This window comes from Aeromonas sp. DNP9, assembly GCF_001728955.1.
GTDB lineage: Bacteria > Pseudomonadota > Gammaproteobacteria > Enterobacterales > Aeromonadaceae > Aeromonas > Aeromonas veronii.
The window spans coordinates 54,914-112,041 of record NZ_LYSQ01000018.1 but is presented as its reverse complement, the minus strand read 5'-3'; the positions used below and the strand labels follow the sequence as shown (position 1 = coordinate 112,041).

55 protein-coding genes (2 of these 55 running past the window's edge) are annotated in these 57,128 nt (G+C 59.0%); 30 read left to right on the top strand and 25 right to left on the bottom strand.

What is annotated here, in order from left to right; all coding sequences use genetic code 11:
* From A9G06_RS13830 to ompA, 4 genes are all read left to right on the top strand, one after another.
* Positions 1-176: the 3' portion of a branched-chain amino acid transaminase gene (locus A9G06_RS13830; protein ID WP_069555600.1), read on the top strand. The gene continues 769 nt to the left of window position 1, outside the view; the window shows 176 of its 945 coding nt (coding positions 770-945); the start codon falls outside the window, past its left edge; it ends in the stop codon at positions 174-176.
* Positions 177-319: 143 nt separating this feature from the next.
* Entirely contained in the window at positions 320-2,161 is a 1,842-nt protein-coding gene (gene ilvD / locus A9G06_RS13825) for a dihydroxy-acid dehydratase (RefSeq protein WP_069555599.1), read from the top strand.
* 3 nt (positions 2,162-2,164) lie between these two features.
* Positions 2,165-3,685, top strand: coding sequence for a threonine ammonia-lyase, biosynthetic (gene ilvA / locus A9G06_RS13820; RefSeq protein WP_069555598.1), 1,521 nt, complete (start codon positions 2,165-2,167; stop codon positions 3,683-3,685).
* A gap of 303 nt (positions 3,686-3,988) precedes the next feature.
* On the top strand, positions 3,989-5,083 hold the full coding sequence (ompA, locus tag A9G06_RS13815; protein ID WP_064341311.1) for a porin OmpA: 1,095 nt from the start codon (positions 3,989-3,991) through the stop codon (positions 5,081-5,083).
* Between the two features lie 79 nt (positions 5,084-5,162).
* Here the strand turns inward: ompA and A9G06_RS13810 are convergent, their stop codons facing one another.
* The 6 genes from A9G06_RS13810 to A9G06_RS13790 all read right to left on the bottom strand — a co-directional run bounded on the left by A9G06_RS13810 (position 5,163) and on the right by A9G06_RS13790 (position 11,666).
* Entirely contained in the window at positions 5,163-6,272 is a 1,110-nt protein-coding gene (locus A9G06_RS13810) for a YeeE/YedE thiosulfate transporter family protein (protein WP_171903397.1), read from the bottom strand.
* A 122-nt stretch (positions 6,273-6,394) separates the two neighbouring features.
* A complete protein-coding gene (locus A9G06_RS13805; protein WP_253182332.1) occupies positions 6,395-7,891 on the bottom strand; it encodes a methyl-accepting chemotaxis protein in 1,497 nt (498 codons plus the stop codon).
* Between the two features lie 292 nt (positions 7,892-8,183).
* Positions 8,184-9,080, bottom strand: coding sequence for an EamA family transporter RarD (rarD, locus tag A9G06_RS13800; protein ID WP_069555596.1), 897 nt, complete (start codon positions 9,078-9,080; stop codon positions 8,184-8,186).
* A gap of 125 nt (positions 9,081-9,205) precedes the next feature.
* Positions 9,206-9,376: a hypothetical protein gene (locus A9G06_RS21995; RefSeq protein ID WP_005341999.1), complete on the bottom strand. Its 171-nt coding sequence runs from the start codon at positions 9,374-9,376 to the stop codon at positions 9,206-9,208.
* Between the two features lie 126 nt (positions 9,377-9,502).
* Positions 9,503-10,999, bottom strand: coding sequence for an aldehyde dehydrogenase (locus A9G06_RS13795; protein ID WP_069555595.1), 1,497 nt, complete (start codon positions 10,997-10,999; stop codon positions 9,503-9,505).
* A gap of 124 nt (positions 11,000-11,123) precedes the next feature.
* Positions 11,124-11,666, bottom strand: a complete 543-nt coding sequence (locus A9G06_RS13790) for a cupin domain-containing protein (protein WP_005339643.1) — start codon at positions 11,664-11,666, stop codon at positions 11,124-11,126.
* A 186-nt stretch (positions 11,667-11,852) separates the two neighbouring features.
* On the opposite strand from A9G06_RS13790, the gene A9G06_RS13785 reads away from it, so the two are divergent.
* From A9G06_RS13785 to A9G06_RS13760, 6 genes are all read left to right on the top strand, one after another.
* A complete protein-coding gene (locus A9G06_RS13785; protein ID WP_021231496.1) occupies positions 11,853-13,184 on the top strand; it encodes an aspartate aminotransferase family protein in 1,332 nt (443 codons plus the stop codon).
* A gap of 81 nt (positions 13,185-13,265) precedes the next feature.
* On the top strand, positions 13,266-14,762 hold the full coding sequence (locus tag A9G06_RS13780; RefSeq protein ID WP_069555594.1) for a CoA-acylating methylmalonate-semialdehyde dehydrogenase: 1,497 nt from the start codon (positions 13,266-13,268) through the stop codon (positions 14,760-14,762).
* An 83-nt stretch (positions 14,763-14,845) separates the two neighbouring features.
* Positions 14,846-15,574 (top strand): glutamine amidotransferase, encoded by a 729-nt coding sequence (locus A9G06_RS13775; RefSeq protein WP_005357481.1) that lies wholly within the window; start codon positions 14,846-14,848, stop codon positions 15,572-15,574.
* 183 nt (positions 15,575-15,757) lie between these two features.
* Positions 15,758-16,729 carry a LysR substrate-binding domain-containing protein gene (locus A9G06_RS13770; RefSeq protein WP_005339651.1) on the top strand — a complete coding sequence of 324 codons (972 nt, stop codon included), beginning with the start codon at positions 15,758-15,760 and terminating at the stop codon, positions 16,727-16,729.
* Between the two features lie 106 nt (positions 16,730-16,835).
* Complete coding sequence (locus A9G06_RS13765) at positions 16,836-17,675, top strand: PfkB family carbohydrate kinase (RefSeq protein WP_069555593.1); 840 nt, start codon at positions 16,836-16,838, stop codon at positions 17,673-17,675.
* 344 nt (positions 17,676-18,019) lie between these two features.
* On the top strand, positions 18,020-18,472 hold the full coding sequence (locus A9G06_RS13760) for an Rrf2 family transcriptional regulator (protein WP_069555592.1): 453 nt from the start codon (positions 18,020-18,022) through the stop codon (positions 18,470-18,472).
* 71 nt (positions 18,473-18,543) lie between these two features.
* Here the strand turns inward: A9G06_RS13760 and A9G06_RS13755 are convergent, their stop codons facing one another.
* Entirely contained in the window at positions 18,544-19,065 is a 522-nt protein-coding gene (locus A9G06_RS13755) for a ferredoxin-type protein NapF (protein ID WP_005339657.1), read from the bottom strand.
* 140 nt (positions 19,066-19,205) lie between these two features.
* Between A9G06_RS13755 and A9G06_RS13750 the strand changes: the two genes are divergently transcribed.
* Both A9G06_RS13750 and rmuC read left to right on the top strand, forming a co-directional pair.
* On the top strand, positions 19,206-19,421 hold the full coding sequence (locus tag A9G06_RS13750) for a hypothetical protein (protein ID WP_005339659.1): 216 nt from the start codon (positions 19,206-19,208) through the stop codon (positions 19,419-19,421).
* Positions 19,418-20,758, top strand: a complete 1,341-nt coding sequence (rmuC, locus tag A9G06_RS13745) for a DNA recombination protein RmuC (RefSeq protein WP_069555591.1) — start codon at positions 19,418-19,420, stop codon at positions 20,756-20,758. The genes A9G06_RS13750 and rmuC overlap by 4 nt, the downstream gene beginning before the upstream one ends.
* Before the next feature lie 151 nt (positions 20,759-20,909).
* Here rmuC and add read toward each other — a convergent pair whose 3' ends face one another.
* From add to glnA, 5 genes are all read right to left on the bottom strand, one after another.
* Complete coding sequence (gene add, locus A9G06_RS13740) at positions 20,910-21,911, bottom strand: adenosine deaminase (RefSeq protein WP_069555590.1); 1,002 nt, start codon at positions 21,909-21,911, stop codon at positions 20,910-20,912.
* A gap of 141 nt (positions 21,912-22,052) precedes the next feature.
* Complete coding sequence (gene glnG, locus A9G06_RS13735; RefSeq protein ID WP_069555589.1) at positions 22,053-23,471, bottom strand: nitrogen regulation protein NR(I); 1,419 nt, start codon at positions 23,469-23,471, stop codon at positions 22,053-22,055.
* 9 nt (positions 23,472-23,480) lie between these two features.
* Positions 23,481-24,536 carry a nitrogen regulation protein NR(II) gene (glnL, locus tag A9G06_RS13730; RefSeq protein ID WP_040070099.1) on the bottom strand — a complete coding sequence of 352 codons (1,056 nt, stop codon included), beginning with the start codon at positions 24,534-24,536 and terminating at the stop codon, positions 23,481-23,483.
* Between the two features lie 86 nt (positions 24,537-24,622).
* The gene (locus A9G06_RS13725) at positions 24,623-25,201 is read right to left on the bottom strand and encodes a DUF4124 domain-containing protein (protein WP_069555588.1); all 579 of its coding nucleotides are present in this window, start codon (positions 25,199-25,201) and stop codon (positions 24,623-24,625) included.
* 115 nt (positions 25,202-25,316) lie between these two features.
* Positions 25,317-26,726, bottom strand: coding sequence for a glutamate--ammonia ligase (glnA, locus tag A9G06_RS13720; RefSeq protein ID WP_005339672.1), 1,410 nt, complete (start codon positions 26,724-26,726; stop codon positions 25,317-25,319).
* Between the two features lie 351 nt (positions 26,727-27,077).
* On the opposite strand from glnA, the gene typA reads away from it, so the two are divergent.
* A complete protein-coding gene (gene typA, locus A9G06_RS13715) occupies positions 27,078-28,889 on the top strand; it encodes a translational GTPase TypA (RefSeq protein ID WP_005339679.1) in 1,812 nt (603 codons plus the stop codon).
* 250 nt (positions 28,890-29,139) lie between these two features.
* On the opposite strand, the gene A9G06_RS13710 is transcribed toward typA, so the two are convergent.
* The 5 genes from A9G06_RS13710 to def form a co-directional block, all read right to left on the bottom strand.
* Entirely contained in the window at positions 29,140-30,582 is a 1,443-nt protein-coding gene (locus A9G06_RS13710; RefSeq protein WP_005341967.1) for a TrkH family potassium uptake protein, read from the bottom strand.
* Between the two features lie 96 nt (positions 30,583-30,678).
* Positions 30,679-32,055, bottom strand: coding sequence for a Trk system potassium transporter TrkA (gene trkA / locus A9G06_RS13705; protein ID WP_005339689.1), 1,377 nt, complete (start codon positions 32,053-32,055; stop codon positions 30,679-30,681).
* An 87-nt stretch (positions 32,056-32,142) separates the two neighbouring features.
* On the bottom strand, positions 32,143-33,435 hold the full coding sequence (rsmB, locus tag A9G06_RS13700; protein WP_069555587.1) for a 16S rRNA (cytosine(967)-C(5))-methyltransferase RsmB: 1,293 nt from the start codon (positions 33,433-33,435) through the stop codon (positions 32,143-32,145).
* A 60-nt stretch (positions 33,436-33,495) separates the two neighbouring features.
* A complete protein-coding gene (gene fmt, locus A9G06_RS13695; protein ID WP_069555586.1) occupies positions 33,496-34,440 on the bottom strand; it encodes a methionyl-tRNA formyltransferase in 945 nt (314 codons plus the stop codon).
* 11 nt (positions 34,441-34,451) lie between these two features.
* Positions 34,452-34,964, bottom strand: coding sequence for a peptide deformylase (def, locus tag A9G06_RS13690; RefSeq protein ID WP_069555585.1), 513 nt, complete (start codon positions 34,962-34,964; stop codon positions 34,452-34,454).
* Positions 34,965-35,072: 108 nt separating this feature from the next.
* Between def and A9G06_RS13685 the strand changes: the two genes are divergently transcribed.
* From A9G06_RS13685 to A9G06_RS13645, 9 genes are all read left to right on the top strand, one after another.
* Positions 35,073-36,164 carry a LysM peptidoglycan-binding domain-containing protein gene (locus A9G06_RS13685; protein ID WP_069555584.1) on the top strand — a complete coding sequence of 364 codons (1,092 nt, stop codon included), beginning with the start codon at positions 35,073-35,075 and terminating at the stop codon, positions 36,162-36,164.
* A gap of 1 nt (position 36,165) precedes the next feature.
* Positions 36,166-37,281 carry a DNA-processing protein DprA gene (gene dprA, locus A9G06_RS13680; RefSeq protein WP_069555583.1) on the top strand — a complete coding sequence of 372 codons (1,116 nt, stop codon included), beginning with the start codon at positions 36,166-36,168 and terminating at the stop codon, positions 37,279-37,281.
* A complete protein-coding gene (locus A9G06_RS13675; RefSeq protein ID WP_005339699.1) occupies positions 37,274-37,747 on the top strand; it encodes a DUF494 family protein in 474 nt (157 codons plus the stop codon). The genes dprA and A9G06_RS13675 overlap by 8 nt, the downstream gene beginning before the upstream one ends.
* A 55-nt stretch (positions 37,748-37,802) precedes the next feature.
* A complete protein-coding gene (locus A9G06_RS13670; protein ID WP_005339702.1) occupies positions 37,803-38,360 on the top strand; it encodes a topoisomerase DNA-binding C4 zinc finger domain-containing protein in 558 nt (185 codons plus the stop codon).
* A gap of 74 nt (positions 38,361-38,434) precedes the next feature.
* Complete coding sequence (purE, locus tag A9G06_RS13665) at positions 38,435-38,938, top strand: 5-(carboxyamino)imidazole ribonucleotide mutase (RefSeq protein ID WP_069555582.1); 504 nt, start codon at positions 38,435-38,437, stop codon at positions 38,936-38,938.
* Positions 38,939-39,073: 135 nt separating this feature from the next.
* Positions 39,074-39,634, top strand: a complete 561-nt coding sequence (locus tag A9G06_RS13660; protein WP_069555581.1) for a Sua5/YciO/YrdC/YwlC family protein — start codon at positions 39,074-39,076, stop codon at positions 39,632-39,634.
* 112 nt (positions 39,635-39,746) lie between these two features.
* Positions 39,747-40,655: an oxygen-dependent coproporphyrinogen oxidase gene (gene hemF / locus A9G06_RS13655; RefSeq protein ID WP_069555580.1), complete on the top strand. Its 909-nt coding sequence runs from the start codon at positions 39,747-39,749 to the stop codon at positions 40,653-40,655.
* A 103-nt stretch (positions 40,656-40,758) separates the two neighbouring features.
* Positions 40,759-41,580: a shikimate dehydrogenase gene (aroE, locus tag A9G06_RS13650; RefSeq protein WP_069555579.1), complete on the top strand. Its 822-nt coding sequence runs from the start codon at positions 40,759-40,761 to the stop codon at positions 41,578-41,580.
* Positions 41,577-41,837 carry a DUF1488 domain-containing protein gene (locus A9G06_RS13645; RefSeq protein WP_069555578.1) on the top strand — a complete coding sequence of 87 codons (261 nt, stop codon included), beginning with the start codon at positions 41,577-41,579 and terminating at the stop codon, positions 41,835-41,837. The genes aroE and A9G06_RS13645 overlap by 4 nt, the downstream gene beginning before the upstream one ends.
* 776 nt (positions 41,838-42,613) lie before the next feature.
* Here the strand turns inward: A9G06_RS13645 and yihA are convergent.
* The gene (yihA, locus tag A9G06_RS13640; RefSeq protein WP_005339709.1) at positions 42,614-43,270 is read right to left on the bottom strand and encodes a ribosome biogenesis GTP-binding protein YihA/YsxC; all 657 of its coding nucleotides are present in this window, start codon (positions 43,268-43,270) and stop codon (positions 42,614-42,616) included.
* A 142-nt stretch (positions 43,271-43,412) separates the two neighbouring features.
* Here yihA and A9G06_RS13635 point away from each other — a divergent pair, with 142 nt between their 5' ends.
* From A9G06_RS13635 to hemN, 4 genes are all read left to right on the top strand, one after another.
* Complete coding sequence (locus tag A9G06_RS13635) at positions 43,413-44,030, top strand: c-type cytochrome (RefSeq protein WP_005339710.1); 618 nt, start codon at positions 43,413-43,415, stop codon at positions 44,028-44,030.
* Positions 44,031-44,866: 836 nt separating this feature from the next.
* Positions 44,867-45,445 carry a Der GTPase-activating protein YihI gene (yihI, locus tag A9G06_RS13625; protein WP_069555577.1) on the top strand — a complete coding sequence of 193 codons (579 nt, stop codon included), beginning with the start codon at positions 44,867-44,869 and terminating at the stop codon, positions 45,443-45,445.
* Between the two features lie 11 nt (positions 45,446-45,456).
* Complete coding sequence (locus A9G06_RS13620) at positions 45,457-45,897, top strand: DUF2489 domain-containing protein (protein WP_069555576.1); 441 nt, start codon at positions 45,457-45,459, stop codon at positions 45,895-45,897.
* Positions 45,898-45,928: 31 nt separating this feature from the next.
* The gene (hemN, locus tag A9G06_RS13615; RefSeq protein WP_069555575.1) at positions 45,929-47,302 is read left to right on the top strand and encodes an oxygen-independent coproporphyrinogen III oxidase; all 1,374 of its coding nucleotides are present in this window, start codon (positions 45,929-45,931) and stop codon (positions 47,300-47,302) included.
* Between the two features lie 738 nt (positions 47,303-48,040).
* On the opposite strand, the gene A9G06_RS13610 is transcribed toward hemN, so the two are convergent.
* From A9G06_RS13610 to A9G06_RS22285, 3 genes are all read right to left on the bottom strand, one after another.
* Positions 48,041-48,409: a hypothetical protein gene (locus A9G06_RS13610; protein ID WP_005339715.1), complete on the bottom strand. Its 369-nt coding sequence runs from the start codon at positions 48,407-48,409 to the stop codon at positions 48,041-48,043.
* 1 nt (position 48,410) lies between these two features.
* Positions 48,411-49,058, bottom strand: coding sequence for an AAA family ATPase (locus tag A9G06_RS13605; protein WP_005339716.1), 648 nt, complete (start codon positions 49,056-49,058; stop codon positions 48,411-48,413).
* Between the two features lie 97 nt (positions 49,059-49,155).
* Positions 49,156-49,332, bottom strand: a complete 177-nt coding sequence (locus A9G06_RS22285; protein ID WP_005339717.1) for a hypothetical protein — start codon at positions 49,330-49,332, stop codon at positions 49,156-49,158.
* A 747-nt stretch (positions 49,333-50,079) separates the two neighbouring features.
* Between A9G06_RS22285 and arcA the strand changes: the two genes are divergently transcribed.
* From arcA to A9G06_RS13585, 4 genes are all read left to right on the top strand, one after another.
* The gene (gene arcA / locus A9G06_RS13600) at positions 50,080-51,300 is read left to right on the top strand and encodes an arginine deiminase (protein ID WP_005339718.1); all 1,221 of its coding nucleotides are present in this window, start codon (positions 50,080-50,082) and stop codon (positions 51,298-51,300) included.
* A 62-nt stretch (positions 51,301-51,362) separates the two neighbouring features.
* Positions 51,363-52,289, top strand: coding sequence for a carbamate kinase (arcC, locus tag A9G06_RS13595; protein ID WP_005339719.1), 927 nt, complete (start codon positions 51,363-51,365; stop codon positions 52,287-52,289).
* Between the two features lie 79 nt (positions 52,290-52,368).
* Entirely contained in the window at positions 52,369-53,373 is a 1,005-nt protein-coding gene (gene argF, locus A9G06_RS13590; protein WP_017409770.1) for an ornithine carbamoyltransferase, read from the top strand.
* Between the two features lie 124 nt (positions 53,374-53,497).
* Complete coding sequence (locus A9G06_RS13585) at positions 53,498-54,904, top strand: YfcC family protein (protein WP_005339725.1); 1,407 nt, start codon at positions 53,498-53,500, stop codon at positions 54,902-54,904.
* Positions 54,905-55,035: 131 nt separating this feature from the next.
* Here the strand turns inward: A9G06_RS13585 and A9G06_RS13580 are convergent, their stop codons facing one another.
* Positions 55,036-55,527 (bottom strand): arginine repressor, encoded by a 492-nt coding sequence (locus tag A9G06_RS13580; protein WP_005339728.1) that lies wholly within the window; start codon positions 55,525-55,527, stop codon positions 55,036-55,038.
* A gap of 200 nt (positions 55,528-55,727) precedes the next feature.
* Positions 55,728-56,192: an aspartate carbamoyltransferase regulatory subunit gene (pyrI, locus tag A9G06_RS13575; protein WP_005339730.1), complete on the bottom strand. Its 465-nt coding sequence runs from the start codon at positions 56,190-56,192 to the stop codon at positions 55,728-55,730.
* A gap of 15 nt (positions 56,193-56,207) precedes the next feature.
* Positions 56,208-57,128, bottom strand: a complete 921-nt coding sequence (gene pyrB / locus A9G06_RS13570; RefSeq protein ID WP_005339735.1) for an aspartate carbamoyltransferase — start codon at positions 57,126-57,128, stop codon at positions 56,208-56,210.
* Positions 57,109-57,128, bottom strand: the final stretch of a protein-coding gene (locus tag A9G06_RS21990; RefSeq protein ID WP_013724188.1) for a hypothetical protein. Its footprint extends 175 nt past the window's final position; 20 of the gene's 195 nt are visible here — the last part of the coding sequence; the start codon falls outside the window, past its right edge; its stop codon occupies positions 57,109-57,111. The genes pyrB and A9G06_RS21990 overlap by 20 nt, the downstream gene beginning before the upstream one ends.

Sequence of the window (57,128 nt, the reverse complement as noted above, 5' to 3'; positions counted from 1 at the left end):
AGATCTTTATGACCGGCACCGCCGCCGAAGTGACCCCGGTGCGCTCCGTCGATCGGATGAAGGTAGGGGCTGGCAGCCGTGGCCCGGTGACCGAGCGGCTGCAGAACGCCTTCTTCGGCCTTTTCAATGGCAAGACCGAGGACAAGTGGGGCTGGCTGACGCCAGTCAACGACTGATAAGAGAGGGGAGGCTCCATGCCTCCCCGAGTCGCTTCCGGTGAGTGCTTCCCATAGGAGTCTTCACCAGGATCGATTCCGATCCACTCGTATCATCACCGCATAACGCATCGAGCCCATATGGGCATTCAGGGAGTAGAGACATGCCGAAGTTGAGATCCGCCACCACCACCCACGGACGTAACATGGCCGGGGCCCGCGCCCTGTGGCGTGCCACCGGAATGACCGATCAGGATTTCGGCAAGCCCATCATCGCCGTGGTCAACTCCTTCACCCAGTTCGTGCCGGGCCACGTCCACCTCAAGGATTTGGGTCAGCTGGTGGCGCGCGAGATCGAAGCTGCGGGCGGCGTCGCCAAAGAGTTCAACACCATCGCCGTGGATGACGGCATCGCTATGGGCCACGGCGGCATGCTCTACTCCCTGCCGTCGCGCGAGCTGATCGCCGACTCGGTGGAGTACATGGTCAATGCCCACTGCGCCGATGCCATGGTCTGCATCTCCAACTGCGACAAGATCACCCCGGGGATGCTGATGGCCGCCCTGCGCATCAATATCCCGGTTATCTTCGTCTCCGGCGGCCCGATGGAAGCGGGCAAGACCAAGCTCTCCGACCAGATCATCAAGCTGGATCTGGTAGACGCCATGATCCAGGGCGCCGACCCCAAGGTCTCCGATGCCCAGAGCGAACAGGTGGAACGCAGTGCTTGCCCCACCTGCGGCTCCTGCTCCGGCATGTTTACCGCCAACTCCATGAACTGCCTGACAGAGGCGCTTGGCCTCTCCCAGCCGGGCAACGGCTCAATGCTGGCAACCCACAGCGACCGCGAGCAACTGTTCAAGCTGGCGGGTCAGCGCATCGTGACTCTGGCCAAGCGCTGGTATGAGCAGGACGATGCCTCGGCACTGCCGCGCAATATTGCCACCAAGGCGGCGTTCGAGAACGCCATGGCGCTGGATATCGCCATGGGCGGTTCCACCAATACCGTGCTGCACCTGTTGGCGGCGGCGCAGGAGGCCGGTGTCGACTTCACCATGGCCGATATCGACCGCATGTCGCGCAAGGTGCCGCAGCTCTGCAAGGTGGCGCCCTCCACCCAGAAATACCATATGGAAGATGTGCACCGCGCCGGTGGGGTGGTCGCCATTCTGGGCCAGCTGGAGAAAGCGGGTCTGGTGCATGGCGATACCCGTACCGTGCTGGGTTGCACCCTCGTCGAACAGCTCAATGAATATGACGTCAGCCGCCAGCCAAGTCAGGAGGTGGTGGACTTCTACCGCGCTGGCCCTGCCGGCATCCGCACCACCAAGGCGTTCAGTCAGGATTGCCGCTGGCCGGAGCTGGATCTGGACCGCGCCGAAGGGTGCATCCGCTCGCTGGACAACGCCTACAGCCAGGAGGGTGGTCTGGCGGTGCTCTCTGGCAACCTCGCTGTCAATGGCGCCATCGTCAAGACTGCCGGGGTGGATGAGGAGAACCTCACCTTCCGTGGCCCGGCCCGGGTGTTCGAGAGTCAGGAGAGCGCGGTGAACGGCATCCTCGACGGCACAGTGAAAGCGGGCGAGGTGGTGGTGATCCGCTACGAAGGGCCGAAAGGGGGCCCGGGCATGCAGGAGATGCTCTACCCCACTACCTATTTGAAATCCATGGGACTCGGCAAGGCGTGTGCCCTGATCACCGACGGCCGCTTCTCCGGCGGCACCTCGGGCCTCTCCATCGGCCACGTATCGCCGGAGGCCGCTTCCGGCGGCACCATAGGTCTGGTGGAGGATGGTGACATCATCAGCATCAACATCCCGGCCCGCAGCATGGTGCTGGAGGTGGCCGACAGCGTGCTGGCTGCCCGCCGCGTCGCTGTAGAGGCTCGGGGCTGGAAGCCGCTCGATCGTCAGCGTCAGGTCTCCTTTGCCCTGCGCGCCTATGCCATGTTCGCCACCAGCGCCGACAAGGGCGCGGTGCGCGATCGCTCGATGCTGGGGGAATAAACCATGGTCTCTGCGGCGGATTATCTACGCAAGGTGTTGCTCTCCCCCGTCTATGAGGCGGCGCGGGTCACCCCCTTGCAAACCCTGAAGAAACTCTCCGAGCGACTCGGCAACCATGTCAGCCTGAAGCGGGAGGATCTGCAACCGGTCCACTCCTTCAAGCTGCGCGGCGCCTACCACAAGATCGCCACCCTCACCGAGGAGCAGAAGGCGCGTGGCGTCATCGCCGCCTCCGCCGGCAACCACGCGCAGGGGGTCGCCCTGTCGGCCGCCAAGCTCGGCATCAAGGCGATCATCGTGATGCCCAAGACCACGCCGGATATCAAGATCGACGCGGTGCGCCGGCAGGGCGGCAACGTCATGCTGTTTGGCAACAGTTTCGACGAGGCTTACGGCGAGAGTCGCCGCCTCGCCACGCTTGAGGGCTACACTCTGATCCCGCCGTTTGACGACGTCGAGGTGATCGCCGGGCAGGGCACCATCGGCAAGGAGCTGTTGGAGCAGGATACCCACCTCACCCACGTTTTCGTGCCGGTGGGCGGCGGCGGCTTGGCCGCCGGGGTGGCGGTCTATATCAAGCAACTGCTGCCGGATGTGAAGGTGATCGGGGTGGAGGCGGAGGGCTCCGCCTGCCTCAAGGCCGCGCTGGCGGCCGGCGAGCCGGTCAATCTGGATCGGGTCTCGCTGTTTGCGGACGGGGTGGCGGTCAAGCGCATCGGCGAGGAGACCTTCCGCCTCTGCAACCAGTATCTGGACGAGGTGGTGACCGTCTCCAACGACCAGATCTGCGCCGCGCTCAAAGACATCTTCGACGACTGCCGCGCCATTGCCGAGCCGTCGGGGGCCCTGTCGTTGGCGGGCCTCAAGGCCTACAGCGAGCGCGAGCAGGTCAAGGGGGGCCGGATGGCGGCCATTTTGTCCGGTGCCAACGTCAACTTCCACAGCCTGCGTTACGTGTCGGAGCGCTGCGAGATTGGCGAGAAGCGCGAGGGTATGCTGGCGGTGACCATCCCCGAGCGCAAAGGGGCCTTCCTCGACTTCTGCCGTCAGCTGGGGCCGCGCATGGTGACCGAGTTTAACTACCGTTACGCCGATGCCGAGCAGGCTTCGCTGTTCGTCTCGGTGCGCCTCACCGGCGGTGACGAGGAGCTAGGCCAGATCATCGATCAGCTCGGCGGCAACGGCTACCCGGTGGTCAACATGACCGAGAGCGAGCTGGCCAAAAACCACGTGCGTTACATGATTGGCGGCCGCCCGGCCCGGCCCCTCGGTGAACGTCTCTACAGCTTCAAGTTTCCGGAGCAGCCGGGCGCGTTGATGCGCTTTCTCGAGACCCTCGGCTGTCGCTGGAACATCAGCCTGTTCCACTACCGCAACCACGGTGCTGACTACGGCCGGGTGCTCTGCGCCTTCGAGCTGCCGGACGAGGACGTGGCTGCCTTCCACGACTACCTGCGCGAGATTGGCTACGGCTGGAAAGAGGTGAGCGACGACCCCGCCTACCGGTTGTTTCTGGCCAGTTGAGCAAGGGGGACTTCAACAACTCATCGGGAGGGAGGCGTTATGCCTCCCTTTTCTATTGCTGCGTGTGGATAGGTCCACTCCGTACGACGCAAGGTCATGGTTTAACTGGTAAAACCATGTGAACCAGTATGCTGGTGATTTTTACGCCGGATATTGCTGGCAAGCTCACACTCCTGATGGCTTGGTCATTTGAGGCTGCGTTCGGATGGGATACCCTGAATAGCGGAGAGGCCGCCTGACGGCTTCACACAGGGAAGAGTGCGCACTCAGGCGCCCATAACGACTTATTGCAGAGGCGAAAATATGAATAAATCCATGCTTGCCGTATTGGTCAGTGGTTTGCTGGCGGCCGGAGCCGTGCAGGCCGCCGCTCAGGACAATACCTGGTATGTCGGTGGCAAGGCCGGTTGGTCCAATTACTATGGCGTTGACCACAACCAGTATGCCGAGTCGATTGCCCAGACGTTGGGTAATACCAGCGAGAACACGGATGATCTGGGTCTGGGCCTGTTCGCCGGTTACCAGCTCAACCCCAACCTGGGTTTCGAGCTGGGTTATGACTGGCTTGGCAAATACGACACCACTTCGGGCACTGGCGCCAATACCCTCAATACCGAAGCCAAGAGCCAGATGATTCAGGCCACCATGAAGATCAGCTTCCCGGCCACCAACGTGCTCGATCTTTATGGCCGACTGGGCGGCGCTTATGCCTGGACGGATAGCGAGATCAGCTTCGCCAATACCAGCGAGACCGGCAAGAAGCATGGCGCCGCATTTGTTGGTGCGCTGGGTGCCGAATATGCCATCGATCGTGACTGGGCCGCCCGTCTGGAGTACCAGTACACCACGCCGCTGGGAGATGCCTCTCTCGATCGCTCCGGTATCGAGATGGATAACGGCTTGATTTCGTTCGGGATGCTCTATCGCTTCGGTCAGCAAGGTGGCGAAGTCGTAGCACCGGCGCCCGCTCCGGCCGCCGAACCGGCACCTGTAGCCGTGGTTGAGCCCAAGACCTTCAGTCTGAGTTCCGATGTGCTGTTCGAGTTCAACAAGGCGACCCTGAAACCGGCTGCCAATCAGGCGCTCGATGCCCTGTTCAGCCAGATTGTGGCGGCCAATCCGAAAGATGGTGTCGCAACTGTCATCGGTTATACCGACCGCATCGGTTCCGACAACTACAACCTGGCCCTCTCCGAGAAGCGGGCCCAGAGCGTGGCCAGCTATCTGGTATCCAAAGGCTTGTATGCCGACAAGGTACGGGTCGAGGGGCGTGGCAAGTCCAATCCGGTCACTGGCAACAGCTGTGCCAGCCGCTCCAAGCAAGAGCTGATCGCCTGTCTGGCACCAGACCGCCGGGTCGAAATCCATCTGGAAGGGGTTTCCCAGCCTGTCCAATAAGCAGAGCGACGGGAGCAATAAATGTAAAAACGGGAGGCTTGGCCTCCCGTTTCTTATGGGGTGCTTACGATATCAAGCCTCAGAGCCCGAACAGCGGGCGCAGGCGAATGCCGATCAGGCTGCCAGCCAGGGCCATCAGCATCCAGACCCAGCCGTGCAGGCTGCCAGAAGCAGTGCCATCGAAGAAGCCGCCGAGGTTGCAGGCGGCGTACATGGCGCCCATTCCCATCAGCAGGCCGCCAATAATGGATGCCAGACTGTTGCCGATCCGCATCGGGGCGAAGGTGCCGCCACCGCTGATGCAGCGTGCCAGCATGGCCCCCAGAATGCCGAGCCAGAACATGCCGACCATGGGATTGATGAAGAGTGGCTGGGCCAGCTTGGGGTTGCCCTCGAACAGGCCGAACAGGGAGGCGCCGCGCAGCGCCATGTCATAGACGGCGCCGGTGATGGTCCAGGCCGAGCCGTGCAGAGCGACCACGGACGAGTTGAGCAGGGCGATGATGATGCCGCCGGTCAGCACGGTGAAGCGGCCATCGCGCCAGAACAGATTGCCGCCGCTGAAGAGGGGCTTGAGTTCGCCGGTACGCTTGAGTTCGCTGTTGCGAAACAGCAGGAACAGCGCGGCGACCAGCGCCAGGTTGAGCAGCATGCCGCTCCAGATATTGCCGGTCAGATCCCGGGCCAATACCACATGGCTGGAGAAGGTGGCCTCCAGTTCGGGGCGGAACTGGTTGCTGATAAGGGTGCCGATGCCGTAGCAGATCAGCACCAGCCAGAAGCGGGGTTGCCCCTCGCCGCAGCAATAAAGAGTGCCGGTGGCACAGACGCCTGCCAGCTGCATGCCGATGCCGAACAGGAAGGCACCGACGATGAAAGGAATGCCGATAGCCATCACGTTACCCACCATGGCATCGCCAAACAGGGCGTGACTAAAGGAGAGGAAGGTGGTGAACAGCAGAATTTCGATGGCGATGGTGAGCAGGTGAACCCGCACATAGTAGCTGTTGCGCTTGGTCAGCATTTCGCGCCAACCGAATACGATGCCGAAGCGACTGAAGGAGAGGGTGAAGCCGAAGCCGAATCCGATCAGGGCCATCAGAGCCCATTTCATACCAAAGGTGTTGCCGAGCCAGAGTAACGCTCCCCCCGCGAGTGCCACGATGGGGAGCGACCATTTTCGATTCATGCCAGTTGATCCTTGCAGTTGGTTTTTAGAGGGGCGGATCCTATTCCCTCGTGGAGTCTAATGCTACCCATTTAACCAATGCAGATAAAAAGGGGGCGCTGACTCCCGTCAGCGCTGAGGGATCAATGGTGAGTGGTGTCGAGATGGAAGTGGTGAGTCTGCCTGGTCAGGATGCGGGCGTGCTGGGCGACCATGGTCGCCTCTTCGGCGGCCTGACTGGCGCTCCGGTTGACCTCGGCCGCCAACCGCGACATTTCGCCGACCTGATGGTGGATCCCCTGCACCAGCCGGGTCTCATCGCCCATCAACTGATCGACCTGAGCGATGCGCTGGTTGATCTCCTCGCAGCTCTGTGCGATCCGGGCGACGCTCTGACGTGCCGTCATCGCGTGGGCGACAGCCTGTTCAACTCGGGTCAGCTCGGTATCCATCTCGCTGGCTGCGCGCTGGCTGACATCCTGGATCTTGCCGATGATGGTGTTGATCTCGGTGGTGGCGCTACCGGTGCGGGTCGCCAGCGAGCGCACTTCATCGGCTACCACAGCAAAACCGCGTCCCTGTTCACCTGCCCGCGCAGCTTCAATGGCAGCGTTCAGCGCCAGCAGATTGGTCTGCTCCGCAATACCGTGAATGGCACCCGCCAGCCCGGCAATCTGCTGCGAGAGGCCGGCCAGATCCGAAATGGTGTGGGAGACCCGCTTCACCCCCGTTGCTTGTTCCTCGATCACTTGTTCTACGGTGTGAATCGCGTGCGTCGCCTCTTGTGCCCGGTTGGCTGATTGGAGGGTTTGCTCCCCCACTTGATGCAGCTGGCTACCCGCCTGCTCAATGGAGTGGGTGAGCTGCTCGATGGCTTGTTCGATATGGTGGGCCGCCCCGACCTGTGCCTGACTGTCATCGGTGTGCCGTTGAGCCATGGCGGTCAGGCTGGTGGCGCGATCATCCAGCGTACTGGCGCTGCGCTGCAGGGACTCCACCAGGGTAGCCAGCTGGTCACGCATAGCCCCGATCTGACGGATCAGCTCGCCGATGGCGTCTAGCCCCGGCTCCGGCATGGGGCGATTCAATTCTCCTTGGGCGATGGCTGCGGTGGCCTTGCCGGCGGCCAGCAGTCGCTGCTGGGTGGGGCGTCCCAGCCAGAAGATGAGCCCGGCCCCCAGCAGTGCGGCACACAACAGCAGGGCGTAACAGAGTCGGGTGGTGTTGGCGAGATGGGCCATCTGTTCGGCGGCATACTGGTTGCCGCTGATGACGGTGGCGTCTACTCCGAGCCGGTGGGCGCTATAGATCGCATGAAGTTTCGTGGCTATATGGGTGGCCGTTGCAATATCACTCGCCTTGATGGCGGGGACAAACTGGGCGTTGAGCAGTTGCCAGAACTGCTCCCCCTGCACTTTTTGCTCCCCCAGCAGCAACTCTCTGAGGGAATTGTTCAGATTGCTCTCTTGCCAGAAGCGGTTGCGGCTCTCGAACTCTTGTTGCAGCCGAGCGAGGGTTTGCAGCAGGGCCTCCCGCTCTTCCGGTTTGGCATGGAGCAGGGTGTAGACCTGCAACTGGGATTCGATGAGGTAGAGAGGCGGCGGCAGAATATCGGCTACCACGTCCTTCCCTTGTCCCATCTGGTCGGCTGCGCTCCGGACCGAATAAAGCCCGAAAAAGCTGATAGAGATCAGCGTGATAATAACTATGCCCCCCAGAATTTGGCTAAAAAGCAGGGATCTGTTGTGAATGTGCTTGAGCATGCTGCCTCCATTCGGCTCCGTTCATGGATAGCATAGCTCTCTGTCAGGATGATGCGACTCGGTCGTGGCCAGTCGATGGTGAGTCGGCTCTGGATAAGGGGAAGTAGCAGTTTGAAGGCCGCTGGTGGCATGAAAAAGAACCCCGGCAGATGAGCCGGGGTCGAAGGGGTCAGGTCCGGCTTGGCGCGGCTTTACCGCTGCGCAGCCCATCCAGACTGAACAGCACCAGCGCACTCCAGATGCAGGCAAAGGTGAGCAGTTTGTCCATCGCCAGTGCTTCCCCATAGAGGGTGACGGCGAGGATAAACATCAGGCTGGGGCCTATGTACTGGAAGAAGCCCAGGGTGGAGAGCTTGAGCCGGGTCGCGGCGGCGGTGAAGCAGAGCAGGGGGGCCGTGGTGACGGCACCTGCGGCGATCAGCAGCAGGTTGAGGTGCCAGTCGTTCTGGGTGAGATGGCTGGTGGGGCTGTCGGCAATGCCCCACAAATAGATGGCCGCTGGCGGCAGCATGATCATGGTTTCGATCAGCAGACCGGTGAGGGCATCGAGGGCCAGTTTTTTGCGCACCAGCCCATAGATGGCGAAGCTAGACGCCAGCACCAGCGCAATCCAGGGCAAGGAGCCAAAGGCGATGAGCTGGATCGCCACTCCGGCAAAGGCCAGCGCCACTGCCCACCACTGCAGGCGGCGCAGCTTCTCGCTCAGAAACACCATTCCCAACAGCACGTTGAACAGCGGGTTGATGTAGTAGCCGAGGCTGGCATCCAGCATATGGCCGTTGTTGATGGCCCAGATGAACAGCAGCCAGTTGCCGCCGACGGTAACCGAGGTAAACGCCAGGGTGAGCAACACTTTTGGCTGGCGCAGCACCGCCTGCACCTTGTGCCACTGGCGTCCTGCCAGGGTGAGTACCATCAGCAGCACGCAGGACCAGATCATCCGGTGGGTCAGGATCTCGGCGGCCGGGACGGCAGAGATGGTCTTGAAATAGATGGGGGCTATGCCCCAAAGGGTATAGGCGCACAGGGCGTAGATGACGCCCTGACGCTGGATCTGTTGCGGCATGCGGATGACCTTTACTGAAGCGTTGGATGCGGGAAAACATCGCAAAAAATCAGTGTAGCGATCCTTTTGCGGGGAAAGAAGCGAATAAACGAAGTTTGAGGGGAAGAAAGCGAGTGGCTAGCCGGTCAGCCTTTACCGCGGCGGATCTTGTCGACATCCATCAACAGCCACAACATCAGGGCGATGGCGGAGATCCAGGGGCCCCAGGTCACGTAGGCCTCGCCGTGCCCCAGCACAAAGAACAGCAGGGGCAAACCGATCACCAGAAAAAGTACGCTTCCCAGAAAAAATAGCATTTTTGTCTTTATATTTAACATGTTGGCTTTTTTATCATTATAAGGATTGAGCCCGGTGATGGAAGGCCAAAAATGCAAAAGGGGGATTTCTCCCCCTTTTTGATCCGATACTGCTGCTTTGTCGTGTTATTCCAGCTGAATCCAGGTGCTTTTCAGCTCGGTGTACTTCTCCAGCGCATGAAGTGACTTGTCGCGACCGTTACCGGACTGTTTGAAGCCGCCAAACGGCATGGTCATGTCACCACCGTCCCAGTTGTTGACGAACACGGTGCCAGCGCGCAGGGCGCGGGAGCCTTTCACCGCCTTGTTGAGATCCGCCGTCCAGATCGCCGCCGCCAGGCCGTAGTCGGTGTCGTTGCCCAGCGCAATGGCCTCTTCCAGCGTATCGAAACCGGTCACCGCCAGCACTGGGCCGAAGATCTCCTCGCGGAAGATGCGCATCTGCGGAGTCACGTCGTCAAAGATGGTGGGCTCGATATAGAAGCCGCCACTCTCCATGTTGGTGCGGTTGCCGCCCAGCAGCAGCTTGGCCCCCTCCTGCTTGCCAATCTCGATATAGCGCAGCACCTGTTCCATCTGGATGTGATCCACCATGGCGCCGATGCGGGTCGCAGGGTCGAGCGGGTTGGCCGAGATCCACTCGCGGGCATGGGCCAGCAGCCGCTCCATAAATTGCGGTTTGATGCTGTTTTGGACCAGCAGGCGGGAGGCGGCGGTGCACACCTCGCCCTGGTTGTAGAAGATGGCGCCAGCGGCGCTCTTGGCCGCGGCGTCCAGATCCGGCGCATCCGCCAGTATGATGTTGGGGCTCTTGCCGCCGCACTCCATAAAGGCGCGCTTGAGGTTGGACTTGCCGGAGCACTCCACCAGATGTTTGCCGATCTTGGTGGAGCCGGTGAAGGTGATGCAGTCCACATCCATATGCATGGCCAGCGCCTCGCCCACGGTATGACCAAAGCCCGGCAGCACGTTGAACACGCCGTCCGGAATACCCGCCTCCTTGGCCAGACCGGCGATACGCAGGGCGGTCAGGGGCGATTTTTCGGAAGGCTTGAGAATGACCGAGTTGCCGGTAGCGAGCGCCGGGCCCAGCTTCCAGCAGGCCATCACCAGCGGGAAGTTCCATGGCACTATGGCGGCAACCACCCCGAGCGCTTCGCGGGTCACCAGCGCCAGTGCTGACTCCTCCACCGGGGCGACCTGATCGTAGATCTTGTCGATCGCTTCGGCGTTCCAGGCGATGCAGTTGGCGGCGGCGGGGGCGTCATAGCCCATGGCATCGCCGATGGGTTTGCCCATATCCAGCGACTCCAGCAGCGCCAGCTCCACCTTGTTGAGGCGCATCAGCTCGGCGAAGCGCTGCATGATCTGTTTGCGCTGTTTCGGCGGCAGGCCGCTCCAACGCTTGTCGTTGAAGGCATCACGAGCGGCCTGTACCGCCAACTCGGCATCGGCGGCATCGCAGGCTGCCACCTTGGTCAGCAGCTTGCCGTTGGCCGGGTTGATGCAATCGAAGGTGGCGCCATTGACGGCATCCCGATAGCTGCCGTTGATAAAGGCTTGCGAGGGCAGGGTCAGATGGGAGGCCTTGTGTTGCCACTGGGCCAGGGTCAGGTCACTCATGTTCACTCCTTGAACCGGCAAAAGTCAGTTTCCGCGTATCAATATGCTAAACATCTTGCCGCTTGTAAATCCACCTTGTAACAATTCATTAAACATTGCCCCCCTGCCGATGCGCGTCTGAATGTCAGAAACTGGCGGGGGTGTTGGCCGAAATCAGCACGCACTCCTGCTCGCCGCTATTGCGAAAACGGTGGGGGGTGCGGCTGTCGAAGTAGTAGCCATCCCCGGCGCCCAGCAGGTAGATCTGCTCGCCCACGGTCACTTCAACTTCGCCCTTGATGACGATGCCGCACTCTTCACCCTCGTGGCTCAGCATGTCGTCGCCGGTGTCGGCGCCAGGTGGCAGCACCTCCTGCAACATGCCGATGGCGCGGTTGGCACGGCTGTGCCCGACCAGCCGGTAGCTGATGGGATGCGTGCCGAGATCCGGCATATCGGCGGCGCGGAAGATCACTTCAGTGCCCATTTCGGTCTCTTCGGTGAAGAAGCTGGCCAGCGACATGGGGATCCCTTCCAGCACCTTGCGCAGGGAGGCGACAGAGGGGCTAACCTGATTTTTCTCGATCTGGGAGATAAATCCGTTGGTCACACCGGAGCGCTTGGCCAGCTCGCGCTGGGAGAGGGCTGCCTTGGTGCGAACCGCCTTGAGGCGGTGACCGATATCCATCTATAGACACTCCTTGACTGTTTACTATTATTAAAATTGTGTTAAATATCTTATACCACCCTGCTGATGCGTCTAGCTAGGGGTGGCACCAGACAGGGCGATAACGGGCCCTTTTTTATGGATTCAGGTGTTTAATTTAATAGGCATTGGCCGACAGTTGCTAAACACCTTAAGGATGAGGTGACCATGAAACCGATCAGCGACATCAATACGCCCTCCGACATGTCCGCGTTCTGGATGCCGTTCACCGCCAACCAGCAGTTCAAGGCGGCGCCGCGTATCCTGAAGTCGGCAGAGGGGATGTATTATCACTCAGAGGATGGCCGCAAGATACTGGATGGCACAGCCGGACTCTGGTGTTGCAACGCGGGCCATGGTCGGCGCGAGATTGCCGAGGCGGTCTCCCAGCAGATTTCCCACCTCGATTTTGCCCCCACATTCCAGATGGGTCACCCCCTGCCGTTTGAGCTGGCCAACCGGCTAGTGGAGATCGCCCCCAAGGGGTTTGGCCACGTCTTCTATACCAACTCGGGTTCCGAGTCAGTCGATACCGCGCTCAAAATCGCGCTGGCCTGGCAGCGGGCTCGCGGTCAGGGCACCCGCACCCGGCTGATTGGCCGCGAGCGTGGCTATCACGGGGTCGGCTTTGGCGGCATCTCGGTGGGGGGCATTCCCGGCAACCGCAAGTGGTTCGGCTCCCTGCTGACCGGGGTGGATCATCTGCCCCATACCCTCAACATCGCCAAGAACGCCTTCACCAAAGGGCTGCCCGAAGAGGATGTGGCGCTGGCTGACGAGCTGGAGAAGATCGTCTTCCTACACGATGCCAGCAATATCGCGGCGGTGATCGTCGAGCCCATCGCTGGCAGTACCGGCGTGCTGATGCCCCCCAAAGGCTACCTCAAGCGGCTGCGGGAGATCTGCACCAAGCACGGCATCCTGCTGATTTTTGACGAGGTGATCACCGGTTTCGGTCGCCTCGGCTCCCCCTTTGCCGCCCAGGAGTTCGATGTCATCCCCGACATGATCACCTGCGCCAAGGGGCTCACCAACGGCGCTATCCCCATGGGCGCGGTGCTGGTGCAGAAGCACATTTATGACGACATGATGGCGGCAGGCAAGGGGGCCATCGAGCTGTTCCATGGCTACACCTACTCCGGCCATCCGGTGGCTGCTGCTGCAGGGCTCGCGACCCTCGAGATCTATCGCAACGAGAACCTGCTCAGCCGCGCCGCCGATCTGGCGGGCTACTGGGAGGAGGCGGCCCATTCGCTGAAGGGCTGCAAGCATGTGAAGGATGTGCGCAACTACGGGCTGGTGGCGGGTATCGAGCTGGAATCGATGCCGGATGCACCGGGCAGGCGCGCCTACGAGGTGTTTGTTCGCTGCTTCGAGAAGGGGGCTCTGATCCGGGTGACCGGCGACATCATCGCTCTGTCGCCACCTCTCATTATCGAGCGCAGCCAGATCGACGATCTCTTCACCCTGCTGCAGGATGCCCTGCAGGCCCAACCTTAACCCATTTGATGACCCCGCACTGGCGGGGCCTTGCGTTGATTTGCTCAACGCATTTACTGCATCAGTTATCACGGAGGATACATGACATACAGGGTCAGCAACTTCATCAACGGCCAGCCGCAGGAGAGTCGCAGCGAGCGCCAGGGGGCCATCTTCAATCCCGCCTGCGGCAAGCAGCAGGGGAGCGTCGGGCTTTCCAGCGCCGCCGAGTGTCAGGAAGCGATCGCCATCGCCGAGCGCGCCTTTGCCGACTGGTCGCAAACCCCGCCGCTGGTGCGGGCCCGGGTCTTTTTCCGCTTCAAGGAGTTGATGGAGCAGCACAGAGACGAGCTGGCCCAGCTCATCAGCCGCGAGCATGGCAAGGTCTTCTCTGATGCGCAGGGTGAGTTGACCCGCGGGCTGGAGGTGGTGGAGTTTGCCTGCGGCATTCCCCATCTGCTCAAGGGGGAGCACTCCCTCAACGTCGGCCGTGGGGTAGACAGCTACTCCATGATGCAGCCAGTAGGAGTCTGCGCCGGTATTACCCCGTTCAACTTCCCGGCCATGGTGCCGCTCTGGATGTTCCCGGTCGCCATCGCCTGCGGCAATACCTTTATTCTCAAACCCTCCGAGAAGGATCCCTCCCTCTCGTTGCGGATGGCCGAGCTGCTCAAGGAGGCCGGTCTGCCTGACGGCGTGCTCAACGTGGTGAACGGTGACAAGGAGGTGGTTGATGTGCTGCTGACCGACCCGCGAGTAGGGGCCGTGTCGTTTGTCGGCTCCACCCCCATCGCCCAGTACATCTATGCCACCGCCTCGGCCCACGGCAAGCGAGTGCAGGCGCTGGGCGGCGCCAAGAACCACATGGTGGTGATGCCGGATGCGGACCTCGATCAGGCGGTCTCAGCCCTGATGGGGGCCGCTTATGGGGCGGCGGGTGAGCGCTGCATGGCGATCTCGGTAGCCGTGGTAGTGGGTGACGAGACCGCCGATGCGCTGGTGGCCAAGCTGACGCCGCTGGTGGAACAGCTGCGGGTGGGCCCGGGGCTGGGCCAGAGCCCGGAGAACGAGATGGGGCCGCTCATCAGCAAGGAGCATCTGGCCAAGGTGCGCGGCTACGTTGATCAGGGGGTGGCCGAAGGGGCTGTGCTGCGGGTCGATGGCCGCACCCTGAGCCACGACGAGGGTTACTTTATCGGGGGCTGCCTGTTTGACGAGGTGACCCCCGAGATGCGCATCTACCGCGAGGAGATCTTCGGCCCTGTGCTCTCCATCGTGCGGGTGCCGGACTACGAGACGGCGCTGCGCCTCATCAACGAGCACGAGTACGGCAACGGCACCGCCATCTTTACCTGTGACGGCGACACCGCGCGGGACTTCACGGCGCGGGTGCAGGTCGGTATGGTAGGGGTGAACGTTCCCATTCCGGTGCCGATGGCGTTTCACAGCTTTGGCGGCTGGAAGCGCTCCATCTTCGGACCGCTCAACATGCACGGGCCGGACGGGGTTCGCTTTTATACCCGGATGAAGACGGTGACGGCGCGCTGGCCCCAGAGCCTGCGCAGTGGTGCCGAGTTCTCCATGCCGACCATGAAGTGACGCGCTGGCGCGTGCTCATGGCCTAACCTCTTGCCCCCGCCGGTCGATGATTGGCGGGGGCGAACTCTGTAAAGGAACAACAGATGCGATTGGGAATTCTCGATTGTGACCGGCTCGATCCCGATCTGGCTGATCGTTTTGGCCCCGTTTACTCCGAGATGTTTATCAGGGGCTTTGCGGCCCTGGCCCCCGAACTGGAATTTCGGGTCTGGTCGGCTCTCGATGGGGAGCTGCCGGAGGATCTGCACGAGTGCGATGCCTGGCTTATCACAGGTTCGCGCCACGATGCTTACAGCGATATCCCCTGGATTCAGGCACTGCGGGCGTGGATCCGTCAGGCGCACGATGCCGACGTCAAGCTGGCCGGTGTCTGCTTCGGTCATCAGGTGATCGCCCAGGCACTGGGTGGCGAGGTGGTGAAGTCCACCAAGGGATGGGGGCTGGGAGTGTCGGTGCATCCCATGCTGGCAGATGAGCCCTGGATGGCGCCAGCGCGGGATCAGATCCGCATTCTGGCCAGTCATCAGGATCAGGTGGCCCTGCTGCCGCCGGGGGCGACCCGACTGGCGGGCAACGATTTTTGTCCCAACTTTATGTTTTTGCAGGGGGATCACATCGTCGCCATTCAGGGGCATCCGGAGTTCTCGGTGGAGTACAACCGGGCGCTGATCGAACGGCGCCGTGGCCTGTTGCCCGACGAGCGCTACCAGAGCAGTCTCTCCTCGCTGGAGGGAGAGGTGGATTCGGCGACCATGATGCAGTGGCTGCTGCAGTTTCTGGGGATCCTGCCGCTGCGGGCTGGCGCGGCCTGAGCCCGGTTTGTCAGCCACCCCTTCGGATGCTAGATTTTGTAGCAAAATGAAGGATCAAGCGCTGAGATGTCGGGATCGGATGGTACACTGGCCGCCCATGTGGCGGCCTGTTTGTCTGGCTTGATTGCCGTCCCGGCCTGAGCCAAACCTGTCTGAGCCAAACCAGTGTGAGAGTGTGACGCCTTGAAACTACAGCAATTGAAGTACTTGATCGCGATCCGGGACCACAACCTCAATGTGTCCGTGGCTTCCGATGCGCTCTTCACCAGTCAGCCGGGGGTCAGCAAACAGATTGGCCTGCTGGAGAGCGAGCTGGGGGTGCGGATTTTCGAGCGCCGTGGCAAGCACTTGCACCGCATCACCCCGGTGGGGGAAGAGATCATCAAGTGTGCCGAGGCGATGCTCAATATCGAGAGCAAGATCAAGGCGATCTCCCGCGAGTATCTGGACCCGACCGTGGGCACCCTCAATATTCACACCACCCACACCATCGCCCGCTACCTGCTGCCCAAGTCGGTCACCTACTTCACCAAGAAGTATCCCAAGATCTCGTTCCACCTCCATCCGGTGATGTCGGCGAGCAAGGAGCAGATCAGCAAGGGTTACTCCGATTTCTCCATTGTTGCCCACGAGATTGGCTTCGACAAGGAGCTGATTGCGCTGCCCGCCTACCTCTGGACCCTCTCGCTGGTGGTGCCGCAGGATCACCCACTGGCCAAGGTGAAGAAGCCGACCCTGGAGCAGCTCTGCCACTACCCGATCCTCAGCTACGAGAGTGGCGCCACTGGCCGTCAGGTGCAGGACGAGGTGTTTCAGGCGGCGGGGCTGACCCCGAGTTACTACATGACGGTGATGGACGCCGGGGTGATCAAGCGCTACGTGGAGCTGGGCTTTGGCATCGGCATCATCTCCTCGCTGGTGGCCAACGACACCGACAGCCCCGGGCTGGTCTCCATCAATCTGGAGCACCTGTTCAAACCCTGTCCGGCGCAGATCTGTTTCAGCAAGAGCATCCTGCTGCAGAACTACATGTATGACTTCATCAGCTCCTTCTCGCCCCACCTCACCAAAGAGGTGATCCAGAGCGTGATGCAGCAGCCGAGTCAGGCGCGCATCGACGAGCTGCTGGCCGGGGTGGAACTGCCCATCTATTGATCCCGATCGGATTCCCGATCGCTGCCGGTTGTCTCTTCTGTCAGGCTGGGCTCTACTCGGGGTTCAGCCTGTCTCTTTTGGGCTATCTCCATCGTCCGAGGTCTCTATGTCCCGCATTCTGCTGCTTGCCAATCTCAACTGTGATCATGTGCTCTCCCTCTCCGAACCGCTGGTGGCGGGGGCCCGGCTGCAATATGTGGATCAGGGGCGCAGACTCGGCGGCGGCGCGGCCAACACCGGCATCGGGCTTGTGTGGGCAGGTCACGAGGTGATCATTGCCTCCCGCATCGGGCTGGACGAGACCGGCGACTGGCTGCTGGAGCAGGCGGCCGGTTACGGGCTGGATTGCAGCCATGTGGAGCGCTTTGGCGGCGAGACCGGCGAGCTGCTGATCCTGGTGGACTCCACCGGCGAGCGCACCATACTGCGCCGCCCGCGGCGTCCCGACCTGCCCGGCGATCTGCCGCTGGATGGGGTGGATTGCCTCTATGTGAACTATCCCGGCACCGCCATCATCAGTTACATGCGCCAGATGCTCGGCAAGAGCTTCGTTGTGGCCCAGTATCCCAAGGGCGGCCAAGCGCGCCGTCCCTGCCATGTGCTGGTGGCCTCCCGCTCCGATCTCGGCGAGGTGAGCGACCCTTGGCAACATGCCCGCCAGCTGGCGGGGGAGCAGCTCGAATGGCTGGTGTTGACCGAAGGCAAGGCGGGCGCCGTGGCCATCCACGGCGATGAGCAGATCCGGGTCGCCGCCCGGCCCGTCTCGGTGGTCGATACCACGGGGGCGGGGGATGCCTTCGCTGGCGGATTGATCCATGGTCTGGCGCGGGGCATGGCGATCAAGGATGCACTACAGTGCGCGGTGGACTGGGGGGCGTTTGCCGTCGCCTCCGAGAGTTCCATTCCCTCGGTCGCGCTGAAAAATTGGCTGAAACAGCCCCACTGAACCACCTTGCTGGCGGTTGATTCAGGGGCGGTTCGCGGGCCATATGGCTGCTGGTCGAAGGGGCTTGGTGAAGGGGACTATTCGGGAGATTTACCCGCCATAAAGCGGGTAAACGCCGGGCTAACCCGGCAAGTTTGCGATCAATCAAAGAAAGTGTCGATTTATGTGCATCTTCATCGACACCCGGTTGTGCTGCTCTTAACCTGTCACTCCGCAACTCAGATTAAGAGACAGGCCCCCCTCTGGTGCACCAATGGCAAACAGAGGCAAACCGGTTGTCTCCTGCCTCTTAGCTCAATGTTGTCGTCCTGATTCCTGGCTTGTAGTAAGAGGCAAGTGCGACCATGCAACTGACACGATTTACCGACTACGCCCTGCGTACCCTGACCTTCCTCGCGGTTCAGCCGGGGGATCGTCTGTCGACCATTACCGAAGTGGCCGATACCTTTGGCATCTCTCGCAACCACGTGGTCAAAATTGTGCACCAGCTTGGCATCAAGGGGTACATAGAAACGGTACGCGGCAAGCATGGCGGCATCCGTCTCGGTCGCTCTGCGGTCTCCATCAACCTGCGGGATGTGGTGATGGACATGGAGCATGTGCTCTGTCCGGTCGATTGCAAGCGCGAGAACTGCCGTCTCTCCGGCGGCTGCCGCATTCAGGGCATTCTGCGCCGCGCCATGCACGCCTTCCTCGAAGTGCTGGGCGAGTACACACTGGCTGATGCGGTGCGCGATCCCAACCGTCTCTGCCACCTGCTGGGTATCGAGCAAGAGACTATTGTGACCATGGCCTGACGGGGGCGGCATAACGAACAAGATGTGAAAGGGGCCTGATGGCCCCTTTTGCTTTTGTACGCAGGTGGTTTTTAACGACTGCCCGGCTGGCGGATCAGGGTGATGGCGCCGTGCAGGCAGGCGAGGCCACAGGCACCGCAGCCATTGCAGGCATCCATATTGACGTTGATGCCGTCGGCGGTGGCCTTGATCGCCTGTTGTGGGCAGGCATCTTCACAGAGCAGGCAGTAGAAGCCCTGCCGTGCCTGACAGCTCTCCTCGATCTGCACCCGGGTCTGCACCTGACGACCCAGTTGCAGGTCTAGGGCGCCGGTGGGACAGGCTCTGGCGCAGCTGCCGCAGTAGCTGCACTGGCCGCAGGCGAGATCGAGCACCGGGGTGCCGGCGATGGGGCTCCCCTCGTACTCCTCCTGGGTGGCCGGTTTGAGCAGACCGCGCGGGCAGGCCTTGAAACACTCGCCACAACGGGTGCAGAGGGAGAGGTACTGGGACTCCTCGATGGCCCATGGCGGGCGCGCTTCATGGCAAACCACGGCGGGCTTACGGGAAGCTTGCCAACCTTGTGTCAGCCAACGGAGGAAATAGTGAGTCATGCTCGCCCCTGATACCTATTAGGGGTTAATTTTATCGAAGTTTCGGGAAGCAGGCCAGAGAATAGCGGCCGTCAGGATCGCAAGCGCAGTTGCCCTTGTGTAAGCTAGGCGGGTCTTTTTACGTGGTTGAATGAAAACATATGTGGCTATTTCTCTGGCGTGCGTCCCTGCTCTATGTCTTTCCCCTGCTGATGTGGGCCTACTGCCGCATCAAGGATATCGAGTTCGCCGAGCTCGATACCGGCGTCAACACCCACAAGTGGGTGGTGCTGGCCGCCTACCTTATCTACGTGGTGCTCTGGATCCTGGTTAACCGCTATCTCGAACTCTTCCTGCGTCAGCGGAGCCGCAAATGATCGACCCCGGGCTCTGGGGGATCTTGCTGCCCGCCGCAGTGCTGGCCCTCGGGCTTGGCTGGCTGATCGGACGACGGGCCGCCACGGCGCAGGCTCAGGAGCTGATGCTGGCGCAGGAGCGTTATCAGGTGCTGCAGGATCGCTTCGACGAGTTGCAGGATGAGCGGATGCAGGGCCAGCAGAAGCTTGATCAGCAACAGACCCTGCTGATCAAGCTCACCGCCCGCCTCAAGGATGCGGAGGCGACCCTGCGCAGCGAGCGGCTGGCCGCCGCCGAGAAGCTGCAACTGCAACAGGAGGCGGAGCAGCGCCTCAGCCAACAGTTCGAGAACCTTGCCAACCGGATCTTCGAGCAAAACTCCGGCAACTTCCGCGAACTGAACCAGAACAGCCTCGATCTGCTGCTCACACCGCTCAAAGAACAGCTCGAGGGCTTTCGCCGTCAGGTGGGTGAGACCCACGCTCAAGAGACGGCCCAGCGCCACAGCCTCAAGTTCGAACTGGAGCGTCTCGCCGAGCTCAACGCCCGCATGACCGAGGAGGCGGCGGCGCTGACCCGCGCCCTCAAGGGTGACAGCAAGCAGCAGGGCAACTGGGGTGAAGTGGTGCTGGCGCGGATCCTCAGCGAGTGCGGCCTGCGCGAGGGCCACGAGTACCACACCCAGGTCAATATCGAGGTGGAGAAGGGCAAGCGCTACCAGCCCGACGTGATTGTCCACCTGCCGCAGGAGAAGGACATCATCATCGACGCCAAGGTGTCGCTGACCGCCTACGAGCGCTGGTACAACGCCGATGACGAGCTGGAGAAGTCTGTTGCGCTGAAAGAGCATGTCGCCTCGGTGCGCAATCATATCCGCGAGCTGGGTCGCAAGGATTACCAGCAGTTGCCCGGGGTGCGTACCCTCGACTATGTGCTGATGTTTGTGGCGGTGGAGCCCGCTTTCCTCACTGCCATGGAATCCGATCCCTCGCTGGTGCGTTACGGCCTCGACAACAACATCCTGCTGGTGAGCCCCACCAACCTGATGGTGGCGCTGCGCACCATCGAGAATCTGTGGCGCTACGAGCGGCAGAACCAGAATGCCCGCCAGATTGCCGAGCGGGCCGGTCGTCTCTACGAAAAGCTGCGGCTGTTTGTCGAGGAGATGCAGCAGATGGGCGGCAGCCTGCACAAGGCGCAGGAGAGCTACGACAAGGCGATGGGACGGCTGGTCAACGGCCGTGGCAACCTGATTGCCCAGGTCGAGCGTTTCCGCGAGCTGGGGGTGGAGGTGACCAAGAGTCTGCCCGAGCCGCTGGTGGAGCGGGCGCTGGAGCGCGACAAGGAGCGGGAGTAGTTTTTCCCCTGTACCGCCATCAGCCAAGGCCCAAACCCGGTTTGGGCCTTTTGCTATCTGTCAGCTGGCCAAGTGCTTACCCATTATCAGAAATCCGCAAAGCAAACGGCCCACCGAAGTGGGCCGTTTTTATTTGCAGTGCCGGTGTGGATCAGCGGCTGGCAGCGCGGGCGCTCAGCTCTGCCTTCTCGCTATCGCTCAGGAAGGCCAGGGTCAGGCCATTCTGCTGGGCGGTGCGGATCTCGCTCGCCGTCATGCCAGCGGCCGGAGCGGCCACCTCATATTCGTGGGGCAGGTCGATCCCTTCCACCGCCGGGTCATCGGTGTTGAGGCAGGCCTGCACGCCGGCGGCCAGGAACTGGCGGATCGGGTGTTCGGTCAGGCTCGCCACCGTGGTGGTCTGGACGTTGGAGGTGAGGCAGGATTCGATGCCGATGCGGTGCTCGGCCAGATAGGCCATCAGGGCAGGGTCCTGAATCGCTTTGACGCCGTGGCCGATACGCTCGGCGCCCAGCTCGCGAATGGCCTGCCACATGCTCTCGGGGCCAGCGGCTTCACCAGCGTGTACGGTGACGCGCATGCCTGCATCGCGCACCTTGCGGAAGTGGTCGACAAAGAGTTCGCCCGGGAAGCCCAGCTCGTCACCGGCCAGATCGATGGCGACCAGCTTGTCGCGGTGGGCCAGACAGGCGGCCAGCTCCTGATTGCACTGCTCGGTGCCGAAGGTGCGGCTCATGATGCCGATCAGGTTGGTCTTGATGCCGAAGTCGCGGCTGCCCGCGGCCACACCGTCGATGATGGCTTCCACCACACCCTGCGGGTGCAGCTTGTGGGCCATCGCCATATAGGCCGGACTGAAACGCAGTTCGGCATAGTCGATACCGGCGCGCAGCAGATCTTCCACGTTCTCGTAGGCGACCCGGCGGCAGGCGTCGTAGTCTGCCAGCACGGCCACACCCCAGTCCAGTTTCTTCAGGAAGGCAACCAGACTCGGCTCGTTCTCGACGATCTGTACGTGGGGACGCAGCGCTTCCAGCTCGAAGGCGGGCAGCGGGATATTGTGTTGGCGACCCAGCTCGAGGATGGTTTGCGGGCGGATGTTGCCGTCCAGATGGCGGTGCAGGTCGGTCAGGGGGAGAGATCTGTCAATCATGGGGGCGCCCTCGTCGAGTCAGGTTTGAAAGCCTGCCATTCTAGGCGGGGCTTTCAAAAAAGATACCCCGTTTATGGTTAAACGGGGTTCTGGCGGGCGGTGATTTGTCAGGGCGTGATGGGAATCGTTTTTCCCCGGGACTCAGGAGAGATCGAGTTCCTTCAGCTTGCGGGTGAGGGTGTTGCGACCCCAACCGAGCAGGCGCGCCGCCTCCTGCTTGTGGCCGTGGGTATGTTCCAGCGCCGTCTCCAGCATGATCCGTTCGAACTGGGGCATGGCATCGGCCAGGATGTCTGTCTCACCCAGCGCCAATTTGCTAGCCACCCACTCCTGCAACTGCTGCTGCCAGCAGCCGGGCAACGCCGGTTGGCCCGGTTCGGCGTTGTGGGTGATGGGGGTGAGCAGCTCGGCAGGCAGGTCGCCGACCAGCACTTCTTGCCCCGAAGCCATCACGGTAAGCCAGCGGCAGACGTTCTCCAGCTGGCGCACGTTGCCCGGCCAGGGCAGGCGGCTGAGATAGGCCTGGGTATCGGGGTGCAGGCTCTTGGCCTCGACGTTCAGCTCTTTGGCTGCGCGCAGCAGGAAGTGACGGGCCAGTTGGGGGATATCCTCACGGCGCTCCTTGAGGGCAGGAATATGGATGCGAATGACGTTGAGGCGGTGAAACAGATCCTCGCGAAACTCGCCATCGGCGACCCGCTTTTCCAGATTCTGGTGGGTGGCGGCGATGATCCGCACATCCACCTGCACCGGCTGGTGGCCGCCGACCCGATAGAACTGGCCATCGGCCAAGACCCGCAGCAGCCGGGTCTGCACATCCAGCGGCATGTCGCCGATCTCGTCGAGAAACAGGGTGCCGCCGTCGGCCTGCTCGAAGCGGCCGTGGCGGATGTTGTTGGCGCCGGTGAAAGCTCCCTTCTCGTGACCGAACAGCTCCGATTCGATGAGATCTTTGGGGATGGCTGCCATGTTGAGGGCGATGAAGTTTTTGTGGGCGCGCGGGCTGTGCTTGTGCAGGGCATGGGCGACCAGCTCCTTGCCGGTGCCGCTCTGGCCGTTGATCAGTACCGAGATGCTGGAGCGTGACAGGCGACCGATGGCGCGAAACACCTCCTGCATCGCCGGCGCCTCACCGATGATCTCCGGGGTGGCGGTGGCCTCTTGCTGGCGAGACTTGCGCTTGGTGCGCTGCTCTTTGAGGTGATTCTCGGCGCGGCGTACCAGGGTCACCGCTTCGTCGATGTCGAATGGTTTGGGCAGGTACTCGAAGGCACCGCGCTGGTAGGCGTTGACCGCGCTGTCGAGATCCGAATGGGCGGTCATGATGATGATGGGCAGATCGGCCTGACGGCGGTGGATCTGCTCCAGCAGGCTCAAACCATCGATGCCCGGCATCCGGATATCGGAGAGGATCACATCGGGTGAGCGCAGCTCAAGGGCGTGCAGCAGAGCTTCGCCATCGGCAAAGCTCTCGCAGTTGAAGCCTTCGCTGCCGAGAGTGCGCTCCAGCACCCAGCGGATAGAACTGTCGTCATCGACGATCCACACTTTGGCGGTCATGGGGTTCCCTTACTTGCGAAGCGGTAGAAAAATGGTGAATTCGGTGTGACCCGGCCAGCTGATGCAGTCAATCCGCCCCTTGTGCTGGTCGATCAGGTTCTGGGCGATAGAGAGGCCGAGCCCGGTTCCCCCCTCCTTGCCGGTGATCATGGGATAGAACAGGGTGTCGCGAATGGCATCGGGAATGCCGGGGCCGTTGTCGATGATCTTGATCTCCGCTGCCAGCCGGTAACGCTGGCCGTGGATGGTGATCTGGAACGCGGTGCGGGTCTTGATACGGATAAGCCCGGTTTGATCGCCGAGCGCTTCGGCGGCATTGCGCACTATGTTGAGAAACGCCTGCTGCAGCTGATCCGGCTCCATCTCGAATTCGGGGATGCTGGGATCGTAATCCCGCTCGATGCGAACAGAGGGAGGGAGTTCGAGCTCCACCAGTCGGCGTACCTGCTCCAGCACCGAATGGACATTGTGCATCTGGTGACGGCCGGGGCGCTGGGGGCCGAGCAGTCGATCGACCAGAACCCGCAGTCGGTCAGCCTGTTCGATGATGATGCCGGTATATTCGCGCAGGGCCGGATCCGGCAGCTCTTTTTGCAGCAGCTGCGCCGCGCCGCGCAGGCCGCCGAGGGGATTCTTGATTTCGTGGGCCAGCCCGCGCACCAGCTCCTTGGCCGCCAGCTGCTGGGCATGTTGTTGCTGTTCCTGACTGATCTTCTTCTGCTGGTCGATCTTGCGCAGCTCCACCACCAGCAGACGCTGTTCGTGGTCGGCCATCGGGGTAGCGCTCAGCTCCACCAGTCGCGGTTCTCCTTCCACCACCAGTGTCACTTCGCTGTCGGTAAAGCCTTGCCCTGAAACGAGGCAATGTTTCAGTCGTTGCAGGTCGAGGGAGATATGTTCCAGCAGATGGGGCAGTTCGATGCCGATCAGCCTGCGTTCACTGAGGGAGAGCAGCTGTTCAGCCGCCGGGTTGACGAACTGGATGCAGAGCCGCTCATCCATCAGGATCACGGCGGTCAGCAAATTATCCAAGAGTGTTTTGGCGTTGTCCGAGCGGGTTGGCACAGGTTTCTCCCTAAAACGGTGCTATACACCTGTTATGCACCGATATGGTGCATAGAGTTTACCCGCATCGGTGCGCTATATCACCCCTAGTCGGCTTTGGGGGTGGGTTTGGGAGCCGGCGTCACGCTCGTTCTATGCAGGTAAAAGGTGACTGCACTGGATTTAGCAAGGATCGTACCGTCTTTAGCGAGCAGCTCGAGCTGAGCCTCGTGGGCGCCGCGATCGACGTTTTCGACGCGGACAGAGAGGCTGTTGCTGACGATGGGGGCGGCTTTGCCATCCAGGGTCAGGCGCACATCATACTGGGTCGGAGGTTTGGGGCTGATGGTGCCCTGAAAGACGATGTTGCCTGTGTTGTCGCGCAGGGTGCTGCCCTGTTCCGGGGAGAGCAGTTCGATGGTCAGCTTGGCCGCCTCTTTCTCTTTCTTGGCATCGGCGCCGGTCAGGCTGTTGAAGTTATCCACCTGTACCGATCTGGGCGCGCTGCTGCCCAGCAGCGGGGCGACCCGCAGATCGACCTCTTTGGCGTTTTTGCCGGGTGGTGGCGCATCCGAGTAGTGGGTGATGCCATTGCCATCGACCCAGGAGTAGACCTTGGCCGCGTCCGCACCGAACGAGGTCAGCAACAGGAGGCTGAGCACCCCTATGCCATGCTTGTTGTTCATCCATCTCTCCTTGACGGTATTTTGCTTAATCCTATCAGAGAAAAAACCCGCCAGATGGCGGGTTTTGTCACGATTAAGCAAGCTGACCAGATTTAAACGGCCAGTCTGCTGAGACTTAGACGGAGTAGTACAGTTCGAACTCCAGCGGGTGCGGGGTCATGCGCACGCGGTCAACATCCTGCTGTTTCAGTTCCAGATAGGAGTTGATGAAGTCATCGCTGAACACGCCTCCACGGGTCAGGAACTCGCGGTCAGCATCCAGAGCAGCCAGGGCTTCGTCCAGAGAACCGGCAACGGTCGGCACTTCTGCGGCTTCTTCCGGCGGCAGGTCATACAAGTTCTTGTCCATGGCATCGCCCGGATGGATCTTGTTGATGATACCGTCCAGGCCGGCCATCAGCTGGGCTGCGAAGGCCAGGTACGGGTTGGCAGCCGGATCCGGGAAGCGCACTTCGATACGACGGGCTTTCGGGCTCGGTACCACCGGGATACGGATGGAGGCAGAGCGGTTGCGGGCAGAGTAGGCCAGCATGACCGGTGCTTCATAACCCGGAACCAGACGCTTGTAGGAGTTAGTGGTCGGGTTGGCGAAGGCGTTGATGGCCTTGGCGTGCTTGATGATACCGCCGATGTAGTGCAGCGCCATCTCGGACAGACCGCCATACAGGTCACCAGCGAACAGGTTGACGCCGTTCTTGGCCAGAGACTGGTGGCAGTGCATGCCGGAGCCGTTGTCACCGAACATGGGTTTCGGCATGAAGGTCACGGTCTTGTTGTAGGCGTGGGCCACGTTGTGGATCACGTACTTCAGTACCTGCACTTCGTCAGCTTTCAGCGTAAGAGTGTTGAAGCGGGTAGCGATTTCGTTCTGACCGGCAGTGGCCACTTCGTGGTGGTGAGCTTCAACGACCTGGCCCATCTCTTCCAGCACCAGACACATGGCGGCGCGGATATCCTGGGAGGAGTCGACCGGTGCAACCGGGAAGTAACCGCCTTTCACGAACGGACGGTGACCCTTGTTGCCATGCTCATAGGCAGTGCCGGAGTTCCATGCGGCTTCTTCAGATTCGATTTTCACGAAGCTGTGGCCCATGGTGTTGGAGAAGGTGATGTTGTCGAACATGAAGAATTCCGGCTCCGGCCCGAACAGCACGGTGTCAGCGATGCCGCTGGACTTCAGGAAATCTTCTGCACGCTTGGCGATGGAGCGCGGATCGCGGTCATAGCCCTGCATGGTGGCAGGCTCCAGCACGTCACAAACGATGTTCAGGGTGGTCTCTTCGGTGAACGGATCCAGCTTGGCGGAGGCTGCGTCCGGCATCAGTACCATGTCGGATTCGTTGATGCCCTTCCAGCCGCCGATGGAGGAACCATCGAACATCTTGCCGTCTTCGAAGAAATCTTCATCAACCTGGTGAGCAGGGATGGATACATGCTGCTCTTTACCCTTGGTGTCGGTAAAGCGCAGATCAACAAACTTGACTTCGTGTTCCTGGATCAGGGCCAAAACGTTCTGGGCTGACATGCTAAGTAACCTCCGGTGTTAAAACTCTCTGGGTGAATGCGTCGTCGTATTCACATAAGCCAGTATCGTGCCAAGTTTGTGACAGCTTGATTTCAGGGCAATCTCGCAGAAGAGGCTCCCCAAAATCAGGCGATCTCGACTCGCGTTGCATCAATTTAGTGCGATGGTGGATCGTTTTGGTGCACTGTAATGGTGCGCGAAATACGGTCACTGCCCATCTAAGCAGGGTTTGTCAGAGAGGTCTATGATCCAGATCTGTTGTTATGCGCGAATGTACTGCAATTCTGCTAGGCAGATCACAAAGGCAAGAGTACAATTAGCGCCCAATTTTACCCGGTGATTGAGGCGAGAATGTTAGAGAATTTACGCAATATTGCGATTATTGCGCACGTTGACCACGGCAAAACGACTCTGGTTGATAAGCTGCTGCAGCAGTCCGGCACCCTGGACCGCTCCACGGAAGGCCAGGAACGGATCATGGACTCCAATGATCTGGAACGGGAACGTGGCATCACCATTCTCGCCAAGAACACTGCGATCCGCTGGAATGACTACCGCATCAACATCGTTGATACCCCGGGTCACGCCGACTTCGGTGGTGAAGTAGAGCGCGTATTGTCCATGGTTGACTCCGTGCTGCTGCTGGTTGACGCCGTAGACGGCCCGATGCCGCAAACCCGTTTCGTGACCCAGAAGGCGTTCGCTCAGGGTCTGAAGCCGATCGTGGTCATCAACAAGGTTGACCGTCCGGGTGCTCGTCCTGACTGGGTAATGGATCAGGTATTCGACCTGTTCGACAACCTGGGTGCGACTGACGAACAGCTGGATTTCAAAGTTGTTTACGCCTCTGCACTGAACGGTTGGGCCACCATGGATCAGGACGTCGAGTCCGAAAACATGGAGCCGCTGTTCCAGGCTATCGTTGACAACGTTGAAGCGCCGAAGGCTGATGCCGAAGGTGGTTTCCAGATGCAGATCTCCCAGCTGGACTACAACTCCTACGTGGGCGTTATCGGTATCGGCCGTATCACTCGTGGTCGCGTCAAGACCAACCAGCAAGTCACCATCGTTGGTGCCGACGGCAAGACCCGTAACGGTAAAGTCGGTCAGGTGCTGGGTTACCTGGGTCTGTCCCGTACTGAAGTTACCGACGCGCAAGCGGGTGACATCATCGCTATCACCGGTCTGGGCGAGCTGAAAATCTCCGACACCATCTGTGATAACGGTGCCGTTGAAGCCCTGCCGCCGCTCTCCGTTGACGAGCCGACCGTGAACATGACCTTCCAGGTCAACACCTCACCGTTCGCCGGTAAAGAGGGCAAGTTCGTGACCTCCCGTAACATTCTGGAGCGTCTGAACCAGGAGCTGGTCCACAACGTGGCCCTGCGCGTGGAAGAGACTGATGATCCGGACAAATTCCGTGTATCCGGTCGTGGTGAGCTGCACCTCTCCATCCTGATCGAGAACATGCGTCGCGAAGGTTACGAACTGGCTGTGTCCCGTCCGGAAGTAATCCTGCGTACCGTTGATGGCGTTTTGCAAGAACCGTTCGAAACCGTAACTGTGGACGTTGAAGAAGCGCACCAGGGTTCCGTGATGGAGCAACTGGGTCTGCGTAAAGGCGAAATGACCAACATGACTCCGGATGGTAAGGGTCGTGTCCGTCTGGACTTCATGATCCCGAGCCGTGGCCTGATCGGTTTCCAGACCGAGTTCATGACCATGACCTCAGGTACCGGTCTGCTGTACCACACCTTCGACCACTACGGTCCGCACAAGGGTGGCAGCATCGGCGAGCGTCAGAACGGCGTGCTGATCTCCAACGCAACCGGTAAGGCTCTGACCTACGCCCTGTTCGGTCTGCAAGACCGCGGTCGTCTGTTCATCGGTCACGCGACCGAAGTGTACGAAGGCCAGGTGATCGGTATTCACTCCCGTTCCAACGACCTGACTGTTAACTGCCTGAAAGGCAAACAGCTGACCAACATGCGTGCCTCCGGTACCGACGAAGCTCAGGTTCTGACTCCGCCGATCCGCATGACTCTGGAACAGGCTCTCGAGTTCATCGACAACGATGAACTGGTAGAAGTGACTCCGAAGAACATCCGTATCCGTAAGAAGCTGCTGACCGAGCTGGATCGCAAGCGCTCTGGCCGTGGTTAATCCCATGTGCTGAGTCTCGGTAGCCCTCGCGGCCGCTGACGGTTCACTGATAAACGGACCCAAACCTCTGGTTTGGGTCCGTTTTTTTATGCTTGTGATCCGCTCTGGTCATCCTGGTGAGGTTGTTCAGGCGATCAGCAATGGATGATGAGTGGGCTGATAAGCGGTGAGCGAAAGTCGTGAGAATGCTTGAGATAAAAAAGCCGCAGCGGGTGAACGCTGCGGCTTTTTGCTGGCTTGCAGTGAGGGATTACTGGCGCCAGAAGGAGGGGAAGAAGAGCACGGCGACCGTCAGGATCTCCAGTCGTCCCAGCAGCATGCCGAATGACAGCAGCCATTTGGCCGATTCCGGCAGGCTGGCAAAGTTGGTGCTGGGGCCGACCACTGGGCCCATGCCCGGGCCGACGTTGGCAACGGCGGTGATGGAGCTGGATATGGCCGTCAGAGGGTCAAGCCCGATGGCGCCCAACAGTGCAGCTATCACCAGAATGATGGCGAAGTAGGCCAGTACGAATGAGATCATCGAGCGGATGATGGCGTCATTGACCGTCCGGCCGTTGTACTTCTGGGGGAATACGGCAGAGGGGTGCATCAGCTGGCGCATCTGCTTTCTGAACAGGGCAAACGCCACTTGTACCCGGAAGATTTTGAGGCCGCCCGCAGTGGAGCCTGAGCAGGCCCCCAGAGCCAGCAGCACGATGAAGACGATGCTGGCGAGCGGCCCCCAGGTGCCGAAGTCACCAAGGCCGTAGCCGGTGGTGGTGAGCACCGAGACGATGTTGAAGCAGCTGATGCGCAGGGCATCCCAGAAGCCGAACAGGTCTCTTTCCCACAGATAGAAGGTCATGATGACGGTGACCCACACCACCAGCCAGAAGAAGCCGCGCACCTGGGCATCCTTGAACAGGCTGTTGTCCCTGTGGTTGAGGCTCTGCACATAGAGCAGGAAGGGCAGGCCGCCGAGGAACATGAACAGGGTGCCAATCCAGTGGGCCGAGTTGGAGAAGTGGGACATGGATTGATCGGAGGTGGAGTAGCCGCCGGTACTGAGAGTGGTCATGGCGTGGTTGATCGCCTCGAACATGTTCATGCCGCTGGCCCAGTAGGCCATGAAGCAGAGCATGGAGAGCACCAGATAGACCACGACGATGTTGTTGGCGACTGTCTTGGCACGCGGGGCGCTTTTGTCCGACCAGTCCGAGCTCTCGGTCTGGAACAGCTTCATACCGCCGACGTTGAGGTAGGGCAGCACGGCTACCGCCATCACGATAAAGCCGACCCCGCCCAGCCACTGCAGGATGGAACGCCACAACAGGATGCTGTGGGCCATGTTGTCGAGGCCGGAGAGCACGGTGGAGCCCGTGGTGGTCACCCCCGACATGGTCTCGAAGTAGGCGTCGGTGAAGTTGATGTGGGTGATGAAAACAAAAGGCAGGGCGCCGAAGGCGCAGGCTACCACCCAGACCGAGGTGGTGAGCAGGAACATCTCCCGCACCCCCAGATGAAACTCCGCCTTGCGACCATAGTGGAGGCAGAGCAGGGCGGCGCCGTGAGTGATCAGCACGGACTTGAGAAACTCGACAAATCCCTCTGACCCGGTGAGCAGTGCCAGCAAGGTGGGCAGCCACATGAAGAGCGCCAGCTTGGAGAGCACCAGCCCGAGGGTGAAGATAATGGGACGCAGCTTGATCATGTTCGATAACCTGGTCGTTGATTAACAAAAGACCCGGACCATCCCCTTGGGGGAGCTGAGCCGGGTCTGGTTTGACAGCCTGTGCGCATGAAGACGTTACAGGAAGAAGGGGCTTGGCTGGAATAGCCGCTCCACTTCCGGGATGTACTTCTTGTCCACCAGGAACATGACCACGTGGTCATCCTGCTGGATCTTGGTGCGATCGTGGGCGATCAGCACCTCATCCCCGCGCACCACGGCCCCGATGGTGGTGCCCGGCGGCAGCTTGAGCTCGCCCACCGTCTTGCCGACCACCTTGGAGGTGTTCTCATCGCCGTGGGCAATCGCCTCGATCGCCTCGGCCGCGCCGCGGCGCAGGCTGTAGACGTTGGCGATATCGGCCCGGCGCACGTGGGTCAACAGCGCCGAAATGGTGGCCTGCTGCGGCGAGATGGCGATATCGATGGAGCCACCCTGCACCAGATCGACGTAGGCGCCGCGCTGGATCAGCACCATGGTCTTCTTGGCGCCCATCTTCTTGGCGAGCAGCGCCGACATGATGTTGGCCTCATCCTCGTTGGTCACGGCGATGAAGACGTCGATCTGGTCGATATGCTCCTCGGCCAGTAGTTCCTGATCCGCCGCATCGCCGCAGAAGACGATGGTGTTCTCCAGCAGTTCGGAGAGCTGCTCCGCCCGCTTCTGGTTGCGCTCGATGAGCTTGACGCTGTAGCGCTTCTCCAGCTGGCGGGCGAGACCAGCGCCGATGTTGCCACCACCGACGATCATGATGCGGCGGTAGGGGCTCTCTAGGCGCTGCAGCTCAGACATCACGGCACGGATATGGCCCGCGGCAGCGACGAAGAAGACCTCGTCATCCGCTTCGATGATGGTGGTGCCTTGCGGACGGATCGGGCGGCCCTGACGGAAGATGGCCGCTACCCGAGTTTCGATGTTGGGCATGTGCTCGCGCAGGGTGGAGAGGGCATTACCCACCAGCGGGCCACCGTAGTAGGCCTTGACCGCCACCAGACCAACGCGGCCACCTGCAAAATCAACTACTTGCAGGGCACCCGGGTATTCGATCAGGCGACGTACATAGTCGGTCACCAGCTGCTCCGGTGCGATCAGGTGATCCACCGGCACCGATTCCGGCAGGAACAGGCGATCCCGCTCGGTCAGATAGGCTGGTGAACGGATCCGCGCCACCTTGTTCGGGGTATTGAACAGGGAGTAGGCCACCTGACAGGCGATCATGTTGGTCTCGTCACTGTTGGTGACGGCGACCAGCATGTCGGCATCCTGAGCCCCCGCTTCGCGCAGCACCTTGGGGTGAGCGCCGTGACCGTTGACTACCCGCAGGTCAAACTTGTCCTGCAGTTCGCGCAGGCGCTCGCTGTCGGTGTCGACGATGGTGATGTCGTTGTTCTCCCCGGCCAGGTTCTCGGCCAGGGTGCCGCCGACCTGGCCGGCTCCCAAAATGATGATTTTCATAGGGAACGTCTACTCACGTTGAGGCTGTAAAGGGGAGCGCCAGAACGGAGCTGGCGGCTCTCCCGAATGAGGTTTGTCATGTCCGGCTCAGAGCTTGACCAGTTTGGCGTAGTAGAAGCCATCCATTTCGGCTTCACCCGGCAGGAACTGGCGACCCGGGCAGTCCGGGGTGTCCTGTTCGTGCAACGGTACCAATTTGGCATCTTTGGTCGCGGCAAGGAAGGCGCGGATCTGTTCGCGGTTCTCTTCCGGCAGGACGGAGCAGGTAGCGTAGAGCAGGGTGCCGCCGCTTTTCAGCTTGCCCCAGAGGGCATTGAGAATGCGGCGCTGCAGCTCGGCCAGCTCACGAATGTCCTGATCACGGCGCAGCCACTTGATGTCTGGGTGGCGGCGGATGACGCCGGTGGCGGAGCAGGGGGCATCCAGCAGGATGCGGTCGAACTGGCCCTCCGGCCACCACTGTTCCGGCGCCGCCGCATCGCCGTGGATCACCTTGGCGGTGAGGCCGATGCGGTCCAGGTTCTCCTGCACCCGCTTGAGGCGGTTTTCATCGGCATCGACGGCAACCACGCCAGCCAGCTTGGGTTGCCGCTCTAGCAGGTGGGCAGTCTTGCCACCGGGGGCCGCGCAGGCATCCAGCACCCACTCGCCCGGTTGCGGGTCGAGCAGAGCTGCAGCTTGTTGTGCGGCACCATCCTGGACCGAGCAGTCACCCACTTCGAAGCCGGGCAGCTTGGTCACATCGCAAGGACGCTCCAGCAGGATGCAATCCTCGCCCTCTTCACCGGCCACGGCATTGATGCCGACTTCGGCCATGCGAGCCAGCATGGCATCGCGGCTCTGGCGCTGGCTGTTGTTGCGGATCCACATAGGGGGACGCTGGTTGTTCGCCTCCATGATGAATTCCCACTCATCGTGATAGGCCTGACGCAGGCGCTTGGTGAGCCACTCCGGATGACCGAGGCGAATGCTGGGAACGCGGTCGATACGCAGCAGAATGACTTCGGCGCTGCGCTGGAAGTTGCGCAACACGCCGTTGATGAGGCCACGCAGGGAGGTACCCTTGAGCAGTTTGACGGCGTTGACGGTCTCGGCCACCGCGGCGTGAGCCGGAATGCGGGTGTAGATGAGCTGATAGAGACCGACCAGGATGAGGTAGTGGAAAATGCGGCTCTTGTTCTTGAGCGGCTTGTCCATCATCTCGTTGACTGCCGCATCGAGGCGGGGCAGCCAGCGCAGGGTGCCGTAGCAGAGTTCTTGCAGGAGAGCGCGATCGCGAGGTGCAACCTTCTCCTGGGCAGCAGGCAGAACAGCGGAGAGGGATTGACCCTGATCCAGCACCTGTTGAATAACGAGAGCGGCCTGTGCACGTGTTTTCATAGAGTTACCTTAGATGCGCAAGTCGGGGCCTGGGCCCCGCTTGTGTCAATTCAATCCAGTTCAATTCAATTGCGTGCCGGGTTCAAACCAGTCGCGGCGAGAGTTGAGCAGATCCGAAACGGACATCGCCTTCTTGCCGGGCGGTTGCAGGGTCAGCAGGCGCAGTACCCCTTTGCCGGTCGCGATATCGATCCCCTGCTTGTCGGCCTTGAGCAGGGTGCCGGCGGGTTGGTCGTGGTCGCTGTCAATGACGGCGGCTTGCCATACCTTGACGGTCTGGTCAGCCACTTCAAACCAGCTGATGGGCCAGGGGTTGAACGAGCGGATGCAGCGTTCGATGGCAACAGCGTCCATCGACCAGTCGATGCGGGCCTCTTCCTTGGAGAGCTTTTCGGCGTAGTTGGCCAGCGCATCATCTTGCGCTTCGGCAGCGGTTTCACCGGCGGCCATGGCATTGATGGTGTCGACCAGTGCCTGCGGGCCCAGCTCGGCCAGCTTGTCATAGAGGCTGGCGGAGGTCTCGTCGGCGGCGATGGGGCAGCTTACCTTGCGGATCATGGCGCCGGTATCCAGTCCCACATCCATCTGCATGATGGTGACGCCGGTTTCGGCATCGCCCGCCCAGATAGAGCGCTGGATCGGTGCGGCACCGCGCCAGCGGGGCAGCAGGGAGCCATGGACGTTGATGCAGCCCAGCCGCGGGGTATCGAGTACCACCTTGGGCAGGATCAGACCATAGGCCACCACCACCATCAGGTCGGCACCCAGTGCAGCAAGCTCGGCTTGCGCCTCTTCCTTGCGCAGAGAGGCAGGTTGGTAAACCGGCAGGTTGTGGGCCAGTGCCAGCTCTTTGACCGGGCTGGCGGTGAGCTTCTGGCCACGGCCAGCGGGCTTGTCAGGCTGGGTATAAACGGCAACAACCTCGTGGTCGGAAGACAACAACGCCGCCAGGTGACGGGCGGCGAAGTCGGGAGTACCGGCAAAAATCAGTTTCAGCTTATTCAATGGGCAGATCCTCAGAGGACTTTGCGATCTTCACGGGCCATCTTTTCCAGCTTCTGGCGAATGCGCTGGCGCTTGAGCGGGGACAAGTAATCCACAAACAGCTTGCCGACCAGATGATCCATCTCATGCTGGATGCAGATGGCGAGCAGATCATCGGCTTCCAGCTCGAACGGCTTGCCGTTGCGATCCAGGGCGCGGATTTTGATCTGTTCGGCGCGAGGCACCAGAGCACGGCTGCCGGGCACGGAGAGGCAACCCTCTTCAATGCCGGTGCTACCGCACTGCTCGATGACCTCCGGATTGATCAATACCAGAGGATCTTCACGGTTTTCAGAGACATCGATCACTATGATGCGCTGGTGAATGTCGACCTGAGTCGCGGCCAGGCCAATGCCTTCCTCCGCATACATGGTTTCGAACATATCATCTACAATCTGTTGTAACTCGGGTGTAAAGGTCTCGACAGGGGCTGCAATGGTGCGCAGGCGCTCATCGGGAAAACGCAATACATCTAGAATGGCCATAGTTTTTTCTTTAGTTTCGTATAAATGCAGTCAATATTGGCGTAATTCTAGTCATTTACGCCGACAAAAAACAGCAACACTTTGCGTACAGAAGTAACAGGGAGTGTTATGTATCTGAAGCAAACCATCCTCGCCTGCCTGCTGGTGACCGTGAGTCAGGCAGCACTGGCCGATCAGCTCAGGCTGAAAGCGGGTTACCCCGAAAGCTATGTAGTGCAAAAAGGCGACACCCTGTGGGATATCTCCGGCAAGTATCTTTCCGAACCCTGGCTCTGGCCCCGTCTCTGGAACATCAATCCGCAGATTGCCAATCCTCACTGGATCTACCCCGGTGATGTATTGCATCTGAGCTGGGTCAATGGTGAACCCCGACTCGGCAAGGCGATGCAGGGTGGCAAGCAAGTCATCCGTCTCGGCCCGAAAACCCGTTACGAAAACAAAGCCAACCCCATTCCGACTCTGCCTATCAGCGAGATCGGCCCTTTCCTGCAAACCGATCATGTTCTGGCTGACAGCCAGCAGCAGAAAACCCTGCCCTATCTGCTGGGGTCGGATCAGAAACATATCGGCATGCTGGAGGGGGACACCCTCTATGTGCAGGGCTCCCTGACGCCGGGGCAGGTTTATGGCATTTATCACCCCGGAGTGGTCTACAAGGATCGCGAAACCGGTGAACTGCTGGGCCAGGAGGCGATCTTTGCCGGTGTGGTGCGGGCCGTGGCGCGTCTTGATGGCGATCGGACCGAGGTGACTCTGACTCATAACCAGCGCGAAGTGCTGCAGGGCGACAAGGTGATGCCGCTACCCGCTCAGGAGAACATGCCTGCCGTCTTCACACCGAAAGCGGCACCTGCCATCACGCCGGGCTATATCATCGATTTGCCGAACAAGACCCGGGGCGGTGGCAAGTTTGATGTGGTGCTGATCAACCGGGGTGGCCGCGATCAACTGGTCGCCGGGGATGTACTGGATGTCAGACGGCCCGGTGCTGCCCTGGTCACCAAGAATGGCGATGTGCAGTACAAGGAGCTCTCGTCGGTTTTTAACCGGGTGTTTTACAGCAGCAACAAGAAGGCACCACTGCCCTCTGAAGCGATTGCCCGCGTCATGTTGTTCAAGGTGTATGACAAGCTGAGTTACGGTCTCATCATGCAGAGTAACGACATGGTGAGTGCGGGCTATCAGGTCACTCACTTCTGACGTGAACTACCCTGACGCACGTCTGGCGCTCTGGCTAACTCTCGATGCGGTCACCGGTATTGGTCCGGTGACCGCTGCACGTCTGTTGGAACGGGCCGGGGGAAGTATTGATGCCCTGTTCCAGAGCGATGAAGCGCAACTGCATGGTATGGGGTTATCGTCAGAGCAGATCAAACAACTGCGCTGGCCCTCGCCAGTGGTTGAGCAGAGCCTGGCTTGGACCGCTTTGCCTGACAATCTCCTTATTCCGCAAGATCACCCGATTTATCCACCCTTGTTGCGGGAAATCCCCGCAGCCCCCCTGTTGCTCTACTGTCGTGGCGATCTTGCTACGCTGTCGCTACCCCAGCTGGCAATGGTGGGGACACGCCATCCTACCTATGCAGGCAAAGATAATGCGTCCCGCCTCTGTAGCGAGCTGGTTGGATGCGGGTTAGCCATCACCTCGGGCCTTGCGCTCGGTATCGATGGTGTCTGCCATCAGCAGGCGCTGGCTTGTGGCGGTATCACCCTTGTCGTGTTGGGTTCCGGGCTGGATTGCCTCTACCCCAAACGCCATCAGGGGCTGGCAGGCCAGATTCTGGAGAGTGGTGGTTTGCTTATCTCCGAGCTGGCGCCGGATAAAGGGCCGCTGGCTGAACATTTTCCTCGTCGCAACCGTATTATCAGTGGTCTGTCGCTGGGAACTCTGGTGGTGGAGGCGACCGAGCAGAGCGGTTCGCTGATCACCGCCCGCTATGCGCTTGAACAGGGGCGTGAAGTGTTTGCGGTACCCGGTGCCCCGCAAAACGCCCAGGCGATAGGGTGCAACAGATTAATTCAGCAGGGGGCCAAACTTGTGCTGAGTGCGGCCGATATAGTGGAAGAGCTGCCAGAGTGGGTCGCACGGCCACATTCGTCGGTCATACCATCTGAGCAACCGCATAATAGCGAATTGCCTTATGCCGATTTGTTGGATAACGTAGATTATGAGACCACGAGCGTGGATACCGTTGCCGAACGGGCCCAGCTTCCTGTCGAAGTGGTATTGGGCAGGTTGGTAGAGCTGGAGCTGGCCGGTGCAGTGATGGCGGTAGCCGGTGGATACGTCAGAGCGAGGAGGGCGAATCATGTTTGATGTATTGATGTACCTTTTCGAGACCTACATCCACAGCGATGCAGATGTGATGGTCGAGCAGGATGAGCTCACCGACGAGTTGAGCCGGGCCGGTTTCGATAAAGAAGAGATCGACAAGGCGCTCGACTGGCTGGAGCGGCTGGCCAATCTGCACGACAGCGAGCGGGAGGTCTATGTCACCGCCAGCGCGCAAGGCTCGATGCGTATCTATGCTCCGCAAGAGCTGGCACGCCTCAGCACCGAGTGCCGCGGCTTCCTGCTCTTTCTGGAACAGGCCCAGGTGCTGAATGCCGAAACCCGCGAGATCTGTATCGAGCGCCTGCTCGAGCTGGACAAGCCGGATATCGAGCTGGATGACCTGAAGTGGGTCGTCATGATGGTGCTGTTCAACGTACCGGGCAGTGAAAATGCCTACCAGCAGATGGAAGAGCTGGTGTTTGATGAGTCAGACGGCGTCATTCACTGACAGTCCGGTGCCGCGCTGGTAGAATTCAGGCCATCTGGATTTCAAGGCGCGGCCCATGTCAAAAATCGATCATCACCTCTTTTCAGCCCACGAACATGCCTTCGAGCGCGAGCCGTGCCCGCAGTGCGGGGCCGAGCTGGTGATCCGCCAGGGCAAACATGGCCCCTTTCTCGGCTGTTCTGCCTATCCTGCCTGTGATTACATACGCTCCCTGACGCCATCCGGCCGCGACATCGAAAAGGTGCTCGAAGGCTCTGCCTGTCCCGATTGCGGAGAGCCGCTGGCGATCAAGAAGGGGCGTTACGGTCTGTTTGTCGGTTGTACTCAATATCCGGCCTGTCAGCACATCGAATCCCTGCAGGAGAGCGACGATACCCAGATACTCTGCCCCGAGTGCGGCAAGGGTCATCTGGTGAGCCGCACCTCCCGCTACGGCAAGCAGTTTTACTCCTGTGATGGCTATCCCCATTGCAAATATGTGGTGAACGACAAGCCGATCCCCATGCCTTGTCCCGCGTGTGGTTGGGGCATCATGGTGGAAAAAAAAGTGAGGGGAACTCTGCGTTGGGTCTGTCCGCAAAAGAAATGCGGCCACCAAAGTGAGCAGGTATAATCCCGCCGCCGCAACCGGATTGAAACGTTTTCGGTGAACTTCAACCCCCCACTTGGAGTAAGGAAATTCCCACCATGAATAAACCCTTTGTTGCCGTATTGATGGGCTCTGATTCTGATTTCCCCGTGATGCAGACTACCCTCGAGGTGCTCAAGTCATTTGATATCGCAGTGGAAGTCAAAGTCACCTCCGCGCACCGCACGCCGGCTGCGACTCATCAGTATGTGACCGATGCCGAGGCCCGTGGCTGCAAGGTCTTTATCTGTGCTGCCGGTCTGGCTGCGCATCTGGCGGGTGCCGTAGCCGGCATCACGACTCGTCCCGTGATCGGGGTGCCCATCGATGGTGGCCCGCTCAAGGGGCTGGATGCGTTGCTCTCCACCGTGCAGATGCCGGGTGGTGTACCGGTGGCGACCGTGGCGATCGGCAAAGCCGGTGCCAAGAACGCAGGTTATCTGGCAGCCCAGATGCTGGCAGTAGCCGATGATGAACTGGCGGCCAAGGTTCGGGTCGAACGCCAGAAGAATGCCGAAGAGGTGATGGCCAAGGATGCCGCCCTGCAGGCTCAACTCAAGTAAGTGAACGGGTGGCGATCCGGATGTGTCGTATTTTTCCTGTGCAACAGCAAAACGTCACTTTGCCATGGTCGCCGCCACACGGATTCAACTTGCTACTAAGTGACGAGACGGCAGCCTGGCTGCCGCATTTTTCCTATGCCAAATGAATTTGAACAGGCGGTTGCTGCCCTCCAACAGGAAGGGGTGATTGCTTATGCGACCGAGGCCGTGTTTGGTCTGGGTTGTGATCCCGACTCCGAAGTTGCGGTGCTGCGACTGCTGGCCATCAAACAGCGTCCGGTAGAGAAAGGATTGATCCTGATTGCTGCCGACATGGCACAGCTACAGGATTACATCGATCTGAGTCAGCTGAGCGGTGAGCAACTGGCTCGGGTTGAAGCCAGCTGGCCCGGTCCTTTTACCTGGATCATGCCTGCCCGTGCAATGACGCCGGCCTGGCTGACCGGGCAGTTCGAGACCCTGGCGGTGCGCGTGACGGCTCATCCTCAGGTGCAGGCGTTGTGCCGTGCCTTTGGCAAGCCGCTGGTCTCTACCAGCGCCAACCTGACCGGTGAGGAGCCTGCCCGTCGGGTGGCCGATATCGGTGAGCGGCTGGCAAGCAAGTTAGCCTATATCCTGCCCGGTGAAGTGGGTGGTCAAGCCAACCCATCCGAGATCAAGGACGCCCGAACCGGCGCCATTATTCGCCCCTCCTGAGCAGGCGGATACGTCATGATTTGCCATCAATTCGCTGGGCGGTGAGCTCACCGGACTGATTTAACTATAAAAATGGACAGGGCGTTCACGATCCTGCCTGACTGGAGACAAGATGAGCAAACCGGATGTGGCCCAGGTCAAGGCCTTCCTGTTGCAGTTGCAGGACGAGATCTGCCGTGGTCTGGAGCAGGCCGACGGCAGTGGACACTTTGTGGAAGATGCTTGGAGCCGTGAAGGCGGTGGTGGCGGACGCACCCGCGTGCTGCGCCACGGCGCGGTGATCGAGCAGGGGGGCGTCAACTTCTCCCATGTCTATGGCGATGCCATGCCTGCCTCTGCTACGGCCCATCGGCCAGAGTTGGCCGGTCGCAAGTTCGAGGCTATGGGCGTGTCGCTGGTGATCCATCCGCACAACCCCTATGTGCCTACCAGCCACGCCAACGTCCGTTTCTTCATCGCCGAGAAAGAGGGTGAAGAGCCCATTTGGTGGTTTGGCGGTGGCTTCGATTTGACGCCCTTCTACCCGTTTGCCGAGGATGTGCAGCACTGGCATCAGGTCTCCCGTGATCTCTGCCAGCCCTTTGGTGATGAGATCTACCCCGAGTTCAAATCCTGGTGCGATCGCTACTTCTTCCTCAAACACCGCAACGAGACGCGAGGGGTGGGCGGTCTCTTCTTCGACGATCTGAATCGCTGGCCTTTTGCTGACAGCTTTGCCTTTATGCAGGCGGTCGGTCGGGGTTATCTCGATGCTTACCTGCCGATCATCGAGCGACGCAAGGCACAGCCCTATGGCGAGCGAGAGCGGGAGTTCCAGCTCTATCGTCGCGGCCGTTATGTGGAGTTCAATCTGGTGTATGACCGAGGCACCCTGTTCGGGTTGCAGACCGGCGGACGTACCGAGTCAATCCTGATGTCGATGCCACCGCTGGCACGTTGGGAGTATGACTGGCAGCCGGAGGCGGGCACTCCTGAAGCCTTGCTCTACACCGACTATCTCACGCCGCGAGAGTGGCTGTGACCCGAGGGACCATGATGGTCCCTTTTTGCTGGCCGATATTCGGCTTGTTCCCGAGTGCGAAAACCCGTTAAATCGGAATATTGCCCTCTGATGGAACTCTTTGATGGATCGTTATCTGGTTTTTGGCCACCCGGTGCGCCACAGCAAGTCCCCCTTCATTCACACCCTGTTTGCCAGACAAACCCAGCAAGAGCTGGAGTATGGGCTGGCTGAACCCGCCGTCGACGAGTTTGCCCAAGCCCTGCGCACCTTCTTTGAGCAAGGGGGCAAGGGATGCAATGTCACCGTTCCCTTCAAGGAGCAGGCATTTACTCTGGTCGATCACTTGAGCCCAAGGGCCAAGCGGGCGGGCGCGGTCAATACCATCAAGCTGACCGATGATGGCGTGTTGCTGGGGGATAATACCGATGGCGCCGGTCTGGTCGCCGATCTCAAGTCCCATGGTGTGACGTTGGCGGATAGCCGGATCCTGCTGCTGGGTGCCGGTGGCGCGGCTCGCGGTGCATTGGCGCCGCTACTGGCCGAGTTGCCGAGCGAGCTGGTGATCGCCAACCGCACCCACGCAAAAGCGCAACAGTTGGCTGCCGAATTCTGCGATCTGGGGCATGTGACTGCCCAGACCTATGAGCAGTTGGCAGGGTCATTCGATCTCGTCATCAACTCTACCTCCGCCAGCCTGCAAGGGGAGCTGCCGCCGTTGGCTCCCGCCCTGATCCACACGGATATTGCCATCTACGACATGATGTATGGCGCCTCGGATACGGCCTTTATCAGTTGGGCCAAACAGCATGGGGCCCGTCAAACCATGGATGGACTCGGCATGCTGGTGGAACAGGCCGCCGAAGCGTTTACCGTGTGGCGCGGAATTCGTCCCGGGACTAAACAGGTATTGAGAGAGTTGAAGCGTAACTTGGGGGTGATATGAACCAGGGGATTCTGTTTCCCGACCTGATGGAGTGGCAGGCTGACGAACAGCGGGTGCGTTTTCCTGCCCAGCAGATGGGGGCGCTGATAGATTGTTACATCAGCCATCGGCGACTGGAGAGAATGACAGGTCTGGCGCTGACGAGAGAGGATGACATCGTCAGAGCCTTCGAAAGTGTGCGTTTTGATATTGAAGATATTGCTGAAAAACTCATTGAAGAACAAGAATTTGCTGAAGATGGCGCTATCTATCTCTGATTTTTCAAAGTTTTTTTGTTTTGTAGCGGAACTACTTTGAAATGGCGCTGACTAACTAAATAGTTGAGGAAGTGCTAGCTAGTCACCTTTATAACTCCCCGGTATTCGTACTGGGGATTTTTTTATCTGTATGAAAATAAAAGATTTTTTCTTAATCTGTAAGTTGTGAAACTAAATTACATAAATTACTTTCACTTTCTGCTGCTTTGCTGTACAGTTGTCTGCGTAGGGTACAGAGGTAAGATGTTCTATCTTTCAGACCTTTTATTTCACGTAATTGAATGTGGCTGAATAGCTGCCCCGATGAGGTTCTCGTCGGGGTGTTTTTTTATGCGCGCCATTTAGAGTAAATGCTTTAAATTGGCGATGCATTTGATAGAATGAGGCTGCTTCTTGAGGAATACCTGTCGTCTGGTACTCAAGATTCAGCTTCTTCCCAATTTTTTGAACTTATTATTTCAGGCTGGATGGCATCACTGTCGTCCGGCCTCATTTTTATCCCTTCCGGTTAGATCTTGTAATTAAATTTCATTCTTGTCTCCTTTTGTAATTATTGTTCGTTTTGAAAGAACGAATTTGAAAACGCTCTCAACGTCTTTAGATGTTAATTCCTTGCGTGAATCAACTGCCTATCTATATGAACTGTAAGCGGTAATGGATATAGCCGGGGAGGCGAATGCGGGGTGTTTGTCGTGAGGCAGGTGAAAGCGGCAATCTGAAACCCTTTCAATCAGCGGAGGAGTGCTCCGCCAATTGCAAGGAGAGCGAGGAGTAGATTACTCCTCGGCAGGTTGCTGTTCGTCAGCGTTCAGCAGGTCGGTATCGTCACCACTGACGTACCATTCGGTCAGGGTTTGCGCCAGCTTCTCCACACCGATGTTGGTGAGGGAGGAGAACGCTTCAACCTGAATCTGGGAACCGAGGTTGGCAACGGCCTGGCGCACCTTGATCACCTGGTTGTTGCGCGGACCCGGGCTCAGTTTGTCAGCCTTAGTCAGCAACAGCATGACGGGCAGCTGACGGTGTGAGCTCCACTCCAGCATGTTCATGTCGGTATCTTTGAGCGGGTGGCGGATGTCCATCAGGATCACCAGACCTTTCAATGACTCACGGCGCTGCAGATACTCTGCCAGTGACTTTTGCCACTTGAGCTTCATTTCCAGCGGAACTTGCGCATAACCATAACCCGGCAAGTCGACCAGACGCTTGCCCGGTTCCAGCTCAAACAGGTTGATCAGCTGGGTACGACCGGGTGTCTTACTGGTACGTGCTAGGTTCTTGTGTTTGGTTAAGGTGTTCAATGCAGATGACTTACCGGCGTTGGAACGGCCGGCAAACGCGATCTCGACACCCCCATCATTTGGCAGGTGACGGATGTCGGGTGCGCTGGTCACAAAATGCACCTTATTGAAATTCAGAGTTTGTGTATCCAACGTAAATTCCCCATGGAGATAGAGGGTTATAGAGTTACTTTTTTGTAAAATGGTGTAAAATAGCGTCGCTTAAACGCGTTTATTTTAACATGCCTTCAGCGGCATGGGATCTGGAAGCCTAATAACGAAAAGTTGGAACGCCATGAAGAACCTAGTCATTACTCTTGCTCTGATGGTTGGCGTAACGGGGATGGCACAAGCCAAGGGCGATGCCGCTGCGGGACAGACCAAGGCTGCCGTTTGTGCGGCTTGTCATGGACCGGACGGAAACAGCCTGGTTGATATGTACCCCAAAATTGCTGGTCAGCACGCATCATATATCAAAAAGCAGTTAGTTGAACTGAAGGCTGCCGCTTCTGGTCAAATTGGCCGGGTTGCGCCAGTGATGGGGCCGATGGCGTTACCTTTGTCGGAACAGGACATGGATGACCTGGCGGCTTATTTCTCCAGCCTGAAGGTTACCCCTATCGCTGTCCCTGACGACGTGGTCGAAGCGGGCAAGGCACTCTATATGGGTGGTGACATGAGTCGCGGTCTGGCAGCTTGTACGGCTTGCCATGGTCCCCGTGGCTCTGGTGTCGAACAGGCGAAGTATCCCAACCTGTCCGGCCAGCATCCTGCCTATATCAAGGCTCAGCTCACCGCATTCCGTGCCGGGACGCGTGACAACGATCCGAATGGCATGATGCGGGATGTTGCCAAGAAACTGACTGATCAGGATATCGAAGCCCTCTCCAAATATGTGGCGGGTCTGCACTGATATAGTCGATACGGTCGATTTGAGTTGAAACGGGGAGCCTGGGCTCCCCGTTGTTTTTATGGCTTTCAGATAATTCTCGGTTTAATCCCCCCGTTCTGTAAGAGATCTCCCATTCTCAAGGCAGGCCAAGGCTCATAAAATTGCATAAAATACTAAATAACCATTATTTATCAACAGGTTATGTTAATGTTGATGTTTTTCGACATGTTGAGAATGTTTTGAGTGGATTGAGCCGCTTTATAGAGTTGGTACAGTAGGCTTAATGGATTCACCCACGGATTGGGTGGCAGTTTCACGACAGGGCGTTGTGAGCAGAGGATGGCTGGCGTGGCGGGATGCCATGGGCTCGGATGAGCTGGCAAAGGATTGAAGGATCAGGATGGTGACCATCTCCGGAGCGGGATGGGGTTGCGGGATGCAGACTCCCCGGCACGATGGCAGGATGCGGTCGAGACGGGTCAAACAAGCACACGCACATTCAGGAACGACCAATATAAGGTCAGGATGACCACACAACGATATGATGCGGCGACAAGTTGTCACGGAGAGGACGAAACAGATTGTTTTGCCATTCAGGATGGCGCACGCATGAACATATCAAGGCAGCTTCGGCTGCCTTTTTTCTTTTGGGTCATTAACCCGATCAGTCATTCTGTGTCAAAATACCAGCAACATGCCCAGAGGATACCGATCCTGCGGTGTTCAGTGGCCTGATTGGGCCGGATTGGTGCGGGATCCTGCTCTTGTTCCAGCCTTACTGTTCCTCGCATCGTATCCCACCGGGTGAGATCATCCCGGGTACGGGTCAAACCAGTTATTTTCGGAGTTAGCCATTCATGTCTGCCAAACAACCCACTCGCAAGCCTACTGGCAAGCGCAAAGAATCTGATGTCAGTGCTCAGGAAGGCCGTGAGCGTAAACGGGCTGCCAAGCGCAAAGGCCTGAAGGCTGGTTCTCGTCAGCAAGTTGAACAGCCGAAGAACAAGTCTGGCAACAGCCAGTCCAAAGATCCGCGTATCGGTTCCCGCAAGCCGGTGGTACTGGTGGTGGATGACAAACAGAAGAAGCCGGCAGCACCCAAGGCGGTGAAAGAGAAGAAGCTGGTGATGACGCCCGAGCAGGAGCTGGCTTCCATCGAAAACGATGACCGCTTGAATGATCTGCTGGATCGTCTTGATGCCGGTGAAACCCTGGACGCGGCCGAGCAGGCCTGGGTTGATCAGCGCGTCGACCGTTATCAGGAGCTGATGGATGAGCTGGGCATCATCGACAACGACGATGATGATCTGCCGTTTGATGATGGCGATGACGCCGAGTTCGACGAGCAGAAACCAGCCTCCGAAGAGGAGTTGTGGGACCGTTTCAACCAGGTCGATTTCAAGCCGGAACCCAAGCCTGAGCCGAAGAAAAAGTGATGAGTGGATGGATGCTGGCCGCCCTGTTGGGCGGCCTGATTTTGTCAGGATTGGCCATCTATGCAGGCATGCTGCTGGCCAGGCTGAGACGGCAGCAAGCGATGCAGCGGCAGGCGATTACCGCTCGCAATGAACGAATTCTGGAGAGCGTACGGGTCATTGCTCATGCGGTGCAGGAGGGGCAGTGCGATTACTCTGAAGGCGCCATTCGGCTGACCAATCTGCTGGATGCGTTGCAGATCAAGGGGGGGCGGGCGTTCGTTGCCGAGTTCCCGGGTCTGTACGGGCTGTATGAGAAGGTGAAAGATATGCCGACTCATGAGGCCAGACGTGCCCTCAAGCGCAATGAAGTGATGAAGATGGATCTCGAACGCAGCGGTTACGAGGCCGAGCTGGAGGCTCAGATCCTCAAGGATGTGGCCCAGCTGAAGGATTTTCAGTTAGGTCGGTGAGCCAACAATAACAACAAGAGAGGAAGCGAGCGTGCAAGCAGAACAGATTGTGTGGGATCAGGCCCTGATCGAAAAATATAACTACAGTGGCCCGCGATACACCTCTTATCCCACTGCGCTGGAGTTCAACGAGAGCTTCGGCTATCCGGATTTTGTCCGCGCTGCCGGCCATTATCCCGAGCGCAATCTGTCGCTCTACGTGCACATCCCTTTCTGTCACAAGCTCTGCTACTACTGCGGCTGCAACAAGGTCATTACCCGTCATCAACACAAGGCTGACGAGTACCTCGACTATTTGGAGCAGGAGATCAAGGCGCAAGCCCCGCTCTTCAAGCATCGTCTGGTCACCCAGTTGCACTGGGGCGGCGGTACTCCCACCTATCTGGATGAAGTACAAACGCGCCGCCTGATGGCCATGCTGCGTGAGCACTTCCATTTCGCCGAAGAGGGGGAGTTCAGCATCGAGGTCGATCCGCGCGAGATTGCCATTACCATGCTGGATGTGCTGCGAGACGTCGGCTTCAACCGCATCAGCCTTGGGGTGCAGGACTTCAACAAGGATGTACAGGTCGCAGTCAACCGCGAGCAGGACAACGACTTTATTAAAGCCATGTTGGAACGGGCCAGAGAACTGGGTTTCCGCTCGACCAACCTCGACCTTATCTATGGCCTGCCGCATCAGGATCGTGCCAGCTTCTACCATACGCTGGAAGAGGTGCTCAAGACGGATCCGGCGCGCCTCTCCATCTTCAACTATGCCCATCTGCCGAGTCGCTTTGCCGCCCAGCGCAAGTTGAAAGAGGTGGATATGCCTGCGCCGCAGGAGAAGCTGGCCATGCTGCAGGACACCATCGCCTTCCTCACTGGCCAGGGTTATCAGTTCATCGGTATGGACCATTTTGCCAAACCCGATGACGAGCTGGCGGTAGCGCAGCGCGAGGGCAAGCTGCACCGCAACTTCCAGGGCTATACCACCCAGGGTGATTGCGATCTGCTGGGACTGGGGGTCTCCTCCATCAGCATGATCGGTGATGCCTATTCCCAGAACCAGAAAGAGCTCAAGGCCTATTACGCACAGGTTGCAGAGCTGGGTCATGCTCAGTGGAAAGGCTGCTCGCTCAATCAGGATGATCTGATCCGTCGTGAGGTGATCAAGCGGCTCATCTGTGATTTCTGTCTGAACTTTGCGTCTGTCGAGCAGGCGCACGGTCTCAATTTCAGAGAGTATTTTGCCGACGATCTCAAGCTGCTGCAGACCTTCATCAACGATGGATTGGTGCGTATGACGGAGGATGGTCTGGAGGTCTCCTCCACCGGGCAGCTGCTGATCCGCAATATCTGTATGTGCTTCGACGTGTACCTGCGCAACAAGGCGCGCCAGCAGCAGTTCTCTCGCGTGATATAAGCTTGTTTGCCGATCAGAAAACAGAGAAGGGCGCCATCGTGGCGCCCCTTTCATATGTATTTTTGCTTAAGCAGAGGGTCGGAAAGGTTCTGGCAAGAAGTCTCTGCGCTGAGGCAAGCAATTGGGAATCAAGCAATGGTCGCGGTGAAACGCAGATAAAAAGATGGGGGCGACTTGCGTCGCCCCCGGTAGTCGTATCGCTCAGATCCTTGAACGAAGTTGCTCCCTGCAATCCCTGACTGTTTACCTCTTCCTTTAGGTTTCCCCTTCCCAATCCTTTGGGGTGTCCTTTAGCCATCTTGGCCTGACGAGTCATCCTGTCCCGTCGCACTTTCTCCGTCCTGGGAGGTGTCCTTTACCACATCCTGTGGTGAGTCCATTTGCCCAACCCTGGCAGCCAGTCTTCCTGACCGACTTCATTGCGTCCGTGCATGAGTAACTATAAGGATTTTCTAACCGGCTACAACGCTAGATTGGAAAACGTTTTTGTCATTAGCTATTTCGAAAGTGGTGAGTTTCGATTTATTCATTTATAAACAGCTAGTTAAGTTTCTCGTCTTCATGTTTTAAGATCCTATCTTCCGATTATCTCGGGGATCTTTTTGGCCGTTGGCTTACATTTGGAATGGCGGATCTCTTACACGACGTTTTGGTTGCTTCAGAAACAGATTTTGCAGTCTGATGATGGTCATTCGGGGTGAGTTGGCGAGGCACACAAAGAGCGGCTGAATGGAGAAATTATGAGCGCTGGTTGAGTCGCTCATAGATTGTCTGGCGCTCTTCCGGGGTGAGCGAAGAGAAGTAGTGGGTAAAGAGGCGCAGCAACAGGGACTTGTTCATGCCATCTTGCTGGGTCAGATTACCCAGCTCGTCGATGGCCACCGTGCTCATGGAGAAGGTGGCTTTTTTGTAGCTGGGCTTCAGGTGCTCGCCGCTCTCGATAAAGGCCAGCGCCGACAAGGCTTCGTCACGATGCAGGCCCAGTTCAAGGCTGACCACCTTGGGTTTGCCTTTGGCATAGAACTCCGCATCTTCGATAAATTCGTCGACGGTGAACTTCTTCTGGTGATGCAGCTGGTGCTTTTTCTTCAGATCGGCCAGACCCATCTCACACCCCCACTTGCAGGAACTCTTTGGCGATGGCCCGGATCTCTTCGGCGGATTTGCCATCCGGCTCGATCTCCATCACCGACAGTCCCTTCTCTTCGCTGTCGTCATAGACGTTGCGGCCATAGGTGATGGCGTTCAGGACGTCGACACCGAACGAGGAGCAAACCTCTTTCGCTTCGAGAATGCGTTTTACCTGATTGGGCAGGGCGGGGCACTGGGTCAGCACTACGGCTGCGTTGAGCGTCGGATTAACCATCTTGCAGGTGGTGATGAGATCTTCCATGTGGGGCAGGGTCTTGAGGTCGCGGCGTTTCGGGCGCAAGGGGATCAGGGCGTGGGTAGCGACAGCCATGGTGGAGCGCAGAGCCCGGTTGTCTTGCCCGCCGCAATCGACGATGACGTAGTCGTAGCGGTTTTTCAGGCTGAGCAGGTCGTTGCGAATATTGCCATAGAGCTGTACGCAGTTGATTTGTGGCAGCTCCGGGTTGTCATTGCGCTCCTGAATCCAGTCAGAGGTGGTGCGCTGCGGGTCGCAGTCGACCAGTAACACCTCCCCCTGAAATTGGGATCTGAGGTAGACCGCCAGATTTTGTGCCAGGCAGCTCTTGCCACTCCCCCCCTTCTCTCCACCGACCAACAAGATCATGACGTTCCCCTATCCATGAGAAAACCGCTGATTTCAGTATAGGAGGGGCCTGTCTCATCACAAGGCGAGAGGAGTGATGCTCCTCTCGTTGTTTCGACTAGTAATGAACGCTACCTCCCTGCCAGCGGCAGACATAGTCAGGCACCAGCATTTGAGGGGCCTTGTCGACATGGCATACCACCATGGGCATGGCAGGGGCCCCTTCAGCCTGACTGAGGGTGGGGAGCGCAGAGAGCAGCAAAGTCGCGAGCAACAGCATGGGTTTCATCTTCATAACAACTCCTTGGTAGTGCCATTCCTGTGTGATCTGGATCACTTTCTGAGTTAAGTCGAGGTTGGCGCCAGCGCAAGGTGAGGCGAATAAATTCAATTAATGAAAAAAGTATCAAAAGGCGTTGTGATGACCGACGAGGATGGCTGCCCACCTTGATGCGGACTTTGTGCATATTAAGTTGAGCCACACATAGAGGTGGTGACTGATGAGGCCGAGCCTGATGGGGTTGGCATCAATGCCATGATCTGGAACAAGAAAAGATTTATGCAGTGAATGTGGTCGATGTGAGTATTTATTTCTCCCGCATTCCTCCCGTCACGGCGATGTATTCAATACATAGGGAGTAATATTCAAATTCTATTTGTAAAGTCATTTATAGTGATGATTTTTAACAGTTTTTGTTATTTGAATTTAATCACTCCAGTGAGTTGGTATGAATATAAAATGAATCAACCTGAAATATAACGGGGTAGTTTTGCATGGTTATTCGGTGTGGTTTGTTTGGAAAGTGCGCAATTTGCTACCGGGGTCATAGATTGGATGGTGAATATATTCAGTTCTGAGTGAATGTGATCAATGTCTAAGTTTGTCGTGATTCACAGGGCTAACCTCGGTCTCGAAAGGCAAGGGCAGGATAGAACACAAGCCGATTACCCTACATAAAGAATATCCCGCCTTAGCCACGAGCATGAATAGAAGGAATCTATTCAATCACTCGCAGGGACCACTGCTAGACGGAATATAATCATGAGCAAATTTTATGTAGGTTCTGAAGTTGGCCAATTGCGCCGTGTCATGTTGCACCGCCCCAACCTCAGTCTGAAGCGTCTGACTCCTTCCAACTGCCAGGATCTGCTGTTCGATGACGTCCTGTCAGTTGAACGCGCCGGTCAGGAGCACGACAAATTCGCTCAGGTACTGCGCGATCAGAATGTCGAAGTTTTCCTGCTGACCAATCTGCTGGCCGAAACACTTGATGTGCCAGAAGCCAAAACCTGGCTGCTGCAACATCAGGTCTCCGACTACCGCCTCGGATCTTCTTTTGCCAACGACGTGCGCTGCTTCCTGGCTGACATGCCGCACCGCGAACTGGCCCGCATTCTCTCCGGCGGCCTGACCTACTCCGAGATGCCCTACAGCGGCGTCAACATGGTAGTGGGCATGCACGCACCGACCGATTTCATCATCGAGCCGCTGCCCAACCACCTCTTTACCCGTGACACCTCCTGCTGGGTTTACGGTGGCGTCTCAATCAACCCGATGGCCAAGCCGGCTCGTCGCCGCGAGACCAACCATGTGAAGGCCATCTACCGCTGGCACCCGATGTTTGCCGGGCAGGACTTCATCAAATACTTCGGTGACGAGGAGCGTGACTACGACAACTCCACCATCGAGGGTGGCGACGTACTGGTTATCGGCCGTGGCGCCGTGCTGATCGGTATGTCCGAGCGCACCACCCCGCAAGGTGTCGAGCACCTGGCTCGCAGCCTGTTCAAACATGGTCAGGCCAAGCAGGTCATCGCCATGGAGTTGCCGAAACACCGCAGCTGCATGCACCTGGATACCGTCATGACCCACATGGATATCGACACCTTCTCCGTCTATCCGGAAGTGATCCGCAAGGATGTGCAGTGCTGGAGCCTGACTCCGGGCGGCGCCACTGGCATGAACATCAAGGAAGAGGGTTACTTCGTCACCGCTATCGAGAAAGCGCTGGGCGTCGATCAGCTGAAGATCATCACCACTGGCGGTGACAGCTTCGAAGCCGAACGCGAGCAGTGGAACGACGCCAACAACGTACTGACCGTACGTCCCGGCGTGGTGGTGGGTTACGAGCGCAATACCTACACCAACGAGAAGTATGACAAAGCCGGTATCACAGTTCTCTCCATTCCGGGTGATGAACTGGGCCGTGGCCGCGGCGGCGCCCGCTGCATGAGCTGCCCGATGGAACGCGACAGCATCTGATGAGACGGCGTGGCGTCGGCAGAGGCTGGCGCCACACAGACCCAAAATCGAGATCAACCACTATGAAAAAACCAACTGTCGTCGTCGCTCTGGGTGGCAATGCTCTGCTCCGTCGTGGTGAGCCACTGGAAGCGGATATCCAGCGCAAGAACATCGCAACGGCCGCCAAGACCATCGCCCTGATTGCTCAGGAGTACAACGTGGTGCTGGTGCATGGCAACGGCCCGCAAGTCGGCCTGCTGGCCCTGCAGAACAGCGCCTACACCAAGGTATCCCCCTATCCGCTGGATGTGCTGGGTGCCGAGTCCCAGGGCATGATCGGCTACATGCTGATCCAGGAGCTGAAAAACCTGATGCCGAGCCGCAACGTCACCGCGCTGCTGACTCAGGTGCAGGTTGATCCCAAGGATCCGGCATTTGCCAACCCGACCAAATTTATCGGCCCCGTCTACGAAGAGGCTGAAGCTCGCACCCTGGCAGAAGAGAAGCACTGGGTGGTCAAGGCTGACGGCAAGTTCTTCCGCCGCGTAGTGCCGTCCCCGCTGCCCCAGCGCATCGTTGAAGGCGACGCCATCGAAACCCTGATTGCCCAGGGCCACCTCATCATCTGTACCGGTGGTGGTGGTATCCCGGTGACCTGGGATGGCCAGAGCCTGACCGGTATCGAAGCCGTCATCGACAAAGACATGTCTGCCGCCTATCTGGCCAAGCAGATCAAGGCCGACGCCCTGCTGATCCTGACCGACGCCGATGCCGTCTATCTCGATTGGGGCAAACCGACCCAGCGTCCGCTGCGAGTCACCAGCCCGGACGAGCTGGCCGGGGTCAAGTTCGATGCAGGTTCCATGGGGCCGAAAGTCGAAGCCTCTTGTGAATTTGTCAAAGCGACCGGCGGCATGGTTGGCATCGGCTCGCTGGAAGATGGCCTCGCCATCCTCAAGGGAGAAGCCGGCACCAATATCGTCGCCACCCGCACCGTACATGCGTAATTACCGACATCTGTACTGAGAATGCGTAGTCAACACTACTGCCCGAACTGGTCTGAAACATATATAGAGAGAACTCATCATGGCTTTTAATCTGCGTAACCGTAACTTCCTGAAACTGCTGGACTTCACCCCGCGCGAAATCCAATACATGATTGACCTGGCCATCGACCTGAAAAAAGCAAAATACGGTGGCTACGAGCGCAAACACCTGACCGGCAAAAACATCGCCCTGATTTTCGAGAAGACCTCTACCCGCACCCGTTGTGCATTTGAAGTAGCGGCCTTCGACCAGGGTGCGCAAGTCTCTTACCTTGGCCCGAGCGGTTCCCAGATCGGTCACAAGGAGTCCATGAAGGACACCGCTCGTGTACTGGGCCGCATGTATGACGGTATCGAATACCGTGGCTACGGTCAGGAGATCGTCGAAGAGCTGGGCGCCTACGCCGGTGTCCCGGTCTGGAACGGCCTGACCAACGAATTCCACCCGACCCAGATCCTGGCCGACTTCATGACCATGCTGGAGCACGGCAAGGGCAAGCGTCTGGATCAAATCAAGTTCGCCTACCTGGGTGATGCCCGCAACAACATGGGTAACTCCCTGATGGTCGGCGCCGCCAAAATGGGCATGGATATCCGTCTGGTCGCGCCGAAAGCCTTCTGGCCGGAAGAGGAGCTGGTTGCCAAGTGCCGCCTGATCGCCGAAGAGACCGGCGCACGCATCACTCTGACCGAAGATGTGAAAGAGGGTGTACTGGGTACCGACTTCCTCTACACCGACGTTTGGGTTTCCATGGGTGAAGCGAAAGAAGCCTGGGATCAGCGCGTCAAACTGATGACCCCGTATCAGGTCAACATGGATGTCATCAACGCTACCAAGAATCCTGATGTGAAGTTCATGCATTGCCTGCCGGCGTTCCACAACGACGAGACCACCATGGGCAAGGAAGTGGCTGACAAATATGGCATGAAAGGCCTGGAAGTGACCGAGGACGTGTTCGAATCCGAGCACAGCATCGTGTTCGACGAGGCCGAAAACCGGATGCACACCATCAAGGCAGTGATGGTTGCTACGCTGGGCGACTAAGGTCGCAGTAGTGGTGCCGGGGGGGCGACCCCCGGCTTTTCGACCATGTGACAGCGGCATAATACCTCTAACCCTACGACCCGCAGCCTGCATGGATACCACACCCACAGAAGGAAGCTGGACCATGACCAAATTCAAGTTCCCGTCAGCCTACACGATACTGTTTGTGCTGATCGCCCTGGTGGCCGCCCTGAGCTGGATAGTGCCGGCCGGCAAATATGAGATGACCATGAACGAAGCCCTCGGCAAAGAAGTGCCGGTGGCGGGTACCTACAAACTGGTGGAGGGGAATCCCCAGGGGATCGTCGACGTGCTGCTGGCACCTATCGATGGCCTCTACAACCACGACACTTATGAGGCAGGCGCCATCGACGTCTCCCTCTTTATCCTGATCATCGGTGGTTTTCTTGGCATTGTGACCAAGACAGGTGCCATCGATGCCGGTATTGAACGTGTGACCGACCGCCTGCGCGGCCGGGAAGAGTGGATGATCCCGATCCTGATGGCGCTGTTCGCCGCAGGTGGCACCATCTACGGGATGGCCGAAGAGTCGCTGCCGTTCTACACCCTGCTGGTGCCGGTGATGATGGCCGCCCGTTTTGACCCTGTGGTGGCGGCGGCAACCGTATTGCTGGGCGCCGGTATCGGTACTCTCGGTTCCACCATCAACCCGTTTGCCACCGTGATTGCCGCCAACGCCGCCGGTATCTCCTTCACCGACGGTATCTGGTTGCGCGTCGCCATGCTGGTCGCCGGTTGGCTGCTCTGCGTTGCCTACGTCATGCGTTACGCCAAGATGGTGCGCAGCGATCCGAGCAAATCCCTGGTGGCTGACAAGTGGGAAGAGAACCGTGCCCACTTCCTTGGCAACAAGAGTGACCAGATGCTGGAGTTCACCCTGACCCGTAAAATCGTGCTGGGTATCTTCGTCGCCGCCTTTGCCGTGATGATCTACGGTGTGGCCGTGCTGGGCTGGTGGATGGCGCAGATCTCCGGCGTGTTCCTGGCTGCCGCCATCATCGTTGGTCTCATCTCCCGCATGAGCGAAGAGGAGCTGACCTCCAACTTTATCGATGGTGCGCGTGACCTGCTGGGGGTGGCGCTGATCATCGGTATCGCCCGCGGTATCGTGGTGGTAATGGATAACGGCATGATAACTCACACCATTTTGCACAGTGCAGAAGGGATCGTGACCGGCCTTTCCACCATCGTCTTTATCAACGTGATGTTCGTGCTGGAAGTGGTACTCTCCTTCCTGGTGCCGTCCTCCTCCGGTCTGGCCGTACTGACCATGCCGATCATGGCGCCGCTGGCCGACTTCGCCAACGTGGGCCGCGATCTGGTGGTGACTGCTTACCAGTCTGCCTCCGGTCTGGTGAACCTGGTGACCCCGACCTCCGCCGTGGTCATGGGCGGTCTGGCCATCGCCAAGGTGCCTTATGTGCGCTGGCTGAAGTGGGTGGCTCCGCTGCTCGGTATCCTGACCGTGCTGATCGTGGTCTGCCTGAGCCTGGGCGCCGTGCTCTCCTGAGGGATAACAAGAAAGATGAAACGGGAGCCTGCGGGCTCCCGTTTTTTATGGGCGCAAGAAGTGATGGGCACAAAATAGTAGGCAACAAAAAGGCGACCCGCAGGTCGCCTCGATGCATTCGATGGAAGGGGTTAGCGGGCTTGCGCCAGCGTGCGCACCACGGCGGCGTGGGCCTGTCGGGTACGGCTGATATGGCGTGGAGCGACCAGCACCACGTCATTGCCTGCGACGGCGCCCATGATCTCGGGATTGGCGTTGCGATCCAGCAGGCGAGCCACCACGGTGGCGGCCCCCGGAGTGGTGTGGATCAGCACCATCTGCTGGTTGTGTACCACTTCGCGCACCATGTCGTGGATAGAGCGGGTGCTGCCAGCGGGTTCCAGCTGCTCATCGACCAGGGTGTAGACCTTCTTGCCGTTGGCATTCTGTGCCTTGGCGACGCCGAGGCGGCGCAACAGACGGGAGATGGTGGACTGGCTGATGTCGGCAAAGCCGCGCTCCGACAGCTCGCGGCGGATCTCTTCCTGGGTGCTGTAACAGTGCTGACCGATGATCTGGCGACAGGCATCCAGCTGGGCCAGATCGGGCTCTTGGGCAACGGGACGACTGAGGGTTTTGACCACGGCGAATTCCTTTGATGATGACCGGAGGTAACCGCGCGATATCTGCCATAGCAGTCAGTTATCAGGCAAAAACACTGATAATCCATCTATATGCAGGGAATGAGCGGGCATTACCATCTTGCGATGGCAAATTATAGCTGACTGGAAATTCGGTGATGTGACAGGGTTCAAAAATGGGCCCCGCGGGGCCCAATCAGATATCAGTAACGTTCGCTGACGATGTCCTGAGTAAAGGACTTCTCGCAATATTTGCACTTCATCCGCACCACGCCTTTCACTTCGCGCACCCGGAAGTAGCTGTCCACCGGCTCGTTGTGGGAGATGCAGTTGGAGTTGGGGCAGTGGAACACCCCGGCGATGAACTCCGGCAACTCCAGCTGATGCTTCTTCACCACATTGAAGTCTTCGATGATGTTGACGGTCGCTTTCGGGGCGAACAGCGCCAGCTGGTTGGCCTGCTGCTCGGTCAGGCGGGTGTTCTCAATCTTGATGAGATCCTTCTTGCCCAGCGCGCCGGATTTCAGGTTGAAGCCGACGGTGATCCGCTCCTGGGTTTCGACCAGCTGGAACAGCTTGAGGATCTTGATGCCCTGGCCAGCGGGGATGTGATCGATGACGGAGCCGTGACGGATGGCTTCGACTTGCAGTTGGTTCTTGTCAGACATGATATTCCCCTAAGCTCAGACAGTTTCGTTCAGTACCAGTGCCAGCAGCGCCTGGCGTGCATAGACTCCGTTCTCCGCCTGCTGGAAGTAGCAAGCGTGGGGAGTCTTGTCGACCGCCACATCGATTTCGTCGACACGGGGCAGGGGATGCAGGATCTTCATGGTGGGCTTGGCCCCTTCCAGAGTCGCCAGCTCCAGAATGAACTTGGCGGCCATGTGCTTGTATTCGGTCTCGTCGAAGCGCTCTTTCTGGACGCGGGTCATGTAGAGGATGTCCAGCTCCGGCATCACCTCTTCCATGGTCTGGTGGACGCTGAACTGGATACCCTTCTCTTCCAGCTCTTCGCAGATGTAGTCCGGCATCGCCAGTGCTTCCGGGGAGATGAAGAAGAAGCGGCAGTTGAACAGACTGAGGGCCTGGGCCAGCGAGTGCACGGTGCGGCCATATTTCAGGTCACCGACGAAGGCGACGTTGAGGTTGTCCAGACGACCCTGGGTCTCATGGATGGTGAACAGGTCGAGCAGGGTCTGGCTCGGATGCTGGTTGGAGCCGTCGCCGCCGTTGATGACCGGCACGCGGGAGAACTCGGAGGCCAGACGGGCTGCGCCCTCTTTCGGGTGGCGCATCACCACCGCATCCGAGTAGGAACCGATGATCTTGATGGAGTCAGCCAGCGTCTCGCCCTTCTTGGCGCTGGTGTTACCACCGTCGGCGAAGCCGATGATGTTGCCGCCAAGGCGCTGTACCGCGGTCTCGAAAGAGAGGCGGGTGCGGGTGGAGGCTTCGAAGAAGCAGCTGGCAACCAGCTTGTCTTTCAACAGGCTGGTGTCAGGTTCAGCCTTCAACCGTTGTGCGGTTGAGACTACCAGTTCCATTTCTGACCGGGTCAGGTCCGAAATGGAGATGACATGTTTCTTATAGAGTGGATTGGTCAT

Coding starts and splice junctions, on each gene's coding strand:
- A9G06_RS13635 (WP_005339710.1), top strand. CDS start 43,413: ATGAAGAACCTAGTCATTACTCTTGCTCTGATGGTTGGCGTAACGGGG.
- A9G06_RS13790 (WP_005339643.1), bottom strand. CDS start 11,666: ATGGATATCGGTCACCGCCTCAAGGCGGTTCGCACCAAGGCAGCCCTC.
- glnG (WP_069555589.1), bottom strand. CDS start 23,471: ATGACCGCCAAAGTGTGGATCGTCGATGACGACAGTTCTATCCGCTGG.
- ilvA (WP_069555598.1), top strand. CDS start 2,165: ATGGTCTCTGCGGCGGATTATCTACGCAAGGTGTTGCTCTCCCCCGTC.
- yihI (WP_069555577.1), top strand. CDS start 44,867: ATGTCTGCCAAACAACCCACTCGCAAGCCTACTGGCAAGCGCAAAGAA.
- A9G06_RS13750 (WP_005339659.1), top strand. CDS start 19,206: ATGTGGCTATTTCTCTGGCGTGCGTCCCTGCTCTATGTCTTTCCCCTG.
- arcC (WP_005339719.1), top strand. CDS start 51,363: ATGAAAAAACCAACTGTCGTCGTCGCTCTGGGTGGCAATGCTCTGCTC.
- glnA (WP_005339672.1), bottom strand. CDS start 26,726: ATGTCAGCCCAGAACGTTTTGGCCCTGATCCAGGAACACGAAGTCAAG.
- typA (WP_005339679.1), top strand. CDS start 27,078: ATGTTAGAGAATTTACGCAATATTGCGATTATTGCGCACGTTGACCAC.
- A9G06_RS13685 (WP_069555584.1), top strand. CDS start 35,073: ATGTATCTGAAGCAAACCATCCTCGCCTGCCTGCTGGTGACCGTGAGT.
- arcA (WP_005339718.1), top strand. CDS start 50,080: ATGAGCAAATTTTATGTAGGTTCTGAAGTTGGCCAATTGCGCCGTGTC.
- argF (WP_017409770.1), top strand. CDS start 52,369: ATGGCTTTTAATCTGCGTAACCGTAACTTCCTGAAACTGCTGGACTTC.
- A9G06_RS13755 (WP_005339657.1), bottom strand. CDS start 19,065: ATGACTCACTATTTCCTCCGTTGGCTGACACAAGGTTGGCAAGCTTCC.
- A9G06_RS13780 (WP_069555594.1), top strand. CDS start 13,266: ATGACATACAGGGTCAGCAACTTCATCAACGGCCAGCCGCAGGAGAGT.
- rsmB (WP_069555587.1), bottom strand. CDS start 33,435: ATGAAAACACGTGCACAGGCCGCTCTCGTTATTCAACAGGTGCTGGAT.
- A9G06_RS13670 (WP_005339702.1), top strand. CDS start 37,803: ATGTCAAAAATCGATCATCACCTCTTTTCAGCCCACGAACATGCCTTC.
- A9G06_RS13645 (WP_069555578.1), top strand. CDS start 41,577: ATGAACCAGGGGATTCTGTTTCCCGACCTGATGGAGTGGCAGGCTGAC.
- A9G06_RS13765 (WP_069555593.1), top strand. CDS start 16,836: ATGTCCCGCATTCTGCTGCTTGCCAATCTCAACTGTGATCATGTGCTC.
- A9G06_RS13795 (WP_069555595.1), bottom strand. CDS start 10,999: ATGAGTGACCTGACCCTGGCCCAGTGGCAACACAAGGCCTCCCATCTG.
- rmuC (WP_069555591.1), top strand. CDS start 19,418: ATGATCGACCCCGGGCTCTGGGGGATCTTGCTGCCCGCCGCAGTGCTG.
- A9G06_RS13785 (WP_021231496.1), top strand. CDS start 11,853: ATGAAACCGATCAGCGACATCAATACGCCCTCCGACATGTCCGCGTTC.
- A9G06_RS13605 (WP_005339716.1), bottom strand. CDS start 49,058: ATGATCTTGTTGGTCGGTGGAGAGAAGGGGGGGAGTGGCAAGAGCTGC.
- A9G06_RS13675 (WP_005339699.1), top strand. CDS start 37,274: ATGTTTGATGTATTGATGTACCTTTTCGAGACCTACATCCACAGCGAT.
- A9G06_RS13725 (WP_069555588.1), bottom strand. CDS start 25,201: ATGAACAACAAGCATGGCATAGGGGTGCTCAGCCTCCTGTTGCTGACC.
- A9G06_RS13620 (WP_069555576.1), top strand. CDS start 45,457: ATGCTGGCCGCCCTGTTGGGCGGCCTGATTTTGTCAGGATTGGCCATC.
- ilvD (WP_069555599.1), top strand. CDS start 320: ATGCCGAAGTTGAGATCCGCCACCACCACCCACGGACGTAACATGGCC.
- A9G06_RS13710 (WP_005341967.1), bottom strand. CDS start 30,582: ATGATCAAGCTGCGTCCCATTATCTTCACCCTCGGGCTGGTGCTCTCC.
- A9G06_RS21995 (WP_005341999.1), bottom strand. CDS start 9,376: ATGCTATTTTTTCTGGGAAGCGTACTTTTTCTGGTGATCGGTTTGCCC.
- hemF (WP_069555580.1), top strand. CDS start 39,747: ATGAGCAAACCGGATGTGGCCCAGGTCAAGGCCTTCCTGTTGCAGTTG.
- A9G06_RS22285 (WP_005339717.1), bottom strand. CDS start 49,332: ATGAAGATGAAACCCATGCTGTTGCTCGCGACTTTGCTGCTCTCTGCG.
- pyrI (WP_005339730.1), bottom strand. CDS start 56,192: ATGTCTGACAAGAACCAACTGCAAGTCGAAGCCATCCGTCACGGCTCC.
- rarD (WP_069555596.1), bottom strand. CDS start 9,080: ATGCCGCAACAGATCCAGCGTCAGGGCGTCATCTACGCCCTGTGCGCC.
- A9G06_RS13775 (WP_005357481.1), top strand. CDS start 14,846: ATGCGATTGGGAATTCTCGATTGTGACCGGCTCGATCCCGATCTGGCT.
- A9G06_RS13660 (WP_069555581.1), top strand. CDS start 39,074: ATGCCAAATGAATTTGAACAGGCGGTTGCTGCCCTCCAACAGGAAGGG.
- A9G06_RS13585 (WP_005339725.1), top strand. CDS start 53,498: ATGACCAAATTCAAGTTCCCGTCAGCCTACACGATACTGTTTGTGCTG.
- def (WP_069555585.1), bottom strand. CDS start 34,964: ATGGCCATTCTAGATGTATTGCGTTTTCCCGATGAGCGCCTGCGCACC.
- A9G06_RS13760 (WP_069555592.1), top strand. CDS start 18,020: ATGCAACTGACACGATTTACCGACTACGCCCTGCGTACCCTGACCTTC.
- purE (WP_069555582.1), top strand. CDS start 38,435: ATGAATAAACCCTTTGTTGCCGTATTGATGGGCTCTGATTCTGATTTC.
- add (WP_069555590.1), bottom strand. CDS start 21,911: ATGATTGACAGATCTCTCCCCCTGACCGACCTGCACCGCCATCTGGAC.
- pyrB (WP_005339735.1), bottom strand. CDS start 57,128: ATGACCAATCCACTCTATAAGAAACATGTCATCTCCATTTCGGACCTG.
- A9G06_RS13610 (WP_005339715.1), bottom strand. CDS start 48,409: ATGGGTCTGGCCGATCTGAAGAAAAAGCACCAGCTGCATCACCAGAAG.
- trkA (WP_005339689.1), bottom strand. CDS start 32,055: ATGAAAATCATCATTTTGGGAGCCGGCCAGGTCGGCGGCACCCTGGCC.
- ompA (WP_064341311.1), top strand. CDS start 3,989: ATGAATAAATCCATGCTTGCCGTATTGGTCAGTGGTTTGCTGGCGGCC.
- A9G06_RS13805 (WP_253182332.1), bottom strand. CDS start 7,891: ATGGGACAAGGGAAGGACGTGGTAGCCGATATTCTGCCGCCGCCTCTC.
- aroE (WP_069555579.1), top strand. CDS start 40,759: ATGGATCGTTATCTGGTTTTTGGCCACCCGGTGCGCCACAGCAAGTCC.
- A9G06_RS13810 (WP_171903397.1), bottom strand. CDS start 6,272: ATGAATCGAAAATGGTCGCTCCCCATCGTGGCACTCGCGGGGGGAGCG.